Below are 56,910 nucleotides of genomic sequence, written 5' to 3'. Positions count from 1 at the left end.
GCGGCTACTGATGGAGCGGCCGCGGCCAGCAGCGTGCCGGCCAACAAAGGCAGAAATCGGGCTGAGATCATACGGAATGTGGGAATTCAGTGACGGAACTGCAAGATACAGCCTCCGCAATCGGTTAAGTTAATGCCAAAATGCGCGGAATTGGTGCTGTATTAGCTGATTGCACGCCACTTGGCAATGGGCAGTGAGCAATGAAGAGTGATCAACCCATCCGGCACTCCATAACTTGAAAGCATTACTCATTCCTCCTTGCTCATTAAAAAAGCCCCGCCGCCTGGTAAATCCAGACAACGGGGCTTTGAGAAGGGAGTGGCCTACGAAGAGGCCGGAGGGCTTACTGCAGCTTAGCCAGCCAGAGCGAGGCGTTCAGGTGCAGACGGGCGTGACTTACGTTCTCGTTCCAGCCATCGTACACGGTGTTGCCAGGCGAGCCGGTGCCATCGTCAGCCGGTGAGGAGTCGCCGATGATTACCACCCGGCCGGTGCCAAAGGTGCTGCTGGCCGCCATTACGCTGTTGTTGCCCTGCGTAGCGGAGGTGCGCCAGATCAGGCCCTGTACCGTAGAGTTGGCGGTGGGGTTGAGCGTCATGGTGGCGCCGTTGTGGTACGAGAGCTGGGTTACTTTGCCCTGCGAGCCGTTCATGATGGGGTTCGTGGAAGTAGTCAGTGCGTTGGTGCTGTTTTCCACCACGTTATCGAGGTTTACCGAGAAGCCGAAGGGGTTAGCCTTCACGGAGTTGTTCTGCATCAGATCGTTCCAGATGGCAGGAGAATCCCAGCCGTCGTTGTTGCGGTCTGAAATGTCGTGGTCAGAAATCATGAACAAACCGCCCCCGTTCTGCACAAACTGCAGGATGGCGGTTTTCTCAGCGGCCGAGAATACGGTGTTAGGCTCATCCACCACAAACACGCTGTAGTTGCTCAGGTCCTGTACGTTGGAGCTGTTGCCGTACGTAATGGCGGCCCCTGCGGGCAACTGCTCCACGGAGTGGCCTAGCTTCACCAGGGCCACGCCCCAAGCTGAGATAGCACCCGTCCAGTAGGTTTCCGGCGTGCTGCTGGTAATGCCGCTCTGGGCCGGCGAAGGGTAGCGCACGGCTACGCCGTTGTCTACATCCAGTACCCAGTCGGCGTTGCCGGCCAGCTCGGCGTGCGAGCCATCAAACAGGAACTTCTTGCCGCCTGTGGTGGGGGGCGGGGTGGTAGTGCCCGAGCCGTACTGCTCCAGGGTCACGTTATCGAAGTTGATGCGGTTGGTGCCGCCCGAGGTTTTGCGGATCTGCAGGCGAATGTTGCCGCTCAGGTTTACCGTGAAAGAGGCCGTGTTCAGGGCCGTGCTGCTGCTGGTGATGGTGCTGCCCACTTTGGTGTAGCTGCTGCCGCTATTCTGGCTTACCCACAGCTCCCATTGCGAGCTGCCATCGGTGCCATATACGGCGTGCTGCACCGTTACCACGCCCGCGCCCGTGGTGGCGTTGAAGTTCATGCCTACTGTGCCCACGTTGCGCACCCGCACCGACTGCGCCCCGGTTTTATGGTCGGCGGTAGTGTTGCCCAGCAGGGCGTCGTTTAGGGTCCAGGAGCCGGAGCCTAGCGTAACCGAGCCGGTGGTATAGGCCGTTTTAGTGCCCGTATCGAAGCTCTCGGGGAAACCGGCGCTGCTTACATCCTGCTGGGTGGTGATGGCCGCGGCCGGCGAGCTGGGAGTGAGGTCTTGCTTGGCGCAAGACAAAAAAGTAAGGCTCAGTAGGGAGGCTGTGAGCCAGCGCAACGAGTTTTGCATGGGAAGGGTTTTGGTTGTGGAGGTAAAAAAGGAAGGACTACTGCCCGGCAAAGCTACCCAGCAGGTAGCCCCTGATACGACTCAACTACATTACGGATTTGTTATCAAACCGCAGTCTGACAATCAATTGCTGAGTTGCCTAAGGGAAGGACAAAAGCCGCCAACTAGTTCCGCGGGTTGGGGTGGGCTGGCTGTGGGAGGCGGCTTAGTGGCCTGGAAATTCAGCGGGTGCCCCAATGATGGTTTTTTGTCTTTTATTGGTGGCAGGTTAGCATTTTGGCCTTCCTAGAGGGCTCACTCTCAAACAGTCTGCACTTTTCCGCTTTTTTTGGGCCAGAATCCGTACGCGGTTTCCGAGGGCAGACTTGCTGCCACATTTCTCACTTTGACCTTTCGTGCTCCAATGGCATTTGACTTTCAGATGTACCCTACTGCCCCCGAGTTCAGCACTCCGGCGGCTTACTTTTCAATGGAATTTGCGCTGGATCAGGCGCTCAAAACCTACTCGGGGGGCCTGGGCTTTTTGGCCGGCTCCCACATGCGCTCAGCCTATGAGCTAAAGCAAAACCTGGTGGGTATCGGCATTCTGTGGTCGTTTGGGTACTACGACCAGGGCCGTAACGAGGACATGAGCATGCGCGCTGATTTCCGCATCAAGCAGTACAGCTTTCTGCAGGATACCGGCCTGGTGTTCCCCATCAACATTCACAACGCGCAGGTGCTGGTAAAGGCCCTGTACCTGGCCCCCGAGACCTTTGGCACCGTGCCAATGTTCTTCCTGACCACCGACATTCCCGAGAACGACTACCTCTCGCGCACCATCTCGCACCACCTCTACGACGCCGACACGGCCGCCCGCGTGGCCCAGAGCATTTTGCTGGGCGTGGGCGGTGGCAAACTGCTTGATGTACTTGGCCGCCAGACCGAGGTGTACCACCTCAACGAGGGCCACGGCCTGCCGCTGGCGTTCTACCTCTATGATAAGCACGGCCGCGACCTGGAGGAGGTAAAGAAGCGCCTGGTGTTTACCACGCACACCCCCGAGCTGGCCGGCAACGAGGAGCACCCCGTGAAGCTGCTGCACAAAATGTCGTTCTTCGGCAATGTGCCCCTGGAGGAAGTGGAGCGCCTGGGCCTGGTAGAAAACGGAAATCTGAACTATACGCTCACGGCCCTGCGGTTCTCACGCATCGCCAACGGCGTATCGAAAGTGCACGGTGAGGTGGCCAACGAAATGTGGGGCCACTACCAGGGTATCTGCCCTATTATTGCCATTACTAACTCTCAAAACGGCACGTACTGGCGTGATAAGCAGCTGCACGCCGCCCTGGCAGCCAACGACGACGCGGCCCTGCTGGCCCGCAAAAAGGAGCTGAAGCAAGAGCTCTTCAAGATTGTGGCCGACCAGACTGGTACCCTCCTCGACCCCGAGGTGCTGACCGTGGTGTGGGCCCGCCGCTTCGCCAGCTACAAGCGCGCCGACCTGATTCTGCGCCATTTCGAGCGCTTCCTGGAAATCGTGAACAGCGAAGACCGCCCCGTGCAGGTGATTTGGGCCGGTAAGCCCTACCCCAAGGATTACGGCGCCATCGGGCTGTTTAATGACATCATCGCCAAAACGAAGAACCTGAACAACTGCGCCGTAGTAACGGGCTACGAGCTAGGCCTATCGGCGGCGCTGAAGAAGGGTTCCGATGTGTGGCTGAACACTCCGCGCTTCCCCCGCGAGGCCTCAGGCACCAGCGGCATGACCGCCGCCATGAATGCCAGCGTGAGCCTGAGCATTGCCGACGGCTGGATTCCGGAGTTCGTGCGTCACGGTGAGAACGGCTTCATCATTGAGCACACTGATATCAACCAGCCCGACCACGTGAAAGACGATATCGAAGCCACGAACGTGCTGGATGTGCTCCAGAACGAAATTGTGCCGCTCTACTACGGGCAGCCTGAGAAGTTCCTGGAAATTGTGAAAACCGGCATGCGCGAGGTGGAGCCCGAGTTTGAGTCGCACCGCATGGCCACGGAGTACTACGAGCGTATGTACAACGCCAAGTAGCAGTGGAGGGAGTGGCCTGGGCCACTTTCCAGGCCATCATAAAGCCCGTCATTCTAAGCAGAGCTTAGAATGACGGGCTTTTAAGTGGAATACCATAAAGAGGAACGTCATGCTTCGGCTTCGCTCAGCATGACGCGCTTTTGCCTCATCGCCTCATCACCCCATCACCCCATCACCTACTTCTCTATTTACTCATCCAAATACTGGTGCACGAACTTGATGGCCATGCTGCCTTCGCCTACGGCCGAGGCTACGCGGGCCATGGCACCGGCCCGGCTGTCGCCGGCGGCAAATACGCCGGGCACGCAGGTTTCCAGCAGGTACGGCTCGCGCGAGTGCTTCCAGGATTCGGCGTAGCGCGGGTCGGTTACCAGGTCGCGGCCGGTTAGCAGGAAGCCTTTGCCGTCGCACACCACCGTGTTGCAAATCCACTCGGTGCTGGGCTTGGCCCCAATAAAGATGAACAAAGCCCGGGCCGGGCGCTCCTCCAGTTGGCCATTGCGGTTGAGCACCACCTCTTGTAGGTGGTCGTTGCCGCGTACCTCAGCTACCTGCGTGTGGGTTAGCAGCTCAATGTTAGGCGTTTGGCCGATCTGGTCAATCAGGTACGCCGACATAGAGGCCGCCAACGAACTACCCCGAATCACGATGAACACCCGTCGCGCGTAGGTGGCCAGGTACATGGCCGCCTGCCCCGCCGAGTTGCCACCCCCTACAATGTACACGTCCTGCTCATCACAAGAGCGGGCCTCGGTGCGGGCAGCGCCGTAGTACACGCCAGCGCCCGTTAGCTGATGAATACCCGGAACTTCAAGGGTGCGGTAGCTCACGCCGGTGGTCAGCACCACGGCGCGGGTTTTCACCTCCATGTCGTTGCCAAGCGTGAGAATTTTGTAGCCATCCTGCACGCGTAGGCCAGTCACTTCCTGCGGGGCTAATAGCTCGGCTCCCAGCCTAACCGCCTGCGACCAGGCCCGGTGAGCCAACTCGCTGCCACTGAGGCCAGTTGGGAAGCCCAGATAGTTCTCAATACGGGAGCTGGTACCGGCCTGCCCACCGGGGGCCATGCGCTCTACTACCAGAGTGCGAAGCCCCTCAGAAGCGCCATATACGGCCGCCGCTAACCCAGCCGGGCCAGCACCAATTACTACCACATCGTAGAGTTCCTGCGAGGCTTTCTGGGGCAGGCCTAGCCGCTCGGCTACCACGCTGCGCTCGGGGTTAGAGAGGGCAGTGTTATCCTCGAACACTACCACTGGCAGATCGGCAGGGGTAAAGCCGGTGCGGGTTAGCAGGGCCTGGGCCTCGGCATTCGTTTCAAAATCAAACCACTGAAAAGCCACCATATAGCCCGCCAGAAAGTCCTTAAGCTCATGCGAAAGCGGCGACCATTGAAACCCGATCAGGCGCAGCCCCTGAAAGCGAGGGCGATAGGTGGCCTGCCAGGAGGCCAGCAAATCGTGAAGCGTGGGGTATAGCAGCTCCTGAGGCGGGTCCCAGGGCTTAATGAGGTAGTAGTCGAGGCGGGCGTGGTTAATGGCCCGGATGGCGGCCTCAGTATCGGCGTAGGCTGTCAGGAGCACGCGCTTGGCATCGGGGAAAAGCTGGCGGGTTTGCTCCAGCAGCTCCACGCCCTGCAGGCCCGGCATGCGCTGATCGGCCAGCACCAGGGCCAGGGGCTCCTCGCGCTGCTGCAGCTCCTGAATGGTAGAAAGGGCTTCTTCACCGGAGCTGGCCCGCAGCACCCGGTAGTCGCGGCGAAACTCCTGACGCAGGTCGCGCTCAATGGCGTTTAACACCTGCGCATCATCATCAACGGCAAGCAAGATTGGTTTTTTGGTGGCAGCCATCTATGGTGAGGTTGTGAGGTGGGAAGTTGTGAAATAATGTAGGAAAGCGGTGAGGTAGTGAAATAAGAGGCTTACCGTTCTACTGGCCTGCAGGGCGCCACTGACGCCCAGGCCAACCAAACAGCAAACTCACTCCATTATTGAACTACTATTTCACCGCTGGCAGCCACACCCGAAACTCAGTGTGGCCTGGCTCCGATTTTACTTCCAGGCGGCCATCATGCTGCTCTACAATGCGCATGGCAATATCAAGGCCCAGGCCGGTACCCTCGCCGGCGGGCTTAGTAGTGTAGAAGGGCTCCAGAATGTGAGGCAGCACCTCGGGCGGAATGCCCGGCCCATTATCCGTCACCGACACCAGCACGAAGTCGCCTTCCAGCCGGGTTCGGAGCGTGATTTGGCCCCCGCCCGGCATAGCATCAATGGCGTTATCAAGCAGGTTGGTCCAGACCTGGTTGAGGCTACTCACCTGGCCTTTCACCAGCGGCAGGTCAGGGGCATAGTCCCGCGTGAGCTGCACCTTCTCCTCGCGCATGCAGTAGCTGAGAATGTTCACGGTGCTATCGAGGCCAGCGTGCACATCCAGGGGCGCGAAGTCGCCGGCGCGGTCCATGTGGCTGTAGGTCTTTACGTTGCTGACGAGGGTGCTAATCCGGCCACCGGCCTCCTGCACGTCGCGGACCAGGCAAAGGGTAGTCAGCTGCCCTTCCAGCCACACCAAAGCTGAGGGCCGACTAGGCTCGGGCAGTGCCGCAATGAGTGGTTTGAGGGTAGCAAGGGTGAGGCCGGCTTCTAGCAAGCCTGAGGCAAGGGCGTAGCCATCGGGCACGTTCTGCTCTTCCAGCCATTCGGCCAGCTCGTCTTCCCGGTCAGAGCGCTCCAGCGGGGAAAGGGTAGCCTGCGTAAGGGGTGGGTTAGAGGCTACCGCCGCCAAATCGGCCAGGGCATTGGGCTCGGGGCAGTGGCGCACCAGTTCCAATAAAAGTCCGGGCTTGGCCCGCAGGCGGTTATTCAGCGCTTCGGCGGCCCGCATGATAGCGGCCGCCGGGTTGTTGAGCTCGTGAGCCAGGCCCGCCGAGAGCTTGCCCAGGGCCCGCAGCTTATCATCGCGCTCCTGGCCGCGGGCTTCCTGCCGGGCCCGGTCGCTCATTACCCCTACCAGGCGCTGCACCAGCTCAGGGCTAATTTGCTCTAAAGCGGGAAAATTGTCGCGGTGCAGCAGCAGCAGCTCGGTAGCGTCAGTGGCCACTCCCAGGCCCTGAATGGTGCGCAGCCGCGAGTAGGGCAGCACCCCACTCACGTGGCCTTTTTCAACCCGAAAAATGGGCTCCCGGTTGCCGTTGCGCACACTAAAGAATTGTAGGCCACCCGCCAGCACTACCACCATAAACTCAGCAGGGTCGCCGGGGCTCATGACAGTATCGCCGGAGGCGTAAGTGCGCACCTCACCGTGGTCGAGGAGCCACTGCAGCGTATCGGGAGGCAGCTCCGCGAAAGTGGCTACGCGGGCAAGATCATTGGGCGTGAGAGTAGCGGCAGGCATAGCAGGAAGGCAGGATAAGTAGTGAAGGCCAGGCCAGGAGAAAGGGCCACCCGAAGCTAGTTGGGGTAAACTGCTAGTATAACCAGATGAAGGTCTGATTTACTTTCTACTTAGCACTATAAAGCTAGGACAAACGAAACGGCCAGATCCCTAAAAGAATCTGGCCGTTTACTCTGGTTGCTACCGCAGTGAAGTGTAAGACTATTCCCGCACCACCTTTACAACACGCGAGGCATTGGCTTGCCGAACAACTAGTAAGTATACCCCCTGCGGTAGCTTATCAGCTTCCGGAAGGGCTACTTCAGAAGTGCCCGCGGGCAGTTCTAGCTGGCGGGTAAACAGCACCTGGCCCAGCGTATTATGAAGCGCGATGCTGGCAAGGCCTGCTTTGGGTAATACCAAACGGGCAAACAACTCCTGGCTGAACGGATTAGGATGGGCCTGCAGCGCCATAGCCTGCTCTGTTTCTAACGGCCGCACCACCTGCACCGCTGAATAAGACTGAGTGCCATCAGTATCCTGCTGCCGCAAACGGTAGTATAGCACGTCGGCGTTGTAACGGCTTACTCTAGCATCAGTGTAAGTATAGGAGGTTTGCTGGCTGGTAGTGCCGCGCCCAGCTACCTGGCCTACCGTCTGAAACAGCCTGCCATCTGTGCTTACCTCAATAGCAAACAGGGCGTTGTCTTTCTCCGAGGCGGTAGCCCAGTGCAGCAGCACATCTGCTGCCCTGGCCTCTGCCCTGAAGGCAATAAGCTGCACAGGCAGCGGGTTGGCAGAGTTGGTAACGGTAAAGCGGCCAAGAACGGTAGTACTGGAGCTAATGCTGCGCGTAGTAGAAGCGTTAGCTACTGAGCCTACCCCATTCCAGGGAGCTGTTTGAGTAGCTTGGCGCCAGATGAGCACCCGGGAGAAATCAGTCAGGCCGTTATCGTTATCTGGTAACCATGAGAGCGTAATGGGCACTGCGCCAGTGGGCGCCTGATCTGCGGTTACCGTCCAGATTCTGTCAACACTTTTAGAATCTCCAAACGTGCCGTAGCTGGTTCCGGCCAGCGTTAGCCCGGCCGTCCGTGTTACTTCTACACGGCCTAAGTTCTGGCCATTACCGCCAATGGTAGCGCTATTGGTGAAATCGGTGGCAGTACTTACGTTATCACGTGTCACGCGCAGGTTACCCTGTACGTAGCGGCCCGTAGCCTCTCCCGATACGCTGGCTGTGTTAGTGAGGCTAATGGTAGCGCTGGCGGGAGTGCGCACCATACCATTTGTCAGCTTCAGCTCCTGCGTAATCGTTAGGTTATCGGGCACCGTAAGGCCCTGGGAGCTGCCGTTGTTCACTTCCAGCTGCGCCAACGCGGCGCCACCAGCGGTTAGAGTTTGGGCTGCGGAGCCACTTAGTAACACCCGGCCCGAAGAATTCAAGGTGCCCGCATTAGTGAGGTTACCCAGCACCTGTACAACTCCCGTGTTGGTAAGTGTGCTACCCGCCTTATTGTCCAGTGCGCCCGGGATGTAAAGCGTTGCCCCCGACTGCACCGTCAGGATGCTGCCGTTGTTAGCCAGGTTTTGCGCAAAGCCCGCTTCTGCCAGTAAACCCAGCCCTAAAAGAGAGTAGAAAAATTTCATCCTATATGTTAGGTCGCTAGTCGCGTGGGGGAAAAATGCCTTGTAGGGCAATACAGAAGTTGATGCCCAGGTACGGTGGCATATTTTCGTGAGGCTGACTGCCGCCCGCCGCTGCTACACTCTGGGCATTCATGTTCGCATTTGCCGTACCTGCTGAGGTGAATTGAGTGCCACCCCGGCCGTCGTTACTCAGAAGGTTGCCACTGGGCGAATTAGAGTTACCAACAGATGTGGCCGCATTCAACAAGTGATTGTGAACTGGCATCTGGTTGGAAAGTAGAGTAACCGATTCAGTGCCACCTATTTCTCCCAGAGTGCGGGATGATAGTCCGGGCCCTTGCCCTGGTTGCATTGGAAAACGGCCGCGCAAATCAGGCAAAGCAAAAGTTGTTTGACCGTCACCACCGTACGTATTACCTAATATGGAGAATAAGGCAGTGTTCTGAGCAATAGACAGTATTTGTCCCTGGCATAATGCATAGCCACTAGGCGCAAAGTTGCCGGCAAAAAGCATGATTTCTCCAATGAAGGGCTCCATGCTTTGTGTAGAGGCTACACTGCGTGTGCCCGCTAAAACGGGGCTGGCCAGTAGGCCACCGCCTAGCAGGGCGCCAAAACGCTTAAGCCAGCCGCGGCGCTGAGGCTCTGCCTGAGGTTGAGAAGAAGACGCTGTTACAATGCCAGCAGGAGTAGCTATAAATCTCATAATAGAGAAGGAAAGTCAGGGAAGGGAAAGAATTAGTTGACGCGGAACCAGCCGCTGGTGGTACCATTCACCACGTACACGAACTGCGCTGCGAAATTGGGCAGCAGAGTGCCAGTGCCGCTAGTGCTGGTAATGCTCACCGCGTCGGGGTCGAGGTTAGTAATGGTAAGGGTTTGGCCATTGGTGCCAGTGCCCAGCGTAACAGTGCCGTTTGTGCTGCTATTGTTCGGCAGAATTACTATACCCGTTGTGGCATTCAGCGTACCTGTACCCGTAGTAGGAACTGTGAAGGTATTGGTAGTCTGAATGTTGGTGGCACTATTAGCAGCTGCCTGCCAGGTGGCTAGGCCAGTACCATCAGAGGTCAGGACTTTACCCACGCCAGGCGCACCTCCGGTAATTTTCACCTGCCCCGCTACTTCTAGCATGGCACCTGGGTTAGTAGTTCCAATGCCCACGTTGCCACTGGGCATGAGGCGCATTACGTCGCGGTAGTTCTGAGACGCGTCGTTGTAGGTGCCTGCAGCACTAGCGCCTACCCGCAGAGCCAAGCCAGTTTCAGCTCCACCCGCCGTTACAGCAGCAGTTGAGCCATCATGAGAAATAAATAGATGGTCCCAAGCCGCGGTATTGCGCAAACCTAGCGTACCAACCACGTCAAGCGTTTGCGCCGGCGTAACCGTGCCAAGGCCCAGCTGGCCCGTTTGTAGCAACGTCATCAGGGTGCTGCTAATGTTGGAATTGGCATTCCAGGTTACCCAGCTAAACGTTTTGCCGCCCAAATCAGGAATACCGGAGGTTAATGAGCTGGCCCGCATAAACAAGCCCCAGCGCCCCAGCCCGTTGTAGCTGCCACTGGTAAAAGGGTCCCAGCCGCGGGTAATCAAGGGCGCGTCATTGGCATTCAGAATTAAGCCATATGCGGACCGGCTATACAAGCTGCCGTCGGTGGTAATGCGCAAGCGCTCTGTGTTGTTGGTGCGTACTACTACATCTTTGTTGTCGGCAGTACCAATAAAGTCGGTGCCGGGGCTGGTGCTACTACCCACGCCGGGGTTAGTACCAGGGTCAGTACCGGCGTTACCAGCACGCTGCCAGGCTGAGCTAGTGGTAGTGCCCGAAGGCAATGCTACCCATACGTTGTTCTGAAAATACCAGAAGCCCGGCTGTGCGCCGTTAGTCTGGAATACCAGCATTCCCGGCGTAGTAGTGGTAATAGCAATGCGCTGAGCTTCCGTCACGCGCGGTATTAGCAGACCTTTGTTGTTTCCAGTGCCAGCCGAAATATCCAGAGCTGCATTAGGATCGGGAGTAGTAGTGCCCACACCCACCGATTGGGCGCGAGCAGAGAAAGTTAGAGCACTGAGCGACAGGCCTAACAAAAAACGATAAGAGTGTTGCATTAGTAGTGTGTAGGTATGGGCTAGAGGTTGTCTCCCTGCAAAGGATAATCTCATGCAAAGATAGTATTATGATAAACCTATATATAATGGTATTTAATTTATTCAATAATGAATTCATTGATCATATTGGCCTGTCTTAAGCTGTTTAGTGCTTTGGTTGCTGTAGCAGGCTCTATTAATAATCTGGTTTTCCTGGCTACTCTTGGTTTTAATTGACTGTGAGAATAATAATCATAGATGAGCTCCATTCAGCAACAAGTGTATGTAGACTGTTGTATTAATGACATTATTGAATTAATTCAATTTTAGCTGCTAAGTCAATAGTTGTGTTTAATGGTTAAATTGGTTAGTTCACCGTACCGAATGTCTGAAAAGCTGTGAAAAATTAACCTCGGGCAAAAACCCGTTTCTTACCAAACTTTTTAGCCGCCGAGCGCATTTCTTTAGTTCACCCCGGCTCAGTCAGAGTTCCCTACATGGCCAAAATCAAGACCCTATATTTTTGTCAGAATTGCGGTGCCCAATCTGCTAAGTGGATTGGCCGCTGCCCCTCCTGCGGCGAGTGGAACACCTATGTAGAAGAGGTAATTGAAAAGCCCGACACGGCCACGGCGGCCGGGGCCTGGAAGGCCTCTACTTCCGTGGGTAGCACCACTACCAAAGCCGCCAAACCCAAGCCCCTTGGCGATATTCTCTACGAAGAAGAGTCTCGTCTCAATACCCATGACGGCGAGCTAAACCGCGTGCTTGGGGGTGGCCTGGTACCTGGCTCACTAGTGCTTATTGGTGGCGAGCCAGGCATTGGCAAGAGCACCCTTATGCTCCAGATTGCCATGCACATGGGTAACCTGCGCATTCTGTATGTGTCAGGTGAGGAAAGCGAGCAGCAGATCAAGATGCGAGCTGAGCGCCTTGGGAAGCAGCACCCCAACCTCTACATTCTCACGGAAACGGGAACGCAGAATATCTTCCGGCAGATTGACCAGCTCCAGCCCAACGTGGTTATCATCGACTCCATCCAGACCCTGCACTCTTCGCTGGTAGAAGCGGGGGCTGGCTCAGTGAGTCAGGTGCGGGAGTGCACTACTGAGTTGCTGAAATATGCCAAGGATACGGGCGTGCCGGTGCTACTCATTGGCCACATTACTAAAGACGGTTCCATTGCCGGTCCCAAGATTCTGGAGCATATGGTGGATACGGTATTGCAGTTTGAGGGCGACCGTCACCTGAGCTACCGCTTGCTGCGCACGGTAAAAAACCGCTTCGGCTCCACCTCTGAGCTAGGGATTTATGAGATGCAGGGCAGTGGCCTACGGCAGGTTAGTAACCCCTCCGAGATTTTGCTGAGCCAGCGCACTGAGAGCCTGAGCGGTATGGCCATTGGGGCCACGCTGGAAGGCAACCGGCCCCTGCTGGTGGAGGTGCAGGCCCTAGTAACGCCTGCTACCTATGGCACTCCCCAGCGCAGCAGCACCGGCTTTGATGCCAAGCGCCTGCAGATGCTGCTGGCGGTGCTGGAAAAGCGCAGCGGCCTCCGCTTGGGCCAGCATGACGTGTTCCTGAACATTGCTGGTGGCCTCCGCCTCGATGACCCGGCTCTGGATCTGGCCGTATGCGCCGCCGTAGTCAGCAGCCTGAATGATGTGCCCATTGCCGGCGAAGTGTGCTTGGCGGCGGAAGTGGGCCTGAGCGGTGAAATTAGGGCCGTGAGCCGGCTTGATCAGCGCCTGTCAGAGGCCGAGAAGCTGGGCTTTGCCGAAATGTACATCTCCCAGTTCAATGCCCGTGGGCTTGATATTGCCCGCTACGGCATCCGCGTGCACCCTTCGGGCCGCCTAGATGAGGTCCTGAACGGGCTATTTGGCTGATTTACCCATGAGGGCAGTACCAATGTACTGGGCTAAGCAAACGCTTGGAGTAACTGTAAATTAGGTTACCAGCAACAGGGGCCAGAGCGCGAGCTATACCATTCTGGTTTCAGGGCCTGTTGATTTGTATAGCTGCTTAAATCATTGGTTTATGAGGGGCTTGGTTCAAAACTTTGTTATTAGGAACTTGCTACACAAAAAGGGGCCTTACGGATAGGACTTTCTCTTTTTTTATGCCGTATCTTAGATGCGGGAATTGGCTTTTACCGCGAATCACCTGATCAGAGTAGCACTTCTTAAATTCGAAAAGCGGACAATTCCAAGTCCCTCATGTATGCAATTCCTTCTAATGCCCTTTAAATCTCACATAGTTGCTGCTCTGCTTTTGGTCGGGCTTCTGGTTGCTCCGCTTGTGAGCAGGGCCCAGGGCACAGTGGTGCTGACGGGCAAGGTGAACGGGCGCACCGCCGATACAGTGGCTGTATCTATTCACGAGAATCCGCTGGATCCGAAGGAGCAGATTACCTACGCCCGCCTCGACGATAAAGGAGAGTTCCGGATGGCCGTAAAGGTGGAGGGCCCTACCCGCGCCGATTTAGTGTACGGGGATGACGTGGCCAACCTGTTTCTGGAACCCGGTAATCAGCTGGATATTCGCTTTAAAGGCTCTGATATGGCCAGCACCGTGCGCTTCAAAGGCAAGGGGGCTGAAACCAATGCCTACCTAGCGGAAGTGGACGAGAAGTTTATCGAGAACGATGGCTTTCAGGTGCTCCCCGATAACATCATGCTCTATGAGCCCGGCTTCCTCTCGTTTCTGGACTATCGGCGCAAGGAAGAGCGTAAGTTCCTCGACGGCTACATTCAGGATAATCAGCTGAGCCAGGCTTTCAAGAACTTCGCCAAAGCCGAGATAGAGTATAGCTACGCCAACGACCGGCTAACCTTTCAGGACTTGCGCGAGCAGGTAGTGGCCACCGAGAGCCGCCTGAAATTGTCGTCCTCTTACTATGAGTTCCTGAACGATAAGGCGCTTATCAATAGCCCGGCATCGGTGAACAGTGGCATGTATCAGGAGTTTTTACTCAACTACATTCACTACACCGCCGAAAGCAGCGGCAAGCGTCGCTCCGACCCTGACTTTTATCAGGTGTGCTATGACTTGGCCAAGAACCAGCTAACCGGCCCAGTTAAGCCCATCATTATGGGGCGGGTGCTGCAGGAGTCGTTCCGATTTGGGCACGTGAAACAGTCGGCCGCTATGCTGGCCGATTTTAAGGAGGCTGATCCGCAGAATCAGTACTATCCAATTCTGCAGCAGGATTTTGAGGCCCATAAAGCCTTTGCTATTGGTTCGCCCGCTCCCGATTTCAGCCTTACTTCCTCTACTGGCGATACGGTTAGCCTGAAACAACTGGCTGGTAAGCTGGTGTACATCAACTTCTGGCGCACCACCAGTGGCCTAGCCCTGCGCGATTTGCCTTACGCCGCTGACCTGGCCAAGAAGTTTGATGGCAAAAATATTGTGTTCCTCAACATTGCCCTCGACGAAAATGAAGGGGCCTGGAAACAACTGGTGCTAACCAAGCGCCTGCCCGGTACTCACGTGCGGGCCAGCGGTGGCCTTCGCTCCGTAGTTGCCAAGGCTTATGGGGTGCAGGATGTGCCCGCTTACTTTCTGCTGGCCGAAGATGGTACGTTTCTGAATACCAAGCCCAAGCGCCTGAGCAGCCGGGCTGCCGTGGACGAAATCAAGGAGTCGTTTGGTAAGGCCAACACCTACAGTAGCACTTTGCCTGCCGGCAGTAAATAAAAAGGCCTAGAGCTTTACTAGTACACAAAAAGCGCCGCTCAGAAACCTGAGCGGCGCTTTTTGTTACGCCTGACCCATAAGGTTAGGCCGTGCGGAAGCCGGTGGCCTGTTTGATTGAGCGCTCATTGCCAGTGGCAGGATCAGCGTAGCTATGCTCTCCTATCTCTACCGTTACCCGCTTGCCTAGTAGCTGCTTGGTATCAAGGTCTTTGCCGGCCTCTGGGTGAATGCCTACCGCCGCATACAAGGAAAGCAGGATAGGCATAGCGGCCGGTGAGGTATAGAACCGCTGAGTCACGAACCCGTCCTCATTCTCCATGCGGGCCGCAAAGAAAGGCACGTTCTGGTGCTCACTTTGGCCTTCCTGAATATCGGTAATCTCAACGGTATGGCGGCCGTCGGGCAGAAAGCCTTTTTCCTGGCCTTTTTCAACTGAAATTTTCATGATCTATAGCAAGGGTGAATGTGGCTGGTATACGCAGCTAATTATATTGGGTTGTATTGCTAATTAAATTAGTTTTATCGTGTTCATGTAGCATACTATCATGTCGTTGAGGTGGAAAGGGAAGTAATCAGACCAACTCCGTAGGTTAAGTCTGCGGGAGGTTTTCCGGTTCTGGTTGTTAGCAGCACTGTACCTTTACTTCTGCATGGCTTCCCTCCTCTCCGACGCACTCAACTTCGTTTCTAAAACCTCACCGGGCAGGCTTTGGAATGCCACGCAGGTTACGGGTGGTTACCTGCTGAGTAAGCTCACGGGCAAAGCGCGGCACTGGGGCTTGCCCGTGGCGCTGTCGTTTGAGCCCACTACGAGCTGTAACCTACGCTGCCCGGAGTGCCCAAGTGGCCTACGCTCCTTCACGCGGCCCACCGGCATGCTCCCCGATGAGCTGTTTAAAAAGACCATCGACGAGGTAGCCTCGCGCCTCTGGTACCTGATTTTCTACTTCCAGGGCGAGCCGTACCTGCATCCCAACTTCCTGGATCTGGTGAAGTACGCCGCTGATAAGGGTATTTACACGGCCACCAGCACCAACGCCCACTATCTCAACGACAGGAACGCCAAGCGCACCGTGGAGAGTGGCCTAGACCGCCTCATCATCTCCCTTGATGGCACTACCCAAGAGGTGTACCAGCAGTACCGGGTGGGCGGCAAAATAGATAAGGTGCTGGAAGGCACGAAGAACCTGATTAAGTGGCGGCGGGAGCTGAAGTCGCAGACGCCGCGGGTTGTGTTTCAGTTTCTGGTGGTGCGGCCCAATGAGCACCAGATTGAGGAGGCCAAGCAGCTAGCCAAGGAGCTGGGCGTAGATGATGTGTGGTTTAAAACCGCCCAGATCTATGACTACCACAACGGCTCCCCCCTCATTCCCACCATCGACTACTACTCACGTTACGAAAACCAGGGCAATGGCACCTGGAGCATCAAGAACAAGCTGGTAAACCACTGCTGGAAGATGTGGCACTCCTGCGTAGTCACCTGGGATGGCCTGGTGGTGCCCTGCTGCTTTGACAAAGACGCCGAGTACCGCCTCGGCGATCTAAAGCAGCAGACCTTCCGCCAGCTCTGGCACGGTACCAAGTACCAGCAGTTCCGAGCCTCCCTGCTCAAAGGCCGCGACCAGATTGAGATGTGCCGCAACTGCACCGAGGGTACCAAGGTGTGGGGCTAGGCGGTGAAGTTGTGAGAAGGGCAAAAGATTCCTCCTCCATCTGGCGGTTGCTTGCAGAATCCGTAGGCAATAGGCTCTTTTAAGCTTCTGGCAGTTGGCGCTTATCTTGGTGGCATCGTCCCCCTGCTATCTCATTACGCTATGTTTTCTGCCGCTCGTATTTCCGCTATCCGCAAGAGTAAAGGGTTGTCGCAGGAAGTGTTGGCGGAGCAGTCGGGGGTGAGCTTGCGCACCATTCAGCGGGTAGAACAAGGCGACACCGTGCCGCGCGGTTTCACCCTGCAAGCCCTGGCCACTGCCCTGGAAGTACCACTTGAAGCCTTCAGGTTGGAGCCGGAAGTCCCCCTAGCTACTGCCGCCGAGGTAGTGCCCGCGCCCGCCTCTATGCCTGCTGCGGCACTCCCCCACCCCGATCCGCAGTTTCTGCAGTTGCTCAACCTGAGTGCCCTAAGCTTTCTGGTATTTCCGTTGCTGAATTTGGTGGTGCCGTGGGTACTTTGGCGCAAGCACCGCCACGATGTTGAGGACGTGGCGGAGGTAGGACGGCGGGTACTGGGGTTCCAGATTCTATGGCAAGTGCTCTGCTTCCTGAGCTACGGGTTGGCGGCAGTAGCTCAGCTATGGGCGCACTTATATCACCTCACGTTTCCCAACCTTTTTGTGTGGGTGTTCCTCAGCAGCTACTTACTGAACTTGGTAATGGTGTGCTATAACGGCTGGAAATTACGACAAGGTGACCTCAATATTTATCCTTTTCGGCTCTAGATATTGCTTTGGCAAAAACCTGATATACAGTAACATGTAGCAAATGGCGGCAAAATGACGGGTAAATGGCGGACGGCCTGGGGCCGGGTAGAGGATAGCTTTGATCCATACTTCAACCCCTTACTCCTCCGTCATGAAATTCTTCCGCAACATCCTGCTCGCCGTACTTACCCTACTCTTGGTTAGTGGCCTGGGAGGCTACTTTTACATGCGTAAGAAGTTTGAGCCCGCCGCCAACCAGCTGGTAGTTGAGGGCCTGCCCACCGACTTTCACTTTGAGTGGCATGCAGGCGGTACTCAGCCTGCAAACCCACGTGCTAGCTTGCTAATACCCGTAACGCTGCCCGGCTGCCCCCGCACTTGCTACATGCAGTTTGATACCGGCTCGCCCAGCACGCTACTTTACGCCAACAGCCTGGCGGCACTCCGGAAAAAGTACCCAGCCACGGCGCAACGCCTGCTGCCCCACTCCGACACCATTCACAACTTTACCTGTACGCTAGGCCAGGCAACGCTACAGGCTCGGTGGCTACGCGCCTTGCAGTACGGCGCCAGTGAGCTGCCCACTGATAGCACAGTCCACTTCATTATTGGAACGCTGGGGGCCGATGTGCTCGATGGTCGCGCACTGGTTCTCAATTATGCCCAGCAGCGCTTTAGCCTGAACGCTCAACTGCCCGATAGCCTGGCCCGCCACACGGCGTTTGTACCCCTGAGCTATGAGGGCCGCCGCGTGCTGCTGCAGGCCCAGGTGCAAGGCAAGCCGCAGCAGCTGCTCTTTGATTCTGGCAGCAGTGCTTTTGCTTTATTAACCAGCCAAGCCACTTGGCAGCAAATGGCCCAGCCCCAGGCACCCGTCCAGACGACTGCTTCCAACTCTATGGGCCGTAAGCTCACTACCTACACCACCGCCACTGCACAGGCCGTGCAGCTAAATAACCTGACAGTACCCCTGGGTACGGTAACGTATGTAGAAGGAACCAGCCTTATGCAGAACACGCTCATGCGTTTCTCCGGAATGGGTGGCATGCTGGGCAATGCTCCCTTTAGCCAGCGCACCATTGTGCTGGATGTGCGAGGCGGCCGGTTTGGGCTGGTGCAGTAATAAGTGGCCCAGGCCACCTCAGAAACCCAGTACGTAAGGCAAAAGCCAGAGTGGGGTGAAGCTAGCCAGGCGTTTGTCTCGTACAGAAGGTAAACGACCAGACAAATCTACGGGGGGCCGGCACTGCGCAACCAGCAGATCCTACGTAGGTTTACTTGCTGCCATCACCTTACCGCTGTCTATGCTTGGCCTCACAGAAATCAATAAAGCCTTCGAAATGCTCTCCGATAAGCTCATCGGCTGGGGGCAGGATTTTATCGTAATGCTGCCCAATCTGCTGATTGCGGCTGTGATACTGGTGGCCACGCTATACGCTGCTAAACTATCAAAAGGGCTGATAACCAAATTTTTGCCGCGTATATCGCATAGCGCCGCCCTGCGTGACCTGGTAGCTACTCTAACCTACGTGGTGGTGCTGTTGGTTGGGCTGTTCTTCGTGCTGGAAGTGCTGAACCTCCAGAAAACGGTCACCTCACTGCTGGCGGGCGTCGGGATTATTGGTCTGGCCCTGGGTTTTGCCTTTCAAGACATTGCGGCCAACTTCATCAGCGGCATTATCATTGTGCTGCAGCGCCCTTTCACGGTGGGCGACGTCATCAAAACCAACGACTACTTTGGTACTATTGAGCGCATTAGCCTGCGCACCACCGACCTACGCCAGCCAACCGGCGAGCTGGTGCGGGTGCCTAACCGGAAGGTGTTCGAGAATGCTCTCATTAACTTCACCATCAATACTATGCGCCGGGTAGACCTGACCTGTGGCGTAACCTACGACGCCGACCTGGATGAGGTGCGGCGCGTGGTGCTGGAGGCTATGCACGACATGCCCCACCTGGTTGCGGAGCGTAAGCCGGAGGTAATGTTCACGGAGTTTGGGGAAAGCTCCATCAACTTTGATTTGCGCTTTTGGGTACCCTACGAGCGGCAGCTAGATTATGTGGGTGCCAAGAGTGAAGCCATCGTACGCATTAAGCGGGCCTTCGACGCGGCCGGAATCGTGATTCCGTTCCCCATCCGGACGCTGGATGTACCTGAGCAAGTGCTGGAGCGGCTAAGGCCCCCGCAGCCCAAGCCGCAGGACGCGCAAGACAGCGCCAGCCGAAGTGGCCTGGCCGCAGGGAGCGTTGAATAACCGCTTTGCCTAACGTATACCTCTGGCTACCGAAGTAGTTTTAAGCTAGTAGTTCCAGGGAGATAGGTGTGGTGGCGTGTGGGGAGCTTCGTGAGTGGGCAGTATGGTCTTCATAGTCGAGATTGGAGGGAGCGGAAACAGAAGAGTGCGCCGCAACGAGGTTGCGGCGCACTCTTGAGTAGTGCGGAGAAGATGCTGTAAGAGCTTACTTGTGGCTCTTACTCAGGTTTTTGCCGAGGTCTTCTACCTGCTTCAAAAACTCCAGGGCGTCGGAGTCGCCGTAGGTGCCGTAGGCGGAGGAGATAGTGCCGCGCACGCCATCGGTAGTTTCCAGGGCGTAGAGAATCGACATGTCATCGGGGTCACTTTCACCCTCAAAGCGGTAGAAGTCCACGATGGTCACTTCATTGGGGCCGTAGCTCTTGTCGCGCTCAGTGTCCATGGTGTGCAGGCGGCCATCCGTCACGCGGAAATCGGCCGTGAAGCCATCCTGGCTAAGCTTGCGTTCTACGTTTACGAGCGAGCGTTCTTCTTCTTTATCTTGCATGGGAGGGGCGTTTTGGAAATGAAAGAGTAGGTTGGGAGAGGGCGCAAAAGAAAGCCCCGCACCGGCTATACGTAGCCAATGCGGGGACGGGTTATCTCAAGCGTAGAAGAATGCCGCGCTTACTTGCCGGCGCCCGGCGCAGCGGCCAGTTCAATGGTGCGCTGCAGGCGGTCAACATCAATAGCACTACAGGCACCACCGCACCCTTTGGTACAGCCAGCCGCAGTTTTATCGAAGAAAGCGCGCCAGAAAATCCGCCCAACATAAAAGGCAGCTCCGGCAAAGAGCAAGGCGATGATGAGATACTGTATCCACATGATGGTCACAAAACTACAACGCTTCCAGAAAAGTTTAGCGAAGTGGCCTAGCCCCTTTGTAGGCTGATGCCTAGGCCACTATTCCTTCCAGAACTCCCGAATGGTGCTTTGCATTTCGTCGTGCACCAAGCCATTGCTGGCTACTACCTGGCGGCCAAACAGCGGGTCGCCATCTTCTAAGAACTGGGTTACGCGGCCCCCGGCCTCGCGCACCAACAGAATGCCGGCGGCTACGTCGTAGGAGTTAAGGTTGAATTCAAAGAAGCCCTCGAAGCGGCCGGCGGCTACGTAGGCCAGGTCGGCGGCGGCAGAGCCTACGCGGCGCACCCCGTGCGAGCGGCGCATGAAGGCACCCAGCAGCTGCAGATAGTCGTCCATCTTGCCGAAGTCGGTGTAGGGGAAGCCGGTGGCAATGAGGGAGCTGTTCAGGTCGGGCACGTCGGTTACGTGAATCGGAATTTCGTTGCAGAAAGCGCCGGCGCCTTTCGCGGCCCGGAAGCATTCATCGCGCACTACCTCATACACCACGCCGGCCACCAGCTCATCGTGGTGAATGAGGCCCACACTTACGCAGTACACCGGTAGGCCGTGCACAAAATTGGTAGTACCGTCCAGGGGGTCAATAATCCAGTTGTAGCCTTCGGCACGGTTAGCACCTTCGGTGCCTTCTTCCGTGATGAAGCCGGCCTCGGGCAGCACCTCGCGCAGGCCCGCTACCAGCAGCTTCTCGGTTTCCTTATCTACGTACGACACCAGGTCGTGCACGCCTTTGGTCTCAATGTGGCTGCGGTTGAAAGTAGCCGCCTCCTGGCGGATGAACTGGCCCGCGTGGCGCGTTACGGCCGCCAGCTGAAAGCTGAGTTGATTGTAATCCATAGTAAAAAAGTGTCAGGGAATAACCGGCAGACCTTCGCTCTGTCAGCGAAAGATCATTCGGGTGTTTTTAGCCCGCAGAGTACGCAGAGTAATTCTAGCCCTGCATGCTGAATGCGAGCGAGGGTTAGGCTGGTACTACCCGCCGGCTGCGCACGGCCAGCACCACTGTAACCACCAGCAAGAGCACGGCCAGCACCTGCGTGGCGGGCCCAATTAGCTCACCGTAACGGACGTAGAAGGTTTGCTCGGTGTTCAGGCGTACGGTGGCGCGGCTTACGGCCGGTACCCACCAACCGGTGCGCTGCGTGATTTCACCCTTCTGATTGATGAAGCCCGAAATGCCGGTGTTGGCAGAACGGGCAATATCGCGGCGGGTTTCAATGGCGCGCAAGGTGGCGTACTGTAGGTGCTGGTTGTGGCCCGGCGAGTCAGACCACCAGCCGTCGTTGGTGATGATGCCCAACAGGGTGGCACCATTCTTCACGTAGTCGCGCACAAAGTCGCCGTACACTGATTCGTAGCAGATGATAGGACCGATGCGGAGCGCGGGCGTATTGGTCTGGTACACCGTGCGTTCTTCCTGTGAGCCTAGGCCACCAGCGGCCCCGCCCAGGTCAATTACAAACGCCGAGAGCCACGGCGGCACGCCCTCCACGCCCGGCACCAGCCGCGACTTATGATAGAACTCGGGGGCTGCGGCGGCATCGCGCAGGTGAATAGCCGCGTTGAAGATATCGTAATACCCCACACCCTCCCGGAAGCGGGCGGTGGGGCTGGCCTTTTCCTTGGAAGGGTACCGAACGGCTGAGGTCAGGCCGGTAATCAGTTCCACGCCGGGGTGCTGGCCTAGCCACTGCTGCAGGCGTACAATATTGGGGTTGAAGTTGATGGTTTCCTCGGGGTACACCTCATCCAGAGAAGTCTCGGGCCAGAACACCACCTTGGTTTGGGGCGTTAGGTTCTGCTCAGTGAGGGTAAGCAGACGGGTAATTTGCTCAGCGTGTGGAATGAACCGAGAGCCACCCTCAAACTTCTCCTCAAAGGGGTCAACGTTCGGCTGAATTACCAGCACCTCCGCCGTGGGGCCTTTCTCCTGGTATTGGCTGCCAATGAGATACGACAAGCCAATGGGCAGCAGGATAGCCAGCGCAGGCCAATTCCATCTCATTAAGCTCGGGTCTTTCTCAGCGGCAATCGGCCAAGTGGAGCTCTTGTAGCCAAACCATGCTCCAAACACCAGCAGGTTCACCATCCAAATCCAGACGGAGCCGCCCAGAAAACCGGTGTACTCATACCACTGCACCAACTGGTTGGCTTGCGCGAAGCCGTTGCCCAGCGTCAGCCAGGGCCAGGTCAGGAACCAGTGCAGATGCAGTTGCTCGAAGGCAATCCAGTAGATGGGCAGCGAGATGTAGCCAATGAGGTGACCTAGGCGCTTCTTGGTATGATAAAACGCCGTGAGCGGCAGGCTCATGAGCAGGGCGTTGCACACTACCGCCGTTATGCCGCCGGCCAACGTGCTGTAGCTTACCCAGTAGGTAGTAAACAGGTTCCAGAGCACCAGCGCCAGGTAGGTGTAGCGCCATACTTTCCAGCCGCTGGCTCCGCGCTGGCCCAACACCTGCTCCATGCGCAGGTAAGGTACCCAGGCTACCAGCAGCACCAGCGCCAGCGGGGCGGGGTGCACCGGCCAGCCCAGCCAAAGCAGCACGGCACTGAGGAGGGCCAGCAGGCTTGGCAGCCAGTAGGCCAGTCCGGAGGCCGGTAAAGAAGGAGCCGCAGCCGCTGGGGCTACGGGAGTAGTTGGTTTAGTCAGCACTGCGGTCGTCTTTGGAGTAACGGTCCTCTTTAATTCGCTCTTCTTTCTCGCGGCCCTGCACCACCAGCACAATCTCGCCCTTGATGGCGGCGCGCCCAGCGAAGTTGGCCGCTAGCTCGGGCAGGGTGCCGTTCACGGTTTCCTCGAACAGCTTGGTTAGCTCCCGGCTCACGGAGGCCTGGCGCTCCGGGCCCAGTACCTCAGCTAGCTGCTCCAGCGTCTTCACAATCCGGTGCGGCGACTCATAGAAGATCATGGTGCGGGTTTCAGAGGCCAGCTCTTTCAAGCGGGTCTGTCGTCCTTTCTTCACCGGCAGAAAGCCTTCGAAGGTAAACCGCTCAGCCCCAAAGCCCGACTTCAGCAAGGCCGGCACAAAGGCGGTGGCCCCCGGCAGGCACTCTACTTTGAGGCCCTTCGCCAAACACTCTCGCACCAACAAAAAGCCGGGGTCTGAAATTCCGGGCGTACCTGCGTCTGATACCAGCGCCATCGTTTCGCCTTTGCTAAGGCGCTCCAGCAAACGCTGCACCGTTTGGTGCTCGTTGTGCAGGTGGTAGCTGAGCATGGGCTTTTTCAGGCCCAGGTGCTGCAGTAGGCGGCCACTGGTGCGGGTATCCTCGGCCAGCACGGTATCTACCTCGCCCAGCACCCGAATGGCGCGCAGCGTGATATCTTCCAGATTGCCAATGGGGGTGGGCACGAGGTACAGAACAGTAGGGGCGGCGGTATCAGACATAGGCACAAAGGTAACGGGAAACCGGCCGTGCGGGCCGGGCGTGGTGGTAGCCTCCGCTGGCCAAACGGGCTACGCAGCAAGTAAGTTGAGCCGCTGCATAGTACATGCCAGCGCGGCAAGGTAATTTGCATCCTTTCTTCACTATTGCCTCTATGACCACACCCGGTTCTCCGCTTGCCTACCGTCCAGAGCTGAATGGGGTGCGGGCTATTGCCGTGTGGCTGGTAGTCATTCAGCACTGGGCTAGCCCACCCGTTATGATGGGCGAAATGGGCCGGCAGCTCTTCTTTGTGCTCAGTGGCTACCTCATTGCGGGCATTGTCTGGAAGCAGCAGGTGTACCCAGGAGCGCCGGGACCCTGGCGGCAGCGCCTGGGTACGTTTTATAAGCGCCGGGTGCTACGCATCATTCCGCCCTACTACTGCCTGCTGGCGGTAAGTGCCCTGCTCCCCCTGGAAACCGTGCGCGACTACCCCGTGTGGTTTATGCTACCGGCCGCCAACTTGCTGTTCTACCGCATGCAGCACTGGGGCGAAGGCTGCGGCCACCTCTGGACGCTGGCCGTGGATGAGCAGTTTTACCTAGTATGGCCCCTGCTGCTGGGCCTGGTTGGGCAACGCCGCAACTGGCTGCTGGCTATTGGGGCACTGGGCCTGGCCTTCCGGATTGGCTGGAGTGCCTACGTTACGCCGGGCTTTATTTTAGTGCTGCTGCCCTCCTCACTTGACTTGTTTGCGGCCGGCACCCTGCTACGCCTGTTCGAGAAAAGCCCGAGCCTGGCCCGCTGGACGCGCGGCTACATGGCCGTGCTGGCCTGGGGCGTGTGGTGGCTGCTGTGGGGGCTATTTACGCAGGTGCGCCACGATGGCGGCGAGCTGTGGCTGATTATCTTCCCCACGGTGGGCGCCGTAGCCGCATTTGTTACCCTGGCGTGGCTGCTGCGCAACCCTGGAGGTGCGCGCCGGGTGGGCATGCACAACCGCCTGCTGCTCTGGATGGGCCGCCGCAGCTTCGGGCTGTATCTATACCACCTGTTGCTGCCCGTGTTTTATCAGCGTGCCGTGTACCATCTGTGGTCGGCTGAGTCAGGGTGGCGGGAGCTGATGATGGGGCCGCTGCCAACCGTGTTGGTGCTCAGTCCCATGCTGATTGCCTTGAGCGCTGCCTCCTGGTATTTTATTGAAGCTCCGCTGGAGCGAGTAAAGAAAAACCTGGCCTACGCGCCCACGGCCGCTATTGCGCCAGCGCACTCCTAGGCCACCTGCGCCCGGCCTTACTCTGCTACCCCGCCATAATCGGTGGCCAGGTGGTCAATGGCAGCGGCCAATTGATGGTCTTTCTCCGTTACGCGGTGGCCGGCGCTGTGCGTGCGTAGCCGGAACGTAACCACATTGTACTCATTGCTCCACCACGGGTGGTGCTCCTGGTACTCGGCCTCCTCCGCCACATCCGACATAAAGCTGAAGGCAGTCCGGAAGTCTTCGAAGCGGAAGGTTCGGGTAAGGGCGTTGTCGTGCTCAGTCCACATAGCTACGGCTGTTGATAAGAGAGTGTCAGAACAGAATGCACCAAGATACTGGCCTAGCCCTAAAAGCGCGCCCCTCGCCAGCGCACAAAGCAACTTTTGGCGGTAACTGGTCGCCAGGTTAGCCGGCTCTTGGGGTGCCATAAACCCGTGTGGTTTTTCGGGATAAAAGCCTCAGTTTACAACCAGCCGGCCGTATTTAGGGCTATCTTTGAGGGCCTTGGCGTGCTGACCACCTGCCCTTGGCCCGTTATCATGCCGTTGCCCAATGCCCTGCTGCCCCTCAATGAAGCCGACCGTTTAGCGGCGCTTCGGCCCTACCAGGTGCGTGGTACGGCTCCTTTCTTTGAGGAGTTTATCCGCGTAGCGGCCAAGCTCTTTGGAGTACCTATTGCCGTTATATCTCTGGTTGAGGCTGATACGGTATGGTTTAAGGCTGAAACCGGGCTGGAGGGCCCCACCGAGGTGCCCCGCTCCAATAGCCTGTGCTCCGTAGCCATTCTGCAGCAGGAAACCACCGTGTTTGAGGCTTGGCAACCCCACCTGTGCACGTTGGTAAACACCGACGCCGTACTGCAGATGGGGTTGGCATTCTACGCGGGGCATCCGCTACGCAACGCCACGGGTGAAGCCATTGGGGCACTGGCCATTATTGACCGCCAACCCCGGACTTTTTCTGAGGAGGAGCGGGCCGTGCTGGCAACCTTGGCGGCCGTGGCCATGCGCCTGCTAGAGCTGCAAGTGGTGCTGGAAGGGGCCACGCTGCCCGTGCCAGCCCTGTGGCCCGATATCTACATCTCCATTGCGGAGTCGCTGACTCGGTTGGACACGCTCACGGCCCTCGCCGAGTGGGAGGAAAGCCCCGACACGGTGTCGGCGCAGGCGTACCGCTGTTCCCGCTACGAGGAAATGGCCAGCGTAGCCGCCGATATGCAGCGCCAGATCCGGACGGCCATAGCCCGTTTTGGGGAGCAGCGGAAGTAACAAACAATGGGGCTTACGTGGGGTACGGTGCCCCAGCCGGCTCACTGCACATTTCTAGGCCTCTGGTGGCTCCTGCTGCATCGGCAGTTCTGGGCAACCAGAAGCAGCTTATGGGTTATTCACGGCCTGAATGAACATTTCAGTGGGCCTTTTCCTTGTAGAGCCTACTCTTTACTTAAGAAAGCAGCCCCGCCTTAACCAGGCCGGCTGTATTTCGCGCTCCTTCGTGAGCCTCTGAACCGACGAGCGCCCGGCGCCGCACCCTATGAGCAAACAACGGTATTTCCTGCTGATCTTAATTTTAGGTACCCTGGCGGCGCTGGGGCCCTTCTCCATTGATATGTACCTGCCGGGCTTCCCGGCTATTGCCAAAGACCTGCGCACGTCAGTGGCGGAGGTGTCGTTGTCGCTTTCCAGCTTCTTTGTGGGTGTCTCGGCGGGGCAGCTACTCTACGGGCCGCTGCTAGACCGCTTTGGCCGCAAAAAGCCTCTCTACGTGGGGTTGCTGCTGTATGTACTGGCCTCTGTAGGCTGTTTTCTGGCCTACTCCATTGATGCTCTGATTGCCCTGCGGTTTGTGCAGGCCTTAGGCAGCTGCGCCGCCACTGTAGCCTCCGTAGCCATGGTGCGTGACCTGTTTCCGGTGAAAGACAGCGCCAAAGTATTTGCACTGCTCTCACTGGTAATCAGCGTGTCGCCAATGCTGGCCCCCACGGTGGGTAGCTACATGGTAGGGGCCTACGGGTGGCAGTCGGTGTTTCTGGTGTTGTTTGGTATGGGCGCGCTTATGCTGCTGGCGGCAGTGCTGTGGCTACCCGAAAGCTACCCACCCGACCCCAGCTACTCCCTGCACCCGCGCCCCATTCTCACCAACTTCTGGACGGTGAGCAAGAATCCGCAGTTTTTCACCTACGCCCTCACCGGAGCCATGACGTTCGGGGGGCTACTGGCCTACGTTTCGGGCTCCCCGCTGGTATTCATGGACATCTTCGGAACCAGTGAGCAGCAGTATGGCTGGATTTTCGCCTTACTGTCAGTAGGCTTTATCGGTTCTAGCCAGGTAAACAGCTGGGTGCTGCGCTACTACCGCAGCGAGCAAATTGTGCTAGTGGCCATGGTGTGCCAGTCGGTGATTGGGGGAGTGTTTCTGCTGGGTACTATGCTCGGCTGGTTTGGGCTGGGGGCCACTATTGGTATGCTCTTTCTGTTTCTGTGCTGCCTGGGCTTTGCCAACCCCAATGCGGCGGCACTTTCTATTGCACCCTTCGCTAAAAACGCCGGTAGCGCGGCCGCCCTCATGGGAGCCACTCAAATGGCAGTGGGTGCCCTGGCTTCCTTTGGAGTAAGTGTGTTCAATACGCACACCGCCGTGCCCATGGTAGCCATTATGGCTGTTTCGGCCCTGCTGGCGCTACTGATTCAGGCAGTTGGCCGCCGCGTTATTGGGCAGCCAGTAGCCGTAGCCGATGACGCGGCCGTGCTGGCGCACTAAACTCAGCCCAGCCCGCGCACCCGTTCTAGCAAAGATTTAAACCAGCAATTGCGCACCAACCAAAAACATCAGGGCATCAGGTGCGCTTCAGCAGTATACCAAAGCGCACCTGATGCCCTGATGACTTATTAGCTTCACGCCCCTACATGCGCCAGCAGCCTCTGGCCAGTGAGTAGAGTAAAAATATACTTTGCTAGAAGCAGAATTAGGGATGTGGTAAAAAAGCAAATAGTTCTACTCGCGCAAAGGCAAGAAGGAAGCAGTTAGAGCGAACATAATGTGCCAAAAGAGTGAAAACGACGATTGTTTGATAGATAAATTAAGTGGAAGGGTCTGTTTACGCTCCTGCTTTACCAGAATATTTCATTTTATAATTCTTTGAAATCGTAAATCACAAAAGAGCTAACTCGGCCTATAAGCCCGTATTATGTTACTTTTGATTTGATCGACATATGAGCCGCATCCAATAAGTACATGATCAACAACCCCAGGATTTACTCCGTCATTGTCGGCTCAGGGAGCTACATTCCACCCAGCATTGTTACCAACCAAGACTTCAGTACCACCGAGTTCTATGATTCTTCGGGTGCCCGGCTGCAAAAGCCCAGCGCCGAGATTGTGGAGAAGTTTGAGCAGATAACCGACATTCAGGCGCGGCGCTACGTGACCGAGGACCAGGTAACCTCTGATATTGCGTTTCTGGCCGCTCAAGACGCCCTTACGTCGTCGGGAATTGACCAAGAGGAGCTTGATTATATTATTGTGGCGCACAACTTTGGTGATGTGCCCGCCCACAACAAGCGCACCGATATGGTGCCCAGCTTGGCCGCACGGGTAAAGCACAAGCTCGGAATTGTGAACCCCTACACGGTGGCCTACGACTTGCCGTTTGGCTGCCCAGGCTGGCTGCAAGCCGTAATTCAGGCCGACTACTTTCTGCGCTCCGGCGACGCCAAGAAAATTCTGGTGATCGGGGCCGAGGTGCTGTCAAGAGTATCTGACCCCCATGACCGCGACAGCATGCTGTACGCTGACGGGGCCGGCGCTGTGATTCTGCAGGGCGTGGAAAGCACCGAGCCCGTGGGCATCATCACGCATACTACCCGCTCTGATACCGAGCGGGCAGCCCACTTGTTGCGCATGGGCTCCTCCTACAACGCCGAGTACGCCGGCACCGACCAGTTCCTGAAAATGGATGGTCGCAAGCTCTACGAATATGCCCTCAAAACTGTGCCCCAGGCCATCAAGGCTTGCCTCGAGAAAGCGCAGGTGCCCCTCGCTGAGGTGCATAAAATCCTGATTCATCAGGCCAACGGTAAGATGGATGAGGCTATTCTCAAGCGCCTCTACAGCCTCTACGACATACAGGCGGTGCCGCAGGACGTGATGCCCATGACCATTTCGTGGCTGGGTAACTCCTCAGTGGCTACCCTACCCACGCTGCTTGACCTGATGCTGAACGATAAAATGGACAACCACGAAATCAACGACGGCGATACGCTGGTGTTTGCTTCCGTGGGTGCCGGCATGAACATCAATGCCGTAGTATATAAAATGCCTGCTTAACTGGCCTACGAGTAGCCAGGCCACTGCGCCGCTGCTAAAAAGCCCGGAAGCCGCTCTGCAATTCCCGTTGTCTTTTCAGGCAATGAGTTTGCGGAGCGGCTTTCGGGCTTTTATGTGTGGGATAAGGCTGAAACGGCTGGGCCAAGAAGATAGTGGAACAAGCTAAGGGGCAGAGGGCAAGAATTTTATACTGTGCTACCAGTAGCTCAGCTAAACCCAAACTCCCAAACCACAGTACATTCTATTGTACTACCTCCCACTCCCAGCTTTAGACTACTATTATGGCCATTGACCCCAATAAGCGTCCGGTTCGTGTCATTAATGATGACACCACGGACCAGGAATTAGCTGCCGGACATATCATTCCAGGCGCAGACCCACCTAAGAACGAATCGGCCCGCGGTGGTTTTGGCAACCGCGACGGCAAAGAAGGCTACGGTACCGATAGCGAATCAGGCATAACTGCCGTAGCGGTGAATGAAAACACCGATGACGCCCAGCGGCCCAAGGATAACATGCGCAGCAACGAGGAAGGCCGCGAGGACTTGCCCAACCAGGACATGCCACAAGACCGTGACCCCGACTTGCAGCCCCGCCGCCCCGTAGACGAGTTGGATGCCGATGATGACCGGCCCGGTAAAGACGAGATGCGTAACCCCAACTCCCGCGTGGGTATGGGCCAAATGGAGCAGCGCCAGCCCAACAACGACGAACTCGCTCGCCGGGGCACTAACGCCGACCTAACCGACCGCAACGCCACGGATACGGCCATTGATCAGTAGTAGCCCAGGGGCTGGTGCACACCAGCCTTACTTTTCGTTTGAAAACAAACTTCAAAGCCCGAAACCTATGTCTGACCACACCAATAACACCAACCAGCAGTCAAAGGAAAACCACGGCAGCCCCACGCAGTCGGAGCAGCCTAAAGGCGCCGGCGACCTGCCCGTAAACGACCTCGATCAGCAAACGGAGGACCGCTTGGAGCAGGAAGCCCTGGATGCCGGCCTGCGCCACCCCAACCGTAACCTTGATAAGCCCGACCTGGATAAGCCGGCCTATAGCTAAGCAAACGCGTTGGCAGCAATGCCTTGCACTGCAAAGTGGCCTAGCGCCATTGAGCTCGCACACACTAGTCAGCAAAAGCACCTGCCATTAAAAGCAGGTGCTTTTACTATTTAATAAGAATCCTTGTTTGTGTCATCACCACTACTTTTATGGCCCGCTACGCCACCACCGATATTCATGGCTGTCTGCTTTCCTTCCGTCATTTAGTTGAGGAGAAGCTTAAGCTCACACCCCAGGATGAGCTTTATGTGCTGGGCGACTACGTGAACAAAGGCCCCGACAGCCGTGGCGTGCTCGACTACCTTATGCGGCTCCCTGACCGGGGGTACCAGGTGGTGTGCCTGCGCGGCAACCACGACCAGGAGCTGCTGGATGCAGCCCGCGGCCTGGAGCACCTCACCTGGGCCTCAGCCGACGACCGGGCCCTGACGCTGCAGAGCTTTGGCGTGAGCCGGGTAGAGGATATTCCGGCGCCTTACCTCTGCTGGCTCGATGATTTGCCCTACCAATTTGAACTGCCTGATTTTGTGCTGGTGCACGCCGGTTTCAATTTCCGATTGCCCCCCGCAGAAATGCGCCGTGACTGGCACACCATGCTCAATACCAAAGAGTTTGTGATGGATGCCTCCCGGCTGGGCGGTAAGCGGCTGCTGCATGGCCACGTGCCAACCCCCACTAGCACAGTGCAGCAGCGGGCGGAAGGCCATGCCCAGGCCATTGGGCTGGATACGGGTTGCGTGTACCGTCACAACCCTGAGCTTAGCCACCTGGCCGCGCTTAATCTCGATACGTTTGCGTTAACCCTACAGCCCAATATGGAGGAGCCGTATGAAATAGCAAAGCGCTAGCGGGATAGTTGGTCGGTTTGCAGGAGGCGCTGAGCGGCTTGTTGGTACGGGTTGCCAGCATCGTCGGCCACGGTTTGTAGGGTGGTGCGGGCCTGCTCCGGTTGCTGCGTAAACCAGTATGACATACCCAAGTGATACCGGGCCTTTGGCGCCAGCACCGAGCCCGGCTGTTGACTTACTTTGCGCAGAAATGTTTGGGCATCCTGAGCTTTCTCGGCTTCCTGGCGGCACTGGCTCAGCAGAAAGATGCCGGTGTAATACAGCAGGGTGTCCTGGCCGAGGTTAGTAGTAGGCACGCGGCGTAGCGTGAACAGGGCCGTAGGGTAGTGCCCTTCTTTGTATTCGCGCATGGCTTCGGCCAGGAGCGGGCGCCGCTCCTCGTTGATAACCGCCGCGGGTAGGCCCTCATCGGGTACATAATACTGAGCCCAGGCCTCTTCCAGGGAAGAGTTGTTGGGGCGAAGCAGCAACCACAGTGCCAGCGCGGCCACGGCCACCAAACTGGCCAGTAGGCCCCAGCGTTTTTGAGTTTTGCGCTGCTGCTGCTTAATGCGGGTCAGGGCTTGCTGGCGCTGATTGAGGCGGCGGTCCAGAGACTCTAAGCGTAGGCGCAGGGTTTCGTGGCCCGCTACCCAGCGTAAATCGGCGGTTAGCTGCTCGTAGGTGAGGAAGGCTTGTGCCAATACTGCATCCTGCTCCAGGCGCAGCTCAAAGGCTTCCTGCTCAGCAATGGTCATCTGCCCATCGGCAAAGCGTTCCAGCTCTTCCAGGTAGGGGCGCAGATCGGGGGCAGACGGGGCCATGCTAAAACCAGGGATACAAGTAAGCCGCGGGCCAGGCCAGCGGGGCGCGGAGGATAATGGAACCAGGGGCTAAGCTACGCAGAAGCTGGCAGCCGCCCGCTACAAGCCAGTGCTTTCGCTGCGCAGGCGCAGCTCATAGAGCTGGCGCAGGCACCCGGCTTTCTGGATGCGGGCCACCGTAGAGTTGGCAAAGCCCATTTTGCCGGCTACCTTCTCAAAGTTGTAGCCCCGGAAATAGAAGTACATCAGCACCTTTTGGCAGTCGGTGTTAAGCTGCCGGAACAGGCCTAGCAGGTATTGGCGGCGGCTGGCCTCAGCCACGGGCAGCTCGGTGGTGGTGCGGCCGGCTACGGCAAGGTGCTCTCCGGCCATGCCGTATAGGTAAGCCCGCAAATCAGGAGGGAGCTTGGTCATGCGGCCGTCTGCTACCTGATCGTAGAACTCCACCAGCACCGTCCGGAGCAGCTCGTGGGCAGCGGCAGGGGCCAGGTTGTGTTGCCGCCGGGCCCAACGGGCAAATAGGCCGCGGTTCTGCTCGTAGAAGTTCACCAGAAACGACTGGTTGCCTACGCGCAGACTGGTCAGGACTTCGGCTAACTGCTGAGAGGTGTTCATAGTGGCAAGTAACAAGGAACTATCGACAACGAGCAAGCTCCACCGTAAAATGAGTGGCCTAGGCCGGTGATTTACGCAAAAAAAGGCCGCCCAACGCTGGGCGGCCTTTTGCCTATTGGGTGTAGAGAAACCTATTTGGTGAAGCGCCTGGTAACTACGCGCTGGTCTTGGGTGCTTACCTGCAGCAGATACATGCCGCTGGTGAGCTTCTGCACCGGTGCGGCACCTTGGTCGAAGGCCCCTTCGGCCACAGTTTTACCGCGCACATCCAGAATGCGGTAGCGGCTACCCGCAAGCTGCCCGTCTAGGCCACTTAGCTGCACGCGGTCGGTTGCTGGGTTGGGGTAGAGTTGCGCGGCGTCTAGGCTGCGGGCATCGGTGGTGGCCAGCGTGGTGCGGGCAGCGGTGTTAGATTTCGTAATCCGAATCCAGTTGATGTTCCAGCCGCCGGTTTGAGCATAGATGCCAAAGTTGTAGGTGCCCGCGTTGATGGTCACCGTCCGGGAAACGGTAGTCCAGGTCTGCCAGCCGCCGGTGGCCGGAATGGCAGTGCTACCCAGCTGAATAGCGCCGGCATTCAGGTCGGAGGAGACAGTGCCCCCGCTGGCCCCGCTGGCTACGCGGTACTCAATAGTGTAAGTGCCCGAGGTGGGGAAGTTGATACCATTGAACACCAAGTAGTCACCGGCATCTACGTAGCCCATATTTTGGCCGCCACCCGCATCGGAGCAGGCCTCCACGGTCATGCCGCTGTTCACGTTGGCGGCTTCAGCCTGGAGCAGCAGGCTAAATGTGGTGCTGGTGGTAGCGGTACGTACCCGCAAGGAGGTTGCCTTGTCGTTCCAGTTGCCGGTGCCCAGTGGGTTATTTACTAGGCAGGTGTTGCCAGCGCTGCCCACCGTGAGCGTGCCCCCAGTGAAGTTGTCGTTTTCATACAGCACCACTTCGTAGCCGGTATTCACCTTAAGCGAGGAAATGTCGTCGTTGAGGATGCCGCGGCTCTGTAGCGCCGCCAGGTTGTAGTCGCCCACGGGCAGATTTACGGCCGTGCCGGTGTAGTTGCAGTCTTTGTACATGGTGCTCACACCCGTGGCCGGGGGCGGCGTGCTGCCGGCGTACCCGCCAAAAGTAGCAATGACTTTGGTGGGCCGTGGCGTTTGCAACGTGGCCGACTGGTCGTTTACGTCGTCATAAGCAAACCCATAGGAGAGGTTGTCTACGCTGATGCCGGGCAGGTGCCAGAAACGGGCGTAGTAGTTGGCCGGGCCGGCCTGGTAATACTTGCTGGCATCGTACCAGTTCTGCTGGCCGGGGGTGGGGGTGGTCACGTCTACTACGTGGCGGTTGATGGCGGCCGTCATCTGGGCCTGCACCACTAAGTCGCAGTCGCCGTCGCTTACCCGGTTGTCGAGCAGGCCCTTGCCCTCAAATGCCATTTGGGTGGTTGGGCGGCCATTGATGATGCCCGTGCGGCCCGCAAAAGCGCCCGACTGGCCTACTACTACCAACCGGTCGTTGGCATCTACGCGGCCCTTGAATACGCCCGCGTTGCCAGCGTAGAAGATCAAGTCAGTGCTCTTATACTTGTTCCAGATGGCATCAATGTAGCTTTTGAAGTACTGCCCATAAGGGCCGGCTACGGTGCCGTTTGAGCCATCCTGGAAGGCCGCGGTTTTGGAGGGAAAGGTAATTTCACCTGTTGTGTTGTTAACGTTGCCCTGGAACTCAGTGGGCACGTTAGCCTTGTAGGCGGCCACAATATCGGCGGCAGTTTTCAGCTCGCCGGTGCGTTTCTGGTAGCCGCTGCCAAATAGCTCTAAGCCCATGGGGTAGCGGAACGCATCAACGCGGGTGGTGTTGCCGAAGAAGCCGGAAGCGTTGTTGGTCAGTTCAATAAACTCATATTTAATGTCCCTGTTAGGGTCGTTCGGGTTTTGAGGGTTGGGTGCGGCGTAGCCCGAAGGTGCCCCCGAGGCTCCAAAGAAATACAGATACAGCTGCTGGCCCTGCGAGATGAAAACCCGGCAGCCCGCAATGTAAGGCAGCGTAAACGTCTTGTTCGGGATGTCGCTGAGGCGCGTGAAGCAGGCCGCATAGCGCGAGTTGCCGCCGGGGCCAGTGTTGCCATTATATGTAGGCCCCAGTGCCGTATTGTACGACGACGACATGGGCAGTACCTGTCCGTTCTGCGCGTTAATCCAGACGTGGTTACCGGCTGGGTCAATGCCTACAATGGCTACGTACAGCGTGTTATCGGCGTAAGGCGAGTTGTTGGCAATAGTAAACGGAATGCTGCCTTGGGCCCAGGTGACCAGGGGGCTGAGCACGCCGACAAGCAAGGTCAGCAAGGCAAGTAGAGTACGCTTTTTCATACGATGAATTGGTTGTGGTGGGAATGGATTGGACAGTGCACACTAGGCCACTACTGCTGCGGCGGAAGCAGGTGTAACCCGTATGTGTAAGCAAGCTGAAGGGCAGCGAGGTCAGAAGGGGAAAGGGGGGGCCCAGGAGCGGCGCCGGGGCTAGGCTGCTACCGCAAGAGGCGGCGTAGCAGCAATAGGATAATTGAAATATATCTGGCCTTTTTCGAGAAATAAAATTTCTGGTTTGGTGACGTGGCGGGGTACGAGCAGCTTAGAATCACTTAATCCTCATTGAGGAGCAGGTTACTTCACATGCGCGGCGCGGCGCCCAAGCTTACCTGGCCTACTGCGCATTCTGGGCCTGACACTTATTGCACACGCCGCCAACCGGTTGATGCTAGGCCACATAACCAAATTTTGTAACTCGCTCCGTACTAAAATGGATAGCGTCGTGAGAACGGCAACGCACAATTTTGCCATCTCACAATTTCACCGTTGATCCGCTACCTTTGAAGCCATGGAAACGCAAGCCACCACCCTCGCCCAAGACACGGCCATCTTCGACCTCATTCAAAAGGAAAAAGAGCGGCAAACCCACGGTATTGAACTCATTGCTTCTGAAAACTACGTTTCGGAGCAAGTAATGCGGGCCCAGGGCTCCATTCTCACCAACAAATACGCCGAGGGCCTGCCCGGCAAGCGCTACTACGGTGGCTGCGAAATAGTTGATCAGATTGAGCAGCTGGCCATTGATCGCGCCAAGGAGTTGTTTGGCGTTGAGTGGGTAAACGTGCAGCCGCACTCCGGGGCCCAGGCTAACGCGGCCGTGATGCTGGCCGTGCTCAACCCCGGCGACAAAATCCTCGGCTTTGACTTGAGCCACGGTGGTCACCTCACCCACGGCTCGCCGGTAAACTTCTCGGGCAAGCTCTATAAGCCCTCGTTCTACGGCGTAGAGCCCGAAACCGGCCTCATCGACTGGGAGAAGGTAAAGGAAACCGCCCGTCGTGAGCAGCCTAAACTCATCATCTGCGGCGCCTCAGCTTACTCCCGCGACTGGGACTACAAAGCCCTGCGCGAAGCCGCCGACGAGGTAGGTGCCCTGCTGCTGGCCGATATTTCGCACCCCTCCGGCCTCATTGCCAAAGGCTTGCTGAACAACCCCTTCGACCACTGCCACATTGTAACCACCACCACCCACAAAACCTTGCGCGGCCCCCGCGGCGGCCTCATTCTGTTGGGTAAGGACTTCGAGAACCCCTTCGGCATCAAAACCCCCAAGGGCGAAATCCGGATGATGAGCAGCCTGCTCGATGGTGCCGTATTCCCCGGTACCCAGGGCGGCCCCCTGGAGCACGTAATTGGGGCCAAGGCCGTAGCCTTCGGCGAAGCCCTCAGCGACGCCTACACCGAGTACACCCACCAGGTAATTAAGAATGCCCAGGCGCTGGCTGGTGCTTTTGTGGAGCGCGGCTACCAGATCATTTCTGGCGGTACTGATAACCACCTGATGCTGATTGACCTGCGCAGTAAAGGCCTCACGGGTAAGCTCGCCGAGAATACCCTCATCAAGGCCGACATCACCATCAACAAAAACATGGTGCCCTTCGATGATAAGTCGCCCTTCGTGACCAGCGGCATGCGTATTGGCTCGGCCGCCGTAACCACGCGCGGCCTGCGTGAGCCCGATATGGTGCGCATCGTAGACTTCATTGACGAGGTGCTGACCCACAACGCCGACGACGCCCGCATCAGTCAGGTGCGGGGGCAAGTGCAGGAGTGGATGCAGCAGTACCCCCTCTTCGCGTAAGGTGAACTGGTGAGCCGGCGCCCAAGCAAAATCCATCGATTGTAGGCTGGTAGCATCCTGTTTGGGTTAAATTTCGTTTGTCTTTCGCTGGGTGCTGTATTTGCCTGCCGACCCACCATTTCTCTACCTCACCTTTTGGCTACTTCCCCCTTGAATACCGAACAACCTGTGCGGGGCGACCAGCACGAAATGTCTTTCATAGACCACCTGGAAGCTCTGCGGTGGCATATCATCCGTGCGGCCATTGCGGTGGTGGCGTTTGCCACTGCTGCCTTCTTTTCCAAGGAGTTCCTGTTTCACGACCTCATCCTGGGTCCCTCGCGCCCCGACTTCTGGACCTACCGGATGTCGTGCAAGTTTGCCGCCTGGCTGGGTGCGCCTAACGTGTGCATTGATAAAATCGGCTTCGTGATTCAGAACCGCGAGATGAGCGGGCAGCTGACCATGCACATCAGCACGAGCTTTATCGTGGGGCTGGTGCTAGGCTTTCCGTATTTGTTCTGGGAGCTGTGGCGCTTCATTAAGCCGGGCCTGTACCCACATGAGCGCCAAAACTCCCAGGGAGCGGTGTTCTTCGTGTCGTTGCTGTTTGCAATGGGCCTGTTGTTCGGGTACTACATTGCTGCTCCCATGAGCATTCAGTTCCTGGCCGGCTACGTGGTTGACCCCACCATTGAGAACCAGATTGACATGCAGAGCTACCTGAGCACGCTCACTACCATGTCGGTGGCTTGCGCATTCGTATTTGAGCTGCCCATGATTGTGTTCTTCCTGGCGAAAGCGGGCCTGATTACCCCCGAAATCATGCAGGTGTACCGCAAGCACGCCATTGTGGTAGTGCTGGTTATTGCGGCCATCATCACGCCCCCCGAGGTTACTTCCCAGATCATTGTTACCATCCCCATTGTGCTGCTCTATGAGCTCAGCATTAATATTGCCCGCGTAGTAACGCGCAACCGCACGGCCTCCCTAAACGCGCAGCTTGCGGAAAACCAGGGCGTAGCCTGATTTTACTTGTTTGCATGAAGCAAGGGCTGGCCCGGTGAACGTTTCGTTACCTGGCCAGCCTTTTTCATTTTCGCTCCATCCTAATCCTTTTGATATGAGTAACCTGATTGCCATCGGCTCCGACCACGCTGGCTTCGAGTACAAGCAGATGCTAGGCCAGTGGCTGCGCGACAATGGCTACGAGGTCCGCGACTTCGGCACCCACTCCCTTGATTCCGTTGATTACCCCGACTTTGTGCACCCGCTAGCCTCGGCCATTACCAGCGGTGAGCTGCAGCGTGGTATTCTGGTGTGCGGCTCCGCCAACGGCGTGTGTATCACGGCCAATAAGCACCAGGGCATTCGGGCGGCTATTGCCTGGGAAGAGGAGCTGGCTACACTGGCCCGCCAGCACAATGATGCCAACATCATCTGCATCCCGGCCCGCTTCATCAGCGAGGAAACTGCCCGCGGTATCGTCAGCCAGTTCCTGAACACCGCCTTCGAAGGCGGCCGCCACCAAACCCGCGTGAACAAGATCAGCTGCTAGCGGTGAGTTGGTGATTACGTGAGTTAGTGAAGTGTCATTGCGAGCGAAGCGAAGCAATCCTTCCTTTGATGCGCGCGTACCTTTGACCTGTGTAAAAGCCCTTACCTCCACGCAGGAGGTAAGGGCTTTTCTAGGATTAAGGCTTCTCACTGCGAATAGGAAAGGTTGCTTCGTCATGCTTCCTCGCAATGACAGGCCTAGGCCACTTCACTGACTTGCGTAATCACCAACTCACCGTTTCACCGCGTCAGCCGGTACACCTGGGGGGTATTGGTACGCTCGTAGCGGCCGAAGATGGTGGGCACTTTGTACTGCAGCTCCGGCATAAGTCCGGCCTGATCAATGAGGTAGCGGGGAGGCGCCGACTCGAAGTTCTGCGACAGGCGGAACACAGCGTCGTACTCGTTCAGGTGGCCAAAGTCGACCTGCGCCAGTTGCCAATCGAGGTACGGGGTGGCCAGGCGGTTTTTGAGGTAGGGGCGCTGGTCGGGGCCGAGTACCAGCAGGTGCTGGCCTTCCAGAAAGGCGTAGTTCGGGTGGGGGTTCACGGCGTAGTTGCTCTCAGGCGGTAGCTGAAGCACACGCTCCAGGTGCAGCACCGTGCGGTAGCGGATAACCACCACCGCCGCCAGCACCAGCACCAGCAGTACTTCGGGCACCCAGGCCCGACGGGCTTTTTGCCACAGAAACAGGCAGTAATAGGTGAGGGCCGGCAGAAACAGTACCAGCGTGCCCGTAGCCATGCCCCGGCCTACTGCCGCCATACCCGTTGCCACTAGCAGCCACACTAGCATAAGCTGCTGAAATTTAACCTGAAATACCAGGCCCAGCGGCGTAGTGAAGCTGCGCACCAGCCCTATCAGCAGCAGCACGCCCGGCAGAATCAGCAGCCGCAGCAGCACCCACAGGGGCAGTCCGTCGGTTTCGTTGGCCAGGCCCTGCAGTGTGGGCTGAAGATGAAACTGCACGAAACCCGCCAGCGAATTGGTGTAGAGGAAGAAGGTGCCTGCCACTGCATACGGAAACAGAAAGCCACAGACCAGCAGCAAAAAGCTCCTGAACGAGTTAGCCGCAAAGATGATAACGGCAAACAGGCCTACCAGCAGAAACAGCGCCAGCGGCAGGTAGCACAGCGCCGCCACGCCCACCAGAAAACCCGCCCTGAACAGCCGGCGGTTATCGTACCCCTCCCGTGAGGTAGGCAGCAAGGCACTCAGGGCCGCAATAATAAACGTGTGGCCTACCAGCAGCGGCGAGAGGGTATCGAGGTCGGAGGTGAGGCTGGCCAGTAGCAGGTAGGCCAGGGCGCCTACGTAGCCGCGCTCGGGGTGCACATCAGCCCGGTTAAGCACAAAGTTGAAGCGCAACGCCTGGAAGCCCAGCAGCAACAGCGCTAGCACGCGGTAAAGCCACAGTGGGCGGTTGGCCACAAACTCAAGGGTACCGAATAAAGCCGCTGCCAGCGGAGCAGTGCTGTCGTATAGGTCGCGGTACGGAATGGCTCCGTCGTGCAGCCGTTCGCCCACCAGCAGGCCGTGTAGCTCTACTGGCGTGAGGGCCACGCCCCACCACAGCAAAGGCAGCCGCACCGCCAGCAGCAGCACCACCAGCGCAAACAGGCGGGTAGGAAGGGAGCTTTTAAAGAATTGAAGCAAGGAACATGAGGGGCTTAGAAACTGAGCTAACCGCGCTAAAGTGGCCTAGGCCACTCCGGCTTGGCCCGCCCGGATATAGCAAAGATAACCGCCAAGGCCACCAGCGCAGTCAGCTCTTTTCTGGGGCTCAGGGCTGCCCCTGCCCGTAGGCCAGTCTGGCGGCGGGTAGGCCCCGCAACTTCCTGCGCTGCCAAGCCCCTAACTTCCTATCTTTGCGGATTCTTATGGAAAGCAAACGACAGCAAAAAGTAGCCAGCCTGCTCCAGCAGGAATTGTCCGCCGTATTTCAGCGCGACCTCCCGCACCTGTTTCCGGGCTTGCCGCCGGGCATTAGCTTGGTGCGCGTATCGCCCGACCTGGGCGTGGCCCGCGTGTACCTGAGCCTGCTGCTGGCCCGCGATGTGGCAGCGCAGCAGACGCTGGTAGAAGATAACGTGAAGGTGATTCGGCAGGCCCTGGCCAAGCGTGTGGGTAAGCAGCTCCGCATTGTGCCCGACCTGCAGTTCTTCATCGACGACTCGGCGGCCTACGCGGCCCACATGGATAAAGTGTTCGGTGACCTGCACATCCCGCCCGCCCCCTCCGGAGACGATGCCGAGTCCGGCTCCGAAGACAGCAAGCCCCAGCGCCCCAAACTCTTCGCCGACGAAGACGAATAGGTGAAATTGCGAATTTGTGAAGAGGAATAAATCCTCCACTCTTTCACAGGCGCCACTTCACAACTTCACAAACTCACAACTTCACCCCCTTGTATTACGACCCGATTAAGAAGTCGCTCGGCGAAGTCTTCAACCGTACGCCCTGGCTGCGGCGCTTGTTTTATCACCTCCTCGATTTGCTCCTGCTCCGGACCTGGCACGTGCACCGTGAGCTGCGCCAGTGGGCTAAGGGCCGCCTCCATGAGCCTACCAGCATTCTGGATGCCGGCTCGGGCTACGGGCAATACACCTACTGGATGTCGGGCCTGAGCAAGAAGTGGGAGATTCTGGCCGTAGATGTGAAAGACGAGCAGGTAGCCGACTCTAACCGGTTCTTCCGGCAGATTGGCCGCACCAACGCTCAGTTTGCCGTGCAGGATCTGGTGCTGTATCAGCAGCCCAACACCTTCGATCTGGCCCTGTCAGTAGACGTAATGGAGCACATTCTGGAAGACGTGGAAGTGTTCCGTAACATTCACGCCTCCCTCAAAGACGGCGGCATGCTGCTCATTTCCACCCCCTCTGACCAGGGCGGCTCCGATGTGCACGCCGACGGCGAAACAAGCTTTATTGAAGAGCACGTGCGCGACGGCTACAACATTCACGAGATTCAGCAGAAGCTGCGCACCGCCGGCTTTGAGCGCATTGAGGCGCAGTACAGCTACGGCGAGCCGGGCCAGGTGTCGTGGCGCCTCAGCATGAAATACCCCATTCTGATGCTGGGCAAATCAAAGCTGTTTTTTCTGCTGCTGCCCTTCTACTATCTCGTTACCTTCCCCTTCTGCCTGGTGCTGAACTGGTTTGATGCGAATACCAAGCATGATTCGGGTACGGGCCTGATTGTGAAAGCCTGGAAATAGACCTTTTGCGCCCAGTGGCGTATCTTGCTCCAAACTAGGCAGGTCTAAACCCTTCGTATTACGCTACCTATCAGCTCCTGCGCGCCCCGCACGTGAACGTACCATTGCTCATTGCCCGGCGTTATTTTCTCTCGAAGAAGAAGCGCAACATCATCAGCATCATCTCTAACATCTCCATGATTGGCGTGGCGGTGGGAACGATGGCGCTGATCATCGTGCTGTCCGTGTTTAATGGGCTGGAAGATTTGGTGCGCAGCCTCTACGGCAAATCAGACCCCGACCTGGTTGTTACCGCCGTGCAGGGTAAGTCCTTTATGCTGGAGGCGCCCCTGATGACGCGCCTTACCACTACCCCCGGCGTATCCCTCGTGACCCAGGTAATTGAGGACAACGCCCTGCTGCAGTATCATGACCGCCAGATGGTGGTGAAGATGAAGGGTGTATCTGCTAATTACCACTACCAAAGCAACATCGACTCGGCCATTGTGGACGGCGACCATCGCCTCCACCACGACGGTGCCGATTATGCCTTGCTGGGGGCCGGCGTGCAGCACGAGCTCAGCATCACGCTCAACAACCGCTTCTCTCCCATGCGGCTGCTTTACCCCAACAACACTGGCAAGAAAACGCTTTCCATGAACCCCGAAACGGCGTTCAACGAGCAAAGCATTCTGGCAGGCGGCATATTCCTGATTGAGCAGCACATCGACGACAGCTATGTGTTTGTGCCGCTGGAGTTTGCCCAAAACCTGCTGAAGTACGGCAACCGCCGCACGGCCCTGGAGGTGAAAGTAGCGCCTGGTTTCTCCGTAGAAGACGTGAAAGTTGCCTTGAAAAAGCAGTTAGGCAGCCCCTTTAAAGTGCTGGACTCCGATGAGCAGCATGTGAGCCTGCTCAAGGCTATTAAGGTGGAGAAGATGTTTGTGTTTATCACCTTCGCCTTTATCCTGCTCATTGCTTCCCTCAATATCTTCTTCTCGCTCTCCATGCTGGTCATTGACAAGCGGAAGGACATTGCTGTGCTTATGGCCATGGGAGCCAGCACCAGAACGGTGCGTAACATATTTTTGCTGGAGGGCGCCATTGTGGCCCTGGTTGGCGCTATCACTGGCCTAGTACTGGGGGTAAGCATCTGCTGGGCCCAGCAAACCTTTGGGCTTGTGAGTATGGGCATGGCAACCAGCGTGGTAGACTCTTACCCAGTGAAGATGCAGTCATCAGATATCTTCCTGACGGCCATAGCCATCATTATTATTACGATTGCCGTTTCTATCCGTCCGGCGCTAAACGCCTCGCACCTTGATGTGCGCGAAAACCTGTAGGCGAGTAAGGTGCTTTTAGCCTGTTACCGGCTTGGGTTCAAAGCTTAAATAGCGCATTACTTGCGTAGGCCACATATTCGCTCGGCAACTCAGCCTTAAGTAAAGTTCAGCCCTTAGGCGAGTGAATATAATTTAACCCCGAAAAGGCCCTTATATTCGTCTACTCCAAAGGGTGGTTGGACCGGTATTAATGCACGTCGGTCTTTATAGTATAACTATTCTTTGAATGAATTTTACTTTTTATGAAATAATCGACTATTTGTCAATTGTTATTACTTTCAACGCTGCATATTAGCCGCCGACTATGAAGGTTTCTACTTCACAGCCATTTCAAATTGTTTATTCTCTACTCGAGCATGAGTATTTAGGCTATTTATTCGAGTCATATATCGTTCAGCGTAACCAGCGCGGGCAGCTTACCCTACAGCACCAGACCGTATCGGCTAAAAACGCTCCGGAGTTTGCCGATGGCCTGGATATACTTGACTTCGAGCTTATTGCCCTCACCGACCAGATTCAGCAGGATGTGGTGATGAAGGAGTTCTGGCCGAAAAAGACTACCCCCGCGGAGTTTTTCCTCAAGATATACGACCCCGAAAAGGGCGACAAGGCCCTGCAGGAAACCATCTGCCAATACGTGCAGGAGCGTATGGGCCAGATCCTGGAACGCCTGCAGGGTAAGCTGGTCTTCATCATGGGTAAGGATGGGGAGCCTACCTGGCGTGAGATTCGTGTAGCCACGGAACCCGCTTCGGTGTTGTTTCACTTCCGCCGCAACGAGGACAGCACTCACTACTTTCCTACCATTCAGTACAAGGGCCAAAAGCTCGACTTTCAGTACAAGAATGCCGTGATAGTGTGCGAGCAGCCGGCCTGGCTCTTGCTCGGTGATGTGCTGCACAACTTCCATAAGGATGTGGACGGCAAGAAGCTCAAGCCGTTCCTAAACAAGAAGTTCATTGTAATTCCGCGGCAAGTGGAGGAGAGCTACTTTCAGCGCTTCGTGGCGCCGCTGGTAGAGTCGTTTGACGTGCACGCCCGTGGCTTCGATATTCGCTCAGAACGCTACGTGGCGCGGCCCCACCTTACCTTCTCCGATGCTCCTGGTGCTACAGTAATGGCCGCTGAAACCAGCCGCCCTACCGGGCCGGGTCGCCGGGCAAGCACTGCCGTGGCCACCGTAACGGCTGAGGCCGCTGTTTCTGACCATATTCACTTTGACCTGAGCTTCCGCTACGGCGACCATACCGTGCACACGGGCCATAGCAAGCGGGTGTGCGTGAAGCTGGAAAAGCAGAACGACAACTACATCTTTCACCGGCTCATCCGCAACCTCGACCGGGAGCGGGAAATCATCAGTGAGCTCTACGACCGGGCCCTGGAGGTGCGCAATGGCCGCGCAGTACTGGAGAAGGCCACGGCCTTCCGCTGGCTCCACAACCACGCCGACGACCTTGTGCGCCTGGGCTTTACGGTGCAGCAGGGCACTACCTCCGGCAAAGACTACTTTATCGGGACAATTACGGTGCAAGTGGGCATCACGGAAACCAACGACTGGTTTGATGTGCACGGCACCGTACAGTTTGGGGAGTTTGAAATTCCCTTTATCAAGCTGCGCCCCTACATCCTGAATAAGCGCCATGAGTTCCGGCTGCCCAACGGGCAGATTGCCATTATTCCGGAGGAGTGGTTTACGCAGTACCTGGAGCTGTTTGCGTTCAGTGAAGAAAACCACCACACGCTCATGCTGCGCAAGCACCATCTGGCGCTGGTATCAGACCTGCAGAATGGCAATCTGGCTACCGTGCTCATGTCGCGGAAGCTGGAGAAGCTGCGCGAGTTTGAGATGGTAGAGGACAAGCCCATGCCCGCGGGATTCCGGGGGGAGTTGCGCCCCTATCAGAAGGCTGGCTACAACTGGCTCCATTTTGTGCAGGATTACCATTTTGGCGGCTGCCTCGCCGACGATATGGGCCTGGGCAAAACAGTTCAGACCCTGGCCTTGCTGCTTGACCGTAAGGAAAGTGGTGCTGCCAAAGGAGCCGCTTCACTGCTGGTGATGCCTACCTCGTTGGTGTACAACTGGATGAGCGAGGCCTTCAAGTTTACCCCTGGCCTACGTCTGCTGATTTATACCGGCACCTACCGCGACAAAAACGTGGAGCAGTTCGCCGACTACGATGTGGTGCTGACCAGCTACGGCATTGTGCGCCTGGATATTGAGCTGCTGAAAAGCTACAAGTTCGATTACGTGATTCTGGATGAGTCGCAGGCTATCAAGAACCCCAGCTCCACTACCTCGCAGGCTGTGCGGGGGCTGCACTCCCGCCACCGCCTGATCTTGACGGGTACGCCCGTGGAGAACAGTACTATGGACTTGTGGTCGCAGATGTCGTTCATCAACCCTGGTTTACTGGGCTCACAGTCGTTCTTTCGCAAGGAGTTCCTGAAGCCCATTGAGAAGGGCAAGGACGAGGCCAAGACCAAGCGCCTGCATGCCCTCATCAAGCCCTTTATTCTGCGCCGCCATAAGGCCCAGGTGGCCCGCGAACTGCCCGAGAAAATCGAGCACCTCAGCTACTGCCCCATGACCGAGGAGCAGCAGCACTGCTACGAGGAAACCAAGAGCTTCTACCGCAACAAGATTCTGCAGAGCATTGAGGAGCACGGCACCGCCAGCACCCAGTTTATGCTACTGCAGGGCCTCACCAAGCTGCGCCAGATTGCCAACCACCCCCGCATGGCCGACGAAGAGTACGAGCATGAGTCGGGTAAGCTGCGTGAGGTGGTGCGCATGATTAAGAGCGTAGTATCGGAGGGGCACAAAGTGTTGGTGTTTAGCCAGTTCGTGAAGCACCTCGACATTGTGCGGGCTTCGCTGGATGAGCGCCAGATGGAGTACGCCTACCTTGATGGCAACACCCGCGACCGGCACAAGGAGGTAGCCCGCTTCCAGGAAACCGAGGACTTACGCGTGTTCCTGATTTCGCTGAAGGCGGGCGGCGTAGGCCTCAACCTCACCGCCGCCGACTACGTGTTCATCCTCGACCCCTGGTGGAACCCCGCCGTGGAAGCCCAGGCCGTAGACCGGGCCCACCGCATTGGGCAGCAGCGCACGGTATTTACCTACAAGTTCATCACCAAGAACACGGTGGAGGAGAAGATTCTGGCCCTGCAGAACAAGAAAATTCAACTGGTTACCGATCTGATTACCACCGACGAAGCCATTATCAAGAGTCTCACTAAAGAGGATATAGAGGAGTTACTAGGTTAATCAAGGTTAACCAGCTACTATAGGACTTTGTAACGCTATTTCTAAAGTATATATGGGTTTATTTGATGCTCCAGAGCCCGTAGGGGTTGAGATAAAAGGACAAGTATTACAGTGTGTGGTTTGCCACCACGACCGGTTCTGGCGGCGTGCGGCCCAACTAAATACAGCAACGGCCACATTTTTTCAAGTGGAGTGGACCAACCCTTCTGCCGTGTGCTACGAGTGCGATAATTGCGGCTACATTCATTGGTTCATGCCGAAGTAAGCAGGAGTCCCTGGCAATAGTAGCTTAGACCTACATTTCGGCTCCTTATTTTTCGGGTAATATGACTTTTTCTTGCATACTACGAGCAGTTGCCGTAGCTGGTGGGTGGGCAACGCTTGCCGTGACGACTGTCTATGCCCAAAATACGGAGCCATCTACTGGGCGCTTTTCCCTGCAAGCGCATTATGGCGTCAATGGGAATTTCTTCACGTCCTCGCAGGTGAGGGAGTTTCCGGGAGAGTATACCCGCACCAATTTTCTGGGCACGGCCGGTGGCGGGCAAGTGGCCTACCGCATAAGCCCTAGTAGCAGCGTGGCGCTGGAGTATACCCGCAGCGTCAACTCGAAGCCGGTTCACTTCACACAATACATTGGCCCGAATGGCTATCCGCTGGAAAGTGACCTGCGGATTCGCTATATCAACAACGCCTTTCAGGCGGTGTACGAGCGGCAGTTTAGCCGAAGCTCCAACTGGAAGTACCACGCTGGCCTCCTCTACATGACCACGGCCTCCCAATCGTTGCACACCGGGCGCTATCTATCCGTTGATGAAGTCAACCGGAATAACAGCTATTCTGAGGAAGCAGGGGTAGTGGCAGGTTTGGAATACTCCAGGCCTATTGACACGCACTTCCGGTTGGGCCTGCGGGCACGCGGCTACTACCTTATATCAGTCACTACATTTGAGATGGTGACGCTTACCCCCACGCTCACCTATAGCTTCTAGGCCAGGAAGCGGAGCAGGCCTTACTTTAGTAACAGGCAACCTTCGCAGTTATCGGGGCACCTTTCGTAGCTCTCAGCTACTAAAGCGCTAGTAGTGGTACTTTTCCCGTTCAGTAGATCAGCGCCGGTTGAGTCTACACCCACCAGCACAACACCGTAATAGCCCTTTTTCTTCTCCACTCTATACACGCGCAGGCCAGCACAGCCTGGCTGCCTCAGAATGGAGTCGATAACGGTGGCATTGCAATAGTTTGCGTTTGTGTTCTTCGGGTGGTCGTCCTTGTAGCGTTTGGCTTTGATGGCAGCACTATCCTTTGGTAGGAATCGTCCGGCCTTTGGGTTAAACTTCTTATCTGTATTACCACCGGTGCCTGCATCCCCTGGTTCTTGACAGCTAGCAACCAGGCCCAGGGTGCTCACAAGCATGAAAGCCAGCCAAACATTCGTTAACTTTTTCATAAGCAGGGTAAGTGTGTGCAAAGGGGGTAAGTACAAGCACCCAGGCATAGCCTGTAGCATATAACCTGTCAACCACAGCAGGCGGAGTATATTACAAAATATTATTGTATAGATATAATATTTGTCATTTAGCGCAGCATAAGGGGGTTCTATATAAACAAAGGTCGTGGTGCGGAGGTACTACCGGGTATGCACTTCACCCTTCGCACGCACGTTGCTACACCGCCCGCCCAGGTGTGGGCCGGTTTTACCCGGGAGCTCTTTTTAGCGCTGGCCCCGCCGTTTCCGCCGTTTCATTTGCGGCGCTTCGATGGCTGCCGCCGCGGCGATGAAGTGCACATTGAACTAGGCGCAGGCCCTTTTCGGCAGCCCTGGACCTCGCTCATCACCGATCATGGGGTAGAGCCCGGTGGCACGTACTACTTCGTGGATGAAGGTCAGGTGCTGCCTCCTCCGTTGCGGTTCTGGCGCCACCGACACCTCATGCAACCTGCCCCCGGCGGGGGTACCTACATTGTGGAAGACCTGGAGTATCGTACTGGCCTACGTGTACTTGATTTGCTGATGCAACCAGTTATGTGGGCGCAGTTTGCCTGGCGTAGGCCTATCTACCGGCGCTGGTTTGGCAAACCAAGTGTCGGGTAATGCACGAAAACCAAACGGTAGGGCAGCGCCAACCGGCCAGCTCCCGTATAGGACCGCAGCAAGTAGCGTAGCTTGCGCCTGCTTCTGGTTTTGCCCATGCGTATGATCTGTACTTCTGCTCGCCGTACCCGGCTTTTCCTGCATCTTTCTCTGTCCCTGCTGCTCCTCACGCTTGCGTCGGGGTGCCGCAGTGCGCAGTCGGCGTTTCAGTTTCGGCCGGCTCCTAGCGTAGCTGCCAGGCCAGCTCCGGCACCGGTAATTGAGGTTACCCACGCTCCAGTGGCAACTGAGGCAGCTTCTACCCCGCCAAAGGCGGTTAAGGTGGTACAGCCTCCCTTACTGAAATCGCGCCAGCTACGGCAACAGCTGCGGCGGGCAGTAGCGCAAGCTGCGGCACCCGGGCAGGCACTAAAGCCCTTGCTGGTGCGGCCTGCGGCGCAAGGCGTGCGCCGGGCTGCCGGGCCACGCCATACTACTGAAGTAGGCCTAGGCACTACCGTGTTGGGTGTGCTGGGGCTGGTGGTGCTACCTATCAGCCTGATTGGGCTGTTGATTTGGGGTGGTCCGGTATGGGCTATTCTGGCGGGCCTGGCGGCACTGGCGGTGCTGGTAGCCTACCTCGATCCGTTCGGTTAAGAGAAGATGTAGCTTGCTCACCAGGGCTGTTGCCCCGAAGCTAGGCCACCGCCGGGCTATGGTGTACCTTTGCAGTCCGCTTTTCAACTTTTGCTGCCATGCCTGCCACTATCACGCTCAAACCCGGTAAAGATCAATCCCTTCGTCGCCGCCACCCCTGGGTGTTTTCGGGGGCTATTGGCCGCATGCAGGGTGAGGTGGTAGAAGGTGAGGTAGTGCAGGTGCAGGCTGCCAACGGGGAACTGTTGGGCGTAGGCCACTACGCTCCCGGCTCCATTGCCGTGCGCATGCTCGACTTTGGCCCCGATGCCCAACTGCCCGATGCTGACTTTTGGGAAGCGCGGCTGCGCAATGCCTACCAGCTGCGCCAGGGCCTAGGCCTCACCGGCACTGGCAATACCAATGTGTACCGCCTCACCCACGCCGAGGGCGACGGCGTGCCTGGTCTTATCATTGACGTATACGGCGACGTGGCCGTGGTGCAGGCTCACAGCGCCGGCATGTACAAGGCTCGCCCCCTCATTGCGGCGGCGCTGCAGGCCATAATACCTGGCCTCCGCGCCATCTACGACAAAAGCGCAGAAACCGTGCCTGCTAAAGCCGCCCCCGGTGCCCAAAACGGCTACCTCTTCGGGGAGGGCAACGGGCAGGAGCACATTGTGCAGGAGAACGGCCACCCCTTTGCCGTCGATTGGGAGTCGGGGCAGAAGACCGGCTTCTTCATTGACCAGCGCGACAACCGCAGCCTGCTGGCCCGCTATGCCCCCGGCCGCCGCGTGCTCAACACGTTCTGCTATACCGGCGGCTTCAGCAGCTACGCTCTGGAGGCCGGCGCTGAGCTGGTGCACTCCGTGGACAGCTCCAAGAAAGCCATCGAGCTGACTGAGCGCAACGCCGCCCTCACGGGCCTGGCGAGCAAGCACGAGGCTTTCGCGCAGGATGTGTTTACCTTCATGAAGGACACCGAGGAGCAGTACGACCTCATCGTGCTTGATCCGCCGGCCTTCGCTAAGCACCTCTCGGCCCGCCATAATGCCCTCATGGGCTACAAGCGCCTGAACGCGGCTGGTATTAAGCATATTGCGCCGGGTGGGCTGCTGTTTACCTTCAGCTGCTCGCAGGTAGTATCGGCGGAACTGTTTGAGGGGGCCGTGCTGGCCGCCGCCATTGAGGCCGGCCGCCCCGCCCGCATCCTGCACCGCCTCACCCAGCCCGCCGACCACCCCGTGAGCCTGTTTCACCCCGAGGGCGAGTACCTAAAGGGGCTGGTGCTGGCGGTGGAGTAGGGCGCTTACTGCTTGATGCGATGCTGAGCGAACCGGTTGTTAATAGGCCTATTAGACGTAATCCCTTTCTCACGTTAGGAGCTGCTAGTCTGATCTTAACTGCCTGCGAGCAGCGCCAGGCTGCTGAACGAACCGCCGCGCCCATCCGCGCTACCGACACTGCCATGACGGTGGCCCTACCGCCGGCCCAACCCACTCCACCCGATACCACGGATGTCAGCCGCACCCACTTGGGCTACTTCTCAGGCCGCGACACAACATTTCATTTGGGCAAGCAGCGTTACCGCTTGCTGCTGCGCGCCGAAACTGATTCTACTAAGCCCCTGACCGCGGAGTCGGAGGGCATTACGGGTGGGGCGTTTGCCGAGGACACCAGCACCTTCGCTACAACCCGGCGCGTGCGTGGCTATGAGGGTGGTCAGGTCATTACGCTGCTTGATTCGGTGGGGCGACGGGTGTTCCAGCGGCGCCTGCGCAAAGCTGAGTTCTACGGTGTAGCCGGCCGCGATATTGTGACGGTGAGTGAGCCAAATAGGCCCAAATTCATTGGTGGTCATACTCCTAGCCAAACCTTGGCCTTTACCCTGGATATTGGAATCCCGTATAGCGACGTGTGGCAAAAGTGCGTGCTGGTGCTGGGCCTGGATGGTCGGGTGCGCCGTATCGTAAACAGCTACGAGTCTAATTGGGATAGCCCCGACTGTGAGCCCCGTATGCTGCCCAATGGTACCGTGCTAACCTGCCAGGGCCTGGTGCAGCCCACCGGCCGCCTGATAAGCCTACGGAAACCCAAGGCGCAAATAGTAGCTGCCTTTATGCTGACGGACAGTACGTTGCTCGTTGTGCATCGGTACGGAGAGTATCAACCGAGAGCGAGGAATACAGAAGCGGAGGCAGCGGACATGCCGGTAAGTGCCGGCTTCGGTGAGACAGACTGGGTGGAAGACCCGCGAATGCGCAGCGCGCCAAACTCTTTCGTAATCAACACGGAAGGGAAGGTGTTGAACAAGTTTCGCTTCGATGGCACTGGTGGAGTGATGTTCAACCAAGTGCCCCGGCACTATGCGTGGCAACTCCACTCGTATTATCTACTGGATGAGAAGCGCGGCCTGTACTGGCTCGACAAGCACAACCCCACTGCCCTTCAGGAAATACCGTTTCGGCAGATGGAGCGTTTCCGCCTGCCCCAGCGTCCAGCAGAAACGCGATTTATGATTGAATCTGAAGTGTCGAGCGTTTCCTATGTTTTCTACCTTGATCCAGCTCAGCCCACCAAGCTGCGCTATCAGCGGATCAAGCGCACAGAGTAGCACACAAATGAACTGCTACCGCCTTGGCCGGTTTACCACTAGCCTCTCACCCCATTCCTTGTTCTATGCCTGCCGCTCGTTTCCGCAAGTCCAGCTCCCCCAAACAGCCCGCCGCTATTATTGGGGCCGGCATTGGCGGTATTGCTACGGCCGTACGGCTGGCGCTGGCGGGGCATAAAGTCACGGTATTTGAGGCGCAGGAGAGCTTTGGGGGCAAGATGCACCAGCTGGTGCTGCCGGGCGGCTACCGCTTTGACGGGGGCCCCTCGTTGTTTACGCTGCCGCACTTAGTAGATGAACTGTTCCGGCTGGCTGGCCGCGACCCCCAAGAGCACTTCCGCTACCAGCGCCTCGACCCCATTACCCAGTACTTCTTCCCCGATGGTATCCAGCTCACTGCCTGGGCCGACGAGGAGAAGTTTGCTCAGGAAGTAGAGCAGAAGCTGGGCGTGCCCGCCGCGGAGGTGCGAGCCTTCCTCAAACGTAGCCAAGCGGCCTACGACGCCACCGCCGATACCTTCCTGCAAAAATCACTGCACAAGGCCAGCACCTACCTCTCGCCAGATGTGCTGAAGGCGCTGGCGGCCTTGCCCACGCTGGGTCTCACCAGCACCATGCACCAGCGCCACGCGGCCGCATTCCCGCAGGAACCGCGTTTGGTGCAGCTCTTCGACCGGTTTGCTACCTACAACGGCTCCGACCCCTACCAGGCTCCCGCCACGCTCAGCATGATTCCGCACCTGGAGCATGGGTTGGGCGCCTTCTACCCCGAAGGCGGCATCTACGCCATTGCCGAAAGCCTGGTAAAGCTGGCTGAGGAACTGGGCGTGCAGTTCCGCTACAACGAGCCGGTGGAGGAAATACTAACTGCTGCGGGCCGCGTGACTGGCCTACGCACCAGCCAAGAGGTTTACGATTTTGGGCTGATCATCAGCAACATGGATGTGGTGCCCACCTACCGCCACCTGTTGCGCGGGCAGCCGGCCCCCGAGCGTACGTTGCGGCAACCCCGCTCGTCGTCGGCCCTGATATTCTACTGGGGCGTTGGCCGGCGCTTCCCGCAGCTGGGCGTGCACAACATATTTTTTTCCGAAGATTATAAGCGTGAGTTCGACGCTATTTTCCAGGATAAGACGGTTTCCGCTGACCCTACAGTGTACGTGAACATCACCAGCGGCCACACGCCTACCGATGCGCCCGAGGGGCATGAGAACTGGTTTGTGATGGTGAACGTACCCCATGACCAGGGGCAGGACTGGCCTACACTGGTGGCGCGCACCCGGCAGGCGGTACTGGCCCGCGTGAGCAAGGCCCTGGGCACCGACGTAGGCCCGTTGATACGGGCCGAGCACGTGTGGGACCCGCCGGGCATTGCGGCCCGAACCTCCTCGTTTGGCGGGGCGTTATACGGAAGCTCCTCCAACAACACAATGGCGGCCTTTCTGCGGCACCCCAACTTTTCGCAGCAACTGGAAGGCCTGTACTTTTGCGGGGGCTCAGTGCACCCCGGCGGCGGCATTCCGCTCTGCCTGCTCTCAGCCCGCATTGTGGCCGACCTGATTACCCGGTAGCTGGCAGACAACGGAAACGCTGGGCGCTGCCAGCACGTTTTGCTGAACTACCAGGCGCTAGCCTTGTTCTGGGGGCGCCGCTTGTAGTTTTGCGTGAGAATTTTTATTTGCCTCTGATGACCGAACCAACCCAACAGCCTCAACCCATAACTACTGTGGTGCCCGATGCGGCACGGCGCCGCTTGCGGCTGGCCCAGGGGGTGCTGCTGCTTTTTCACGTTACGGGGTTTCTGGGGCTGGGCTTTGCACAAGACAAGTCGTTTTACCTGCAGTTTGTGCCCCTGAACCTGCTGCTTACGGCCGGCCTGCTGGTGGCCTTTCAGCCCCGGCGCGACGCCACCTTCTGGAGTTTTGCCGTGGTAACCGTGCTGGTGGGCTTCTTTGTGGAAGTGGCCGGCATCCAGACGGGGGCCATCTTTGGGCAGTATGAGTATGGCCCCACGCTAGGCCTGCAATGGCTGGGGGTACCCCTGATCATTGGGCTCAATTGGTTTATGCTCACGTACATGGGTGGCGTGCTGGCTAACTACCTCCGGCTACCAGGCTTTCTGAAGGCCGTGGTGGCGGCGCTTCTGCTGGTGGGCATGGATTTGTGCATTGAGCCCGTTGCCATTCAGTACGGCTTCTGGAGCTGGCGCTACAACATCATTCCGCTGCAAAATTTCAAGGGTTGGTTTGCAGTAGCCCTCATTCTGCAGGTATATTTCAATCGTATGGAGATTAGCAAGCGCAACCCACTGGTCCCTTTTGTGTACTTACTGCAGCTTCTGTTTTTTTTCGGGCTGAGTATGCTATTCTAGGCCAGCTGGACGTTTAGCACCCAGTTGGTGCGAGCGGATGGTCTACTTTTTTTATCCGAAGTACTTATGGAGGACACTGTACTCCGCCAATTAATAGAGCGCGCCAATGAGCTGCTACGCCAGGTAGGCGTTGGCATTCTGCACGAAGAGCAGCTGGCCGTAGCCCTTGACCTGACCGTACCGGCGTTCCGGGAGATCTTTGGCAGCAAGGCGGGTTTGCTGCGTCTCACTACCCAGCAAAACCTGCAGCGCCAGCGCCAGGAGCACGATGAGCTTTTCGCTAACCTGGCTACCCCGGTTGAGTGCCTGCTGGCCTTGCTGCATCACAGCCTGCAGGAGCTGCGCAGCTCCCCCCACTACGATTATCAGGTGCTGCGGGAGCAGTACCCGGAGAGCTGGGGCCTGATTCAGGAACACCTCTACGTGTACTCGTTTCCGTTGCTCACGCGCCTGCTGCAGGAGGGCATTCAAGAGGGTCAGTTCCGGGCTGATCTGGAGCCCGGCATGATTACGCACATCATGATGGCGCTGATGAACCTGATTATGAACGAGGCTTATTTTCCCCCCGACCACGTAAACCAGGCCGATATCTACCGGAGTATGTTTGCGCCCTATGTGCGCGGCCTATGCACTGTAGAGGGCCTGCGCCTAGTTGCTCTGCATTTTGAGCGTATATAGCTGGGGTCGCTAAAGTAGTTCCGGAGCGGTGGCGTTTTCTCTTTTAGTACGCGGTTGAGCTATTAACTAAGGATGGTCTTCCTGTTTAAGATGCATCAGTTTAGGTAGTTACCTGAGTAGCCCCGAATGCGTATGAAATATTGGCCGGAAGATTGCGAGCCCGGTCTGAAAGAAACGTACTTTAGTGGGAGCAGCAATGCGGTAGTGTGCTCTCTCCCTTAACCTCCCTATGAATCAAACTGACAAGACCCGCCTGCTTGAGCAGGTGCAGGTTTTATTTAACCGCGCCGGTGGTATAACTGAGTTATCAGAAAACGACCTGATTACTGGCCTAGGGCTCACGCCTGATGCCTTTCAGGCAGCCTTTCAGAACAAGGAAGAATTTTTGGTGCAGGCCACGCGCTATGACCTGGAGCGCCAGAAGCGGGAACACCAGCAGTTGCTAGCGCCGCTGGGCTCTCCGGTTGAGCGCATACTGGCTCTGCTTAAACACGGCATTGCGGAAATGCAGCGAGCCCCTAAAACCGACTATGTAGCCCTGCAGCAGGAATGCCCGCGGGTATGGGAGGTGCTGCTGCTGCACCTAAGCACGTACTCAACTCCCCAGATTCACGGTCTGCTGAACGAAGGCGTGCTGCAGCGCCAATTCCGGGGCGACATCAACATTGGGCTGGTAACCAAGATTATTCTGGAGCAGATGCAGCTGATTCTGAATACGGCGGTGTTTCCGCCCAGCCGCTACAACCTGGCCGAGGTGTTCCGGAGCATCTACCTGTACTACATCCGGGGCATTTGCACCGACGAAGGCATCCGGCTGGCGGCGGCGCATTTCGCCCGCATCTAGTTCCTGCGATTAGGCCTAACGCCACAGCGCCTGCCTTCCACTAGGAAAGCAGGCGCTGTGGCGTTAGAGCGGTACTACGCAGCAGGGGTGAGGTGGCCTAGCTGATAGATACCCGCACTTTTTTAGTGTATTCGCGCAGGGCGTCTTTGAACTGGGAGCCATTCTCGCGCATGTGGTTGAGAATGAAGATGGCCGCGAAAATATGGGTAAGCTTTTCGCCTTCGTCTTCGCCTTCTACCTCAAACGGCAGGGGCTGCTCTTCCAGCAGCGCTTCCTCGGCGGCTACCAGGTTTTCCAGCGTCTGGGTTTCTACCAGGCGCTTGATAACGGGCATTTTCATAGGGGCAGCTTAGTTAGCGTGGAGTTTCGAAATCAGCTCCACTACGGCTTCTTCCTTGCTGGCGGCCAGCGTTTCTAGCAACTCGCCGTTGCGGAACACGGCAAAGTAGGGCAGGTTGGTAACGTTAGCCAGCTTGCGGGCCTCGGGGCTAGACTCAGCGTTTACATCCAGAAAAGCAACCTCGGGCTCAGCCTCGGAGAGGCGCTTGAACTTTGGCGAGAACAGCCGGCAGTTGCCACACCAGTCGGCGTAGTATTTCACCACTACCTTTTCATGCTGATCGAGGAGCTGGCGGAAATCGGCATCAGTGGCTTTCGTAACGGGCATTACAACAGAATTTGGTGAACAAAAGAAATGGCCAGATAAGAATAATTCTTATCGGGGTGCAAAGGTAAGCTACCTCGCCCGGAAAAGCGTGGCCCCCTGTAAAAGTAGATTTTACTAAGCCTTTGCCCCGGCGCCACGGGATATAAGTGCCTGCTGCTGGGCATGCTGAGGTAACCGCCAGAGGAATTGGCGGTACCGGCCACAGCTCAACGGGGCTCAACCCCGGTCCGGGCCTTACGTTATGCTACTACCTACGGCCACCGCTAAGCCCAGCGGTTTTGCAGTTCTTAACGCCGTGGCATTTCTCTCCTATGCAGCATATTCTTTTCTTCGGCAACAGCCTCACCGCGGGGTACCAACTCCGGGCCAGCGACTCATTCCCGGCCCGCATTCAGGAGAAGATTGATGCCTTGGGCCTGCCGTATAAAGCGCATAACTACGGCGTGAGCGGCGAAACCACGGCGGGCGGGCGGCAGCGCATTGCTACGGTACTGGGCCGCTTTACTGCGCTAGAGGTATTTGTGCTGGAGCTGGGCGCCAACGATGGGCTGCGCGGTATTCCGGTGCGCGAAACCACTCAAAACCTGCAGTTTATTCTGGATGAAGTGCGGCGCCAGCACCCCGCCGCCCGCATTGTGCTGGTGGGCCTGGAGTTTCCCTTTGACCTGGGGCCGCTGGCTACGCTGGGTGGGGGCCGCTACGGGCACTACGCTCAGGAGTTTAAGGCCTTGTTCCGGCTGTTAGCGGAGAAAAACCAGGTTGATTTTGTGCCCTTTCTGCTGCAGGGAGTTATTGGGCAGCGCCACCTAAACCTTCCCGATGGGGTGCACCCAAACGCCGCCGGCCAGCGCATATTAGCCGATAACGTGTGGGCCACCCTGCGGCCAGTACTAGAGAGGAGCTAGGCCACTTGCGCCGGCATTGGCAAGCCAGTACCCGCCCTCGAGGGCTCCGGTAGTTGCCTGTATGGCGCGCC

At 57.4% G+C, this 56,910-nt stretch carries 52 protein-coding genes (1 of these 52 cut by a window edge); 32 read left to right on the top strand and 20 right to left on the bottom strand.

Going from position 1 to position 56,910, the window contains the following annotated elements; all coding sequences use genetic code 11:
- Together HMJ29_RS07455 and HMJ29_RS07450 are read right to left on the bottom strand one after the other, a co-directional pair.
- A protein-coding gene (locus tag HMJ29_RS07455) for a glycoside hydrolase family 13 protein (protein ID WP_171590892.1) crosses the window boundary here: on the bottom strand, positions 1-71 show its 5' end (the start). It extends 1,834 nt beyond the left edge of the window; 71 of the gene's 1,905 nt are visible here — the first part of the coding sequence; the start codon lies at positions 69-71; its stop codon lies off the left edge, out of view.
- A gap of 272 nt (positions 72-343) precedes the next feature.
- Complete coding sequence (locus tag HMJ29_RS07450; RefSeq protein WP_171590891.1) at positions 344-1,792, bottom strand: hydrolase; 1,449 nt, start codon at positions 1,790-1,792, stop codon at positions 344-346.
- Between the two features lie 403 nt (positions 1,793-2,195).
- Between HMJ29_RS07450 and glgP the strand changes: the two genes are divergently transcribed.
- Positions 2,196-3,848 (top strand): alpha-glucan family phosphorylase, encoded by a 1,653-nt coding sequence (gene glgP, locus HMJ29_RS07445; protein ID WP_171590890.1) that lies wholly within the window; start codon positions 2,196-2,198, stop codon positions 3,846-3,848.
- A gap of 188 nt (positions 3,849-4,036) precedes the next feature.
- On the opposite strand, the gene HMJ29_RS07440 is transcribed toward glgP, so the two are convergent.
- The 5 genes from HMJ29_RS07440 to HMJ29_RS07420 all read right to left on the bottom strand — a co-directional run bounded on the left by HMJ29_RS07440 (position 4,037) and on the right by HMJ29_RS07420 (position 10,979).
- On the bottom strand, positions 4,037-5,698 hold the full coding sequence (locus tag HMJ29_RS07440; protein WP_171590889.1) for an NAD(P)/FAD-dependent oxidoreductase: 1,662 nt from the start codon (positions 5,696-5,698) through the stop codon (positions 4,037-4,039).
- A 148-nt stretch (positions 5,699-5,846) separates the two neighbouring features.
- Positions 5,847-7,241, bottom strand: coding sequence for a sensor histidine kinase (locus tag HMJ29_RS07435; protein WP_171590888.1), 1,395 nt, complete (start codon positions 7,239-7,241; stop codon positions 5,847-5,849).
- 201 nt (positions 7,242-7,442) lie between these two features.
- The gene (locus HMJ29_RS07430; RefSeq protein WP_171590887.1) at positions 7,443-8,870 is read right to left on the bottom strand and encodes a T9SS type A sorting domain-containing protein; all 1,428 of its coding nucleotides are present in this window, start codon (positions 8,868-8,870) and stop codon (positions 7,443-7,445) included.
- A 16-nt stretch (positions 8,871-8,886) separates the two neighbouring features.
- The gene (locus tag HMJ29_RS07425) at positions 8,887-9,408 is read right to left on the bottom strand and encodes a phage tail protein (RefSeq protein WP_171590886.1); all 522 of its coding nucleotides are present in this window, start codon (positions 9,406-9,408) and stop codon (positions 8,887-8,889) included.
- 200 nt (positions 9,409-9,608) lie between these two features.
- On the bottom strand, positions 9,609-10,979 hold the full coding sequence (locus tag HMJ29_RS07420) for a phage tail-like protein (RefSeq protein ID WP_171590885.1): 1,371 nt from the start codon (positions 10,977-10,979) through the stop codon (positions 9,609-9,611).
- Between the two features lie 476 nt (positions 10,980-11,455).
- On the opposite strand from HMJ29_RS07420, the gene radA reads away from it, so the two are divergent.
- Together radA and HMJ29_RS07410 are read left to right on the top strand one after the other, a co-directional pair.
- Positions 11,456-12,847 (top strand): DNA repair protein RadA, encoded by a 1,392-nt coding sequence (gene radA / locus HMJ29_RS07415; protein WP_171590884.1) that lies wholly within the window; start codon positions 11,456-11,458, stop codon positions 12,845-12,847.
- Between the two features lie 349 nt (positions 12,848-13,196).
- Positions 13,197-14,660, top strand: coding sequence for a TlpA family protein disulfide reductase (locus HMJ29_RS07410; protein WP_171590883.1), 1,464 nt, complete (start codon positions 13,197-13,199; stop codon positions 14,658-14,660).
- Positions 14,661-14,742: 82 nt separating this feature from the next.
- Here HMJ29_RS07410 and HMJ29_RS07405 read toward each other — a convergent pair whose 3' ends face one another.
- Positions 14,743-15,105, bottom strand: coding sequence for a hypothetical protein (locus HMJ29_RS07405; protein WP_171590882.1), 363 nt, complete (start codon positions 15,103-15,105; stop codon positions 14,743-14,745).
- 205 nt (positions 15,106-15,310) lie between these two features.
- Here HMJ29_RS07405 and HMJ29_RS07400 point away from each other — a divergent pair, with 205 nt between their 5' ends.
- From HMJ29_RS07400 to HMJ29_RS07385, 4 genes are all read left to right on the top strand, one after another.
- Positions 15,311-16,333: an SPASM domain-containing protein gene (locus HMJ29_RS07400; RefSeq protein ID WP_171590881.1), complete on the top strand. Its 1,023-nt coding sequence runs from the start codon at positions 15,311-15,313 to the stop codon at positions 16,331-16,333.
- 141 nt (positions 16,334-16,474) lie between these two features.
- Positions 16,475-17,098 (top strand): helix-turn-helix domain-containing protein, encoded by a 624-nt coding sequence (locus HMJ29_RS07395; protein WP_171590880.1) that lies wholly within the window; start codon positions 16,475-16,477, stop codon positions 17,096-17,098.
- 133 nt (positions 17,099-17,231) lie between these two features.
- A complete protein-coding gene (locus HMJ29_RS07390) occupies positions 17,232-18,203 on the top strand; it encodes a hypothetical protein (protein ID WP_171590879.1) in 972 nt (323 codons plus the stop codon).
- 181 nt (positions 18,204-18,384) lie between these two features.
- Positions 18,385-19,335: a mechanosensitive ion channel family protein gene (locus HMJ29_RS07385; protein ID WP_171590878.1), complete on the top strand. Its 951-nt coding sequence runs from the start codon at positions 18,385-18,387 to the stop codon at positions 19,333-19,335.
- Between the two features lie 205 nt (positions 19,336-19,540).
- Here HMJ29_RS07385 and HMJ29_RS07380 read toward each other — a convergent pair whose 3' ends face one another.
- Entirely contained in the window at positions 19,541-19,882 is a 342-nt protein-coding gene (locus tag HMJ29_RS07380) for a hypothetical protein (RefSeq protein WP_171590877.1), read from the bottom strand.
- A 110-nt stretch (positions 19,883-19,992) separates the two neighbouring features.
- Here HMJ29_RS07380 and HMJ29_RS07375 point away from each other — a divergent pair, with 110 nt between their 5' ends.
- Complete coding sequence (locus HMJ29_RS07375) at positions 19,993-20,250, top strand: hypothetical protein (protein WP_171590876.1); 258 nt, start codon at positions 19,993-19,995, stop codon at positions 20,248-20,250.
- A gap of 27 nt (positions 20,251-20,277) precedes the next feature.
- On the opposite strand, the gene HMJ29_RS07370 is transcribed toward HMJ29_RS07375, so the two are convergent.
- From HMJ29_RS07370 to rsmI, 3 genes are all read right to left on the bottom strand, one after another.
- Entirely contained in the window at positions 20,278-21,075 is a 798-nt protein-coding gene (locus HMJ29_RS07370) for an inositol monophosphatase family protein (RefSeq protein WP_171590875.1), read from the bottom strand.
- A gap of 124 nt (positions 21,076-21,199) precedes the next feature.
- Positions 21,200-22,894 carry an apolipoprotein N-acyltransferase gene (gene lnt / locus HMJ29_RS07365; RefSeq protein ID WP_244678865.1) on the bottom strand — a complete coding sequence of 565 codons (1,695 nt, stop codon included), beginning with the start codon at positions 22,892-22,894 and terminating at the stop codon, positions 21,200-21,202.
- Complete coding sequence (gene rsmI, locus HMJ29_RS07360; RefSeq protein WP_171590874.1) at positions 22,884-23,630, bottom strand: 16S rRNA (cytidine(1402)-2'-O)-methyltransferase; 747 nt, start codon at positions 23,628-23,630, stop codon at positions 22,884-22,886. Before rsmI ends, lnt begins: the two co-directional genes overlap by 11 nt.
- A 152-nt stretch (positions 23,631-23,782) precedes the next feature.
- On the opposite strand from rsmI, the gene HMJ29_RS07355 reads away from it, so the two are divergent.
- The gene (locus tag HMJ29_RS07355; protein ID WP_171590873.1) at positions 23,783-24,886 is read left to right on the top strand and encodes an acyltransferase family protein; all 1,104 of its coding nucleotides are present in this window, start codon (positions 23,783-23,785) and stop codon (positions 24,884-24,886) included.
- A gap of 17 nt (positions 24,887-24,903) precedes the next feature.
- On the opposite strand, the gene HMJ29_RS07350 is transcribed toward HMJ29_RS07355, so the two are convergent.
- On the bottom strand, positions 24,904-25,158 hold the full coding sequence (locus HMJ29_RS07350) for a 4a-hydroxytetrahydrobiopterin dehydratase (protein ID WP_171590872.1): 255 nt from the start codon (positions 25,156-25,158) through the stop codon (positions 24,904-24,906).
- Positions 25,159-25,410: 252 nt separating this feature from the next.
- Between HMJ29_RS07350 and HMJ29_RS07345 the strand changes: the two genes are divergently transcribed.
- The 6 genes from HMJ29_RS07345 (at position 25,411) to HMJ29_RS07320 (ending at position 31,110) form a co-directional block, all read left to right on the top strand.
- Entirely contained in the window at positions 25,411-26,139 is a 729-nt protein-coding gene (locus HMJ29_RS07345; RefSeq protein ID WP_171590871.1) for a GAF domain-containing protein, read from the top strand.
- Positions 26,140-26,404: 265 nt separating this feature from the next.
- Positions 26,405-27,631, top strand: a complete 1,227-nt coding sequence (locus HMJ29_RS07340) for a multidrug effflux MFS transporter (RefSeq protein ID WP_171590870.1) — start codon at positions 26,405-26,407, stop codon at positions 27,629-27,631.
- Between the two features lie 474 nt (positions 27,632-28,105).
- Positions 28,106-29,197 (top strand): 3-oxoacyl-ACP synthase III family protein, encoded by a 1,092-nt coding sequence (locus HMJ29_RS07335; protein WP_171590869.1) that lies wholly within the window; start codon positions 28,106-28,108, stop codon positions 29,195-29,197.
- A gap of 281 nt (positions 29,198-29,478) precedes the next feature.
- On the top strand, positions 29,479-29,979 hold the full coding sequence (locus HMJ29_RS07330; RefSeq protein ID WP_171590868.1) for a hypothetical protein: 501 nt from the start codon (positions 29,479-29,481) through the stop codon (positions 29,977-29,979).
- Between the two features lie 67 nt (positions 29,980-30,046).
- Positions 30,047-30,262, top strand: a complete 216-nt coding sequence (locus tag HMJ29_RS07325; RefSeq protein ID WP_171590867.1) for a hypothetical protein — start codon at positions 30,047-30,049, stop codon at positions 30,260-30,262.
- A gap of 149 nt (positions 30,263-30,411) precedes the next feature.
- Positions 30,412-31,110, top strand: coding sequence for a metallophosphoesterase family protein (locus HMJ29_RS07320; protein WP_171590866.1), 699 nt, complete (start codon positions 30,412-30,414; stop codon positions 31,108-31,110).
- On the opposite strand, the gene HMJ29_RS07315 is transcribed toward HMJ29_RS07320, so the two are convergent.
- The 3 genes from HMJ29_RS07315 to HMJ29_RS07305 all read right to left on the bottom strand — a co-directional run bounded on the left by HMJ29_RS07315 (position 31,107) and on the right by HMJ29_RS07305 (position 34,900).
- On the bottom strand, positions 31,107-31,913 hold the full coding sequence (locus HMJ29_RS07315) for a tetratricopeptide repeat protein (protein WP_171590865.1): 807 nt from the start codon (positions 31,911-31,913) through the stop codon (positions 31,107-31,109). The two genes, HMJ29_RS07320 and HMJ29_RS07315, sit on opposite strands and share 4 nt — an antisense overlap.
- Before the next feature lie 99 nt (positions 31,914-32,012).
- Entirely contained in the window at positions 32,013-32,528 is a 516-nt protein-coding gene (locus HMJ29_RS07310) for a sigma-70 RNA polymerase sigma factor region 4 domain-containing protein (protein ID WP_171590864.1), read from the bottom strand.
- A gap of 131 nt (positions 32,529-32,659) precedes the next feature.
- Complete coding sequence (locus tag HMJ29_RS07305; protein WP_171590863.1) at positions 32,660-34,900, bottom strand: beta-1,3-glucanase family protein; 2,241 nt, start codon at positions 34,898-34,900, stop codon at positions 32,660-32,662.
- Between the two features lie 508 nt (positions 34,901-35,408).
- Here HMJ29_RS07305 and glyA point away from each other — a divergent pair.
- The 3 genes from glyA (at position 35,409) to rpiB (ending at position 38,238) form a co-directional block, all read left to right on the top strand.
- Positions 35,409-36,701: a serine hydroxymethyltransferase gene (gene glyA / locus HMJ29_RS07300; protein WP_171590862.1), complete on the top strand. Its 1,293-nt coding sequence runs from the start codon at positions 35,409-35,411 to the stop codon at positions 36,699-36,701.
- A 150-nt stretch (positions 36,702-36,851) separates the two neighbouring features.
- Positions 36,852-37,709, top strand: coding sequence for a twin-arginine translocase subunit TatC (tatC, locus tag HMJ29_RS07295; RefSeq protein WP_317241066.1), 858 nt, complete (start codon positions 36,852-36,854; stop codon positions 37,707-37,709).
- Positions 37,710-37,803: 94 nt separating this feature from the next.
- Positions 37,804-38,238, top strand: coding sequence for a ribose 5-phosphate isomerase B (rpiB, locus tag HMJ29_RS07290; protein ID WP_171590861.1), 435 nt, complete (start codon positions 37,804-37,806; stop codon positions 38,236-38,238).
- 239 nt (positions 38,239-38,477) lie between these two features.
- Here rpiB and HMJ29_RS07285 read toward each other — a convergent pair whose 3' ends face one another.
- Entirely contained in the window at positions 38,478-39,893 is a 1,416-nt protein-coding gene (locus HMJ29_RS07285) for a hypothetical protein (protein WP_171590860.1), read from the bottom strand.
- A gap of 224 nt (positions 39,894-40,117) precedes the next feature.
- Here HMJ29_RS07285 and HMJ29_RS07280 point away from each other — a divergent pair, with 224 nt between their 5' ends.
- The 5 genes from HMJ29_RS07280 (at position 40,118) to HMJ29_RS07260 (ending at position 47,039) form a co-directional block, all read left to right on the top strand.
- Entirely contained in the window at positions 40,118-40,552 is a 435-nt protein-coding gene (locus tag HMJ29_RS07280) for a ribosome-binding factor A (protein WP_171590859.1), read from the top strand.
- A gap of 89 nt (positions 40,553-40,641) precedes the next feature.
- Positions 40,642-41,451, top strand: a complete 810-nt coding sequence (locus tag HMJ29_RS07275; protein ID WP_171590858.1) for a class I SAM-dependent methyltransferase — start codon at positions 40,642-40,644, stop codon at positions 41,449-41,451.
- 92 nt (positions 41,452-41,543) lie between these two features.
- Positions 41,544-42,773: an FtsX-like permease family protein gene (locus tag HMJ29_RS07270; protein WP_171590857.1), complete on the top strand. Its 1,230-nt coding sequence runs from the start codon at positions 41,544-41,546 to the stop codon at positions 42,771-42,773.
- A 304-nt stretch (positions 42,774-43,077) separates the two neighbouring features.
- Positions 43,078-46,047 (top strand): DEAD/DEAH box helicase, encoded by a 2,970-nt coding sequence (locus HMJ29_RS07265; RefSeq protein WP_171590856.1) that lies wholly within the window; start codon positions 43,078-43,080, stop codon positions 46,045-46,047.
- 386 nt (positions 46,048-46,433) lie between these two features.
- Positions 46,434-47,039, top strand: coding sequence for a hypothetical protein (locus tag HMJ29_RS07260; protein ID WP_171590855.1), 606 nt, complete (start codon positions 46,434-46,436; stop codon positions 47,037-47,039).
- 20 nt (positions 47,040-47,059) lie between these two features.
- Here the strand turns inward: HMJ29_RS07260 and HMJ29_RS07255 are convergent, their stop codons facing one another.
- Entirely contained in the window at positions 47,060-47,497 is a 438-nt protein-coding gene (locus tag HMJ29_RS07255; protein ID WP_171590854.1) for a hypothetical protein, read from the bottom strand.
- Positions 47,498-47,686: 189 nt separating this feature from the next.
- Here HMJ29_RS07255 and HMJ29_RS07250 point away from each other — a divergent pair, with 189 nt between their 5' ends.
- The 8 genes from HMJ29_RS07250 (at position 47,687) to HMJ29_RS07215 (ending at position 55,267) form a co-directional block, all read left to right on the top strand.
- Positions 47,687-48,142 carry an SRPBCC family protein gene (locus tag HMJ29_RS07250; protein ID WP_171590853.1) on the top strand — a complete coding sequence of 152 codons (456 nt, stop codon included), beginning with the start codon at positions 47,687-47,689 and terminating at the stop codon, positions 48,140-48,142.
- 102 nt (positions 48,143-48,244) lie between these two features.
- Positions 48,245-48,778, top strand: coding sequence for a hypothetical protein (locus HMJ29_RS07245; RefSeq protein ID WP_171590852.1), 534 nt, complete (start codon positions 48,245-48,247; stop codon positions 48,776-48,778).
- Between the two features lie 98 nt (positions 48,779-48,876).
- Positions 48,877-50,064: a class I SAM-dependent rRNA methyltransferase gene (locus HMJ29_RS07240; protein WP_171590851.1), complete on the top strand. Its 1,188-nt coding sequence runs from the start codon at positions 48,877-48,879 to the stop codon at positions 50,062-50,064.
- Positions 50,065-50,084: 20 nt separating this feature from the next.
- Positions 50,085-51,374: a hypothetical protein gene (locus HMJ29_RS07235; protein ID WP_171590850.1), complete on the top strand. Its 1,290-nt coding sequence runs from the start codon at positions 50,085-50,087 to the stop codon at positions 51,372-51,374.
- Between the two features lie 65 nt (positions 51,375-51,439).
- Positions 51,440-52,945 (top strand): 1-hydroxycarotenoid 3,4-desaturase CrtD, encoded by a 1,506-nt coding sequence (crtD, locus tag HMJ29_RS07230; protein WP_171590849.1) that lies wholly within the window; start codon positions 51,440-51,442, stop codon positions 52,943-52,945.
- A gap of 116 nt (positions 52,946-53,061) precedes the next feature.
- Positions 53,062-53,745, top strand: coding sequence for a carotenoid biosynthesis protein (locus HMJ29_RS07225; RefSeq protein ID WP_171590848.1), 684 nt, complete (start codon positions 53,062-53,064; stop codon positions 53,743-53,745).
- A gap of 66 nt (positions 53,746-53,811) precedes the next feature.
- On the top strand, positions 53,812-54,423 hold the full coding sequence (locus tag HMJ29_RS07220) for a TetR/AcrR family transcriptional regulator (protein ID WP_171590847.1): 612 nt from the start codon (positions 53,812-53,814) through the stop codon (positions 54,421-54,423).
- Positions 54,424-54,652: 229 nt separating this feature from the next.
- On the top strand, positions 54,653-55,267 hold the full coding sequence (locus HMJ29_RS07215) for a TetR/AcrR family transcriptional regulator (protein WP_171590846.1): 615 nt from the start codon (positions 54,653-54,655) through the stop codon (positions 55,265-55,267).
- A gap of 97 nt (positions 55,268-55,364) precedes the next feature.
- Here the strand turns inward: HMJ29_RS07215 and HMJ29_RS07210 are convergent, their stop codons facing one another.
- Together HMJ29_RS07210 and HMJ29_RS07205 are read right to left on the bottom strand one after the other, a co-directional pair.
- Positions 55,365-55,607 carry a DUF6952 family protein gene (locus HMJ29_RS07210; RefSeq protein ID WP_171590845.1) on the bottom strand — a complete coding sequence of 81 codons (243 nt, stop codon included), beginning with the start codon at positions 55,605-55,607 and terminating at the stop codon, positions 55,365-55,367.
- A gap of 9 nt (positions 55,608-55,616) precedes the next feature.
- Positions 55,617-55,934, bottom strand: coding sequence for a thioredoxin family protein (locus HMJ29_RS07205; protein WP_171590844.1), 318 nt, complete (start codon positions 55,932-55,934; stop codon positions 55,617-55,619).
- A gap of 311 nt (positions 55,935-56,245) precedes the next feature.
- Here HMJ29_RS07205 and HMJ29_RS07200 point away from each other — a divergent pair, with 311 nt between their 5' ends.
- On the top strand, positions 56,246-56,839 hold the full coding sequence (locus tag HMJ29_RS07200; protein ID WP_171590843.1) for an arylesterase: 594 nt from the start codon (positions 56,246-56,248) through the stop codon (positions 56,837-56,839).
- Positions 56,840-56,910: the final 71 nt, after the last annotated feature.

Origin of the sequence: Hymenobacter taeanensis (assembly GCF_013137895.1) — a bacterium.
In the GTDB taxonomy this organism is placed as follows: domain Bacteria; phylum Bacteroidota; class Bacteroidia; order Cytophagales; family Hymenobacteraceae; genus Hymenobacter; species Hymenobacter taeanensis.
This window is presented reverse-complemented; position numbering and strand designations above follow the sequence as displayed.

Excerpts from the sequence above, each read along its gene's own strand:
- HMJ29_RS07410 (WP_171590883.1), top strand. The coding sequence starts at position 13,197 with ATGCCCTTTAAATCTCACATAGTTGCTGCTCTGCTTTTGGTCGGGCTT.
- HMJ29_RS07225 (WP_171590848.1), top strand. The coding sequence starts at position 53,062 with ATGACCGAACCAACCCAACAGCCTCAACCCATAACTACTGTGGTGCCC.
- glgP (WP_171590890.1), top strand. The coding sequence starts at position 2,196 with ATGGCATTTGACTTTCAGATGTACCCTACTGCCCCCGAGTTCAGCACT.
- HMJ29_RS07205 (WP_171590844.1), bottom strand. The coding sequence starts at position 55,934 with ATGCCCGTTACGAAAGCCACTGATGCCGATTTCCGCCAGCTCCTCGAT.
- crtD (WP_171590849.1), top strand. The coding sequence starts at position 51,440 with ATGCCTGCCGCTCGTTTCCGCAAGTCCAGCTCCCCCAAACAGCCCGCC.
- HMJ29_RS07390 (WP_171590879.1), top strand. The coding sequence starts at position 17,232 with ATGAAATTCTTCCGCAACATCCTGCTCGCCGTACTTACCCTACTCTTG.
- HMJ29_RS07340 (WP_171590870.1), top strand. The coding sequence starts at position 26,405 with ATGAGCAAACAACGGTATTTCCTGCTGATCTTAATTTTAGGTACCCTG.
- HMJ29_RS07380 (WP_171590877.1), bottom strand. The coding sequence starts at position 19,882 with ATGCAAGATAAAGAAGAAGAACGCTCGCTCGTAAACGTAGAACGCAAG.
- HMJ29_RS07220 (WP_171590847.1), top strand. The coding sequence starts at position 53,812 with ATGGAGGACACTGTACTCCGCCAATTAATAGAGCGCGCCAATGAGCTG.
- HMJ29_RS07440 (WP_171590889.1), bottom strand. The coding sequence starts at position 5,698 with ATGGCTGCCACCAAAAAACCAATCTTGCTTGCCGTTGATGATGATGCG.
- HMJ29_RS07265 (WP_171590856.1), top strand. The coding sequence starts at position 43,078 with ATGAAGGTTTCTACTTCACAGCCATTTCAAATTGTTTATTCTCTACTC.
- HMJ29_RS07200 (WP_171590843.1), top strand. The coding sequence starts at position 56,246 with ATGCAGCATATTCTTTTCTTCGGCAACAGCCTCACCGCGGGGTACCAA.
- HMJ29_RS07210 (WP_171590845.1), bottom strand. The coding sequence starts at position 55,607 with ATGAAAATGCCCGTTATCAAGCGCCTGGTAGAAACCCAGACGCTGGAA.
- HMJ29_RS07235 (WP_171590850.1), top strand. The coding sequence starts at position 50,085 with ATGCTGAGCGAACCGGTTGTTAATAGGCCTATTAGACGTAATCCCTTT.
- HMJ29_RS07315 (WP_171590865.1), bottom strand. The coding sequence starts at position 31,913 with ATGGCCCCGTCTGCCCCCGATCTGCGCCCCTACCTGGAAGAGCTGGAA.
- HMJ29_RS07325 (WP_171590867.1), top strand. The coding sequence starts at position 30,047 with ATGTCTGACCACACCAATAACACCAACCAGCAGTCAAAGGAAAACCAC.
- HMJ29_RS07375 (WP_171590876.1), top strand. The coding sequence starts at position 19,993 with ATGCCGCGCTTACTTGCCGGCGCCCGGCGCAGCGGCCAGTTCAATGGT.
- radA (WP_171590884.1), top strand. The coding sequence starts at position 11,456 with ATGGCCAAAATCAAGACCCTATATTTTTGTCAGAATTGCGGTGCCCAA.
- HMJ29_RS07320 (WP_171590866.1), top strand. The coding sequence starts at position 30,412 with ATGGCCCGCTACGCCACCACCGATATTCATGGCTGTCTGCTTTCCTTC.
- HMJ29_RS07335 (WP_171590869.1), top strand. The coding sequence starts at position 28,106 with ATGATCAACAACCCCAGGATTTACTCCGTCATTGTCGGCTCAGGGAGC.
- HMJ29_RS07280 (WP_171590859.1), top strand. The coding sequence starts at position 40,118 with ATGGAAAGCAAACGACAGCAAAAAGTAGCCAGCCTGCTCCAGCAGGAA.
- HMJ29_RS07450 (WP_171590891.1), bottom strand. The coding sequence starts at position 1,792 with ATGCAAAACTCGTTGCGCTGGCTCACAGCCTCCCTACTGAGCCTTACT.
- rpiB (WP_171590861.1), top strand. The coding sequence starts at position 37,804 with ATGAGTAACCTGATTGCCATCGGCTCCGACCACGCTGGCTTCGAGTAC.
- HMJ29_RS07355 (WP_171590873.1), top strand. The coding sequence starts at position 23,783 with ATGACCACACCCGGTTCTCCGCTTGCCTACCGTCCAGAGCTGAATGGG.
- HMJ29_RS07215 (WP_171590846.1), top strand. The coding sequence starts at position 54,653 with ATGAATCAAACTGACAAGACCCGCCTGCTTGAGCAGGTGCAGGTTTTA.
- HMJ29_RS07395 (WP_171590880.1), top strand. The coding sequence starts at position 16,475 with ATGTTTTCTGCCGCTCGTATTTCCGCTATCCGCAAGAGTAAAGGGTTG.
- HMJ29_RS07425 (WP_171590886.1), bottom strand. The coding sequence starts at position 9,408 with ATGGAGCCCTTCATTGGAGAAATCATGCTTTTTGCCGGCAACTTTGCG.
- HMJ29_RS07330 (WP_171590868.1), top strand. The coding sequence starts at position 29,479 with ATGGCCATTGACCCCAATAAGCGTCCGGTTCGTGTCATTAATGATGAC.
- HMJ29_RS07345 (WP_171590871.1), top strand. The coding sequence starts at position 25,411 with ATGCCGTTGCCCAATGCCCTGCTGCCCCTCAATGAAGCCGACCGTTTA.
- HMJ29_RS07310 (WP_171590864.1), bottom strand. The coding sequence starts at position 32,528 with ATGAACACCTCTCAGCAGTTAGCCGAAGTCCTGACCAGTCTGCGCGTA.
- HMJ29_RS07370 (WP_171590875.1), bottom strand. The coding sequence starts at position 21,075 with ATGGATTACAATCAACTCAGCTTTCAGCTGGCGGCCGTAACGCGCCAC.
- HMJ29_RS07420 (WP_171590885.1), bottom strand. The coding sequence starts at position 10,979 with ATGCAACACTCTTATCGTTTTTTGTTAGGCCTGTCGCTCAGTGCTCTA.
- HMJ29_RS07435 (WP_171590888.1), bottom strand. The coding sequence starts at position 7,241 with ATGCCTGCCGCTACTCTCACGCCCAATGATCTTGCCCGCGTAGCCACT.
- HMJ29_RS07250 (WP_171590853.1), top strand. The coding sequence starts at position 47,687 with ATGCACTTCACCCTTCGCACGCACGTTGCTACACCGCCCGCCCAGGTG.
- HMJ29_RS07305 (WP_171590863.1), bottom strand. The coding sequence starts at position 34,900 with ATGAAAAAGCGTACTCTACTTGCCTTGCTGACCTTGCTTGTCGGCGTG.
- HMJ29_RS07430 (WP_171590887.1), bottom strand. The coding sequence starts at position 8,870 with ATGAAATTTTTCTACTCTCTTTTAGGGCTGGGTTTACTGGCAGAAGCG.
- glyA (WP_171590862.1), top strand. The coding sequence starts at position 35,409 with ATGGAAACGCAAGCCACCACCCTCGCCCAAGACACGGCCATCTTCGAC.
- rsmI (WP_171590874.1), bottom strand. The coding sequence starts at position 23,630 with ATGTCTGATACCGCCGCCCCTACTGTTCTGTACCTCGTGCCCACCCCC.
- HMJ29_RS07385 (WP_171590878.1), top strand. The coding sequence starts at position 18,385 with ATGCTTGGCCTCACAGAAATCAATAAAGCCTTCGAAATGCTCTCCGAT.
- HMJ29_RS07400 (WP_171590881.1), top strand. The coding sequence starts at position 15,311 with ATGGCTTCCCTCCTCTCCGACGCACTCAACTTCGTTTCTAAAACCTCA.
- HMJ29_RS07350 (WP_171590872.1), bottom strand. The coding sequence starts at position 25,158 with ATGTGGACTGAGCACGACAACGCCCTTACCCGAACCTTCCGCTTCGAA.
- HMJ29_RS07245 (WP_171590852.1), top strand. The coding sequence starts at position 48,245 with ATGATCTGTACTTCTGCTCGCCGTACCCGGCTTTTCCTGCATCTTTCT.
- HMJ29_RS07405 (WP_171590882.1), bottom strand. The coding sequence starts at position 15,105 with ATGAAAATTTCAGTTGAAAAAGGCCAGGAAAAAGGCTTTCTGCCCGAC.
- HMJ29_RS07240 (WP_171590851.1), top strand. The coding sequence starts at position 48,877 with ATGCCTGCCACTATCACGCTCAAACCCGGTAAAGATCAATCCCTTCGT.
- HMJ29_RS07255 (WP_171590854.1), bottom strand. The coding sequence starts at position 47,497 with ATGAAAAAGTTAACGAATGTTTGGCTGGCTTTCATGCTTGTGAGCACC.